General features: G+C 73.7%; 55 protein-coding genes and 4 pseudogenes (1 of these 59 cut by a window edge). 17 read left to right on the top strand and 42 right to left on the bottom strand.

Annotated elements, in window-relative coordinates; translation table 11 throughout:
• From HCJ94_RS24325 to tnpA, 3 genes and pseudogenes are all read right to left on the bottom strand, one after another.
• Window positions 1–785 (bottom strand): polyprenol monophosphomannose synthase (locus HCJ94_RS24325; RefSeq protein WP_168003371.1); only part of this gene is annotated, 785 nt, incomplete at its 3' end.
• A 70-nt stretch (window positions 786–855) separates the two neighbouring features.
• Window positions 856–2,495: pseudogene (gene lnt, locus HCJ94_RS24330) on the bottom strand (apolipoprotein N-acyltransferase).
• 503 nt (window positions 2,496–2,998) lie between these two features.
• Window positions 2,999–3,486: pseudogene (gene tnpA / locus HCJ94_RS24335) on the bottom strand (IS200/IS605 family transposase).
• 371 nt (window positions 3,487–3,857) lie between these two features.
• On the opposite strand from tnpA, the gene HCJ94_RS24340 reads away from it, so the two are divergent.
• A complete protein-coding gene (locus tag HCJ94_RS24340; protein WP_205801841.1) occupies window positions 3,858–4,676 on the top strand; it encodes an RNA-guided endonuclease InsQ/TnpB family protein in 819 nt (272 codons plus the stop codon).
• Between the two features lie 92 nt (window positions 4,677–4,768).
• Here the strand turns inward: HCJ94_RS24340 and HCJ94_RS24345 are convergent, their stop codons facing one another.
• The 6 genes from HCJ94_RS24345 to kdd are packed head-to-tail and all read right to left on the bottom strand — an operon-like array spanning window position 4,769 to window position 11,494.
• Window positions 4,769–6,109 (bottom strand): glutamate mutase L, encoded by a 1,341-nt coding sequence (locus tag HCJ94_RS24345; RefSeq protein ID WP_168003372.1) that lies wholly within the window; start codon window positions 6,107–6,109, stop codon window positions 4,769–4,771.
• Window positions 6,106–6,498, bottom strand: a complete 393-nt coding sequence (gene kal / locus HCJ94_RS24350; RefSeq protein ID WP_168003373.1) for a 3-aminobutyryl-CoA ammonia lyase — start codon at window positions 6,496–6,498, stop codon at window positions 6,106–6,108. Before kal ends, HCJ94_RS24345 begins: the two co-directional genes overlap by 4 nt.
• Window positions 6,495–7,256, bottom strand: a complete 762-nt coding sequence (gene kamE / locus HCJ94_RS24355; protein WP_168003374.1) for a lysine 5,6-aminomutase subunit beta — start codon at window positions 7,254–7,256, stop codon at window positions 6,495–6,497. Before kamE ends, kal begins: the two co-directional genes overlap by 4 nt.
• The gene (gene kamD, locus HCJ94_RS24360) at window positions 7,253–8,812 is read right to left on the bottom strand and encodes a lysine 5,6-aminomutase subunit alpha (RefSeq protein ID WP_168003375.1); all 1,560 of its coding nucleotides are present in this window, start codon (window positions 8,810–8,812) and stop codon (window positions 7,253–7,255) included. Before kamD ends, kamE begins: the two co-directional genes overlap by 4 nt.
• 49 nt (window positions 8,813–8,861) lie before the next feature.
• On the bottom strand, window positions 8,862–10,427 hold the full coding sequence (locus HCJ94_RS24365; protein WP_168003376.1) for an amidohydrolase: 1,566 nt from the start codon (window positions 10,425–10,427) through the stop codon (window positions 8,862–8,864).
• 5 nt (window positions 10,428–10,432) lie between these two features.
• On the bottom strand, window positions 10,433–11,494 hold the full coding sequence (kdd, locus tag HCJ94_RS24370; RefSeq protein ID WP_168003377.1) for an L-erythro-3,5-diaminohexanoate dehydrogenase: 1,062 nt from the start codon (window positions 11,492–11,494) through the stop codon (window positions 10,433–10,435).
• A gap of 144 nt (window positions 11,495–11,638) precedes the next feature.
• Between kdd and HCJ94_RS24375 the strand changes: the two genes are divergently transcribed.
• Window positions 11,639–13,045 carry a KamA family radical SAM protein gene (locus HCJ94_RS24375; protein ID WP_168003378.1) on the top strand — a complete coding sequence of 469 codons (1,407 nt, stop codon included), beginning with the start codon at window positions 11,639–11,641 and terminating at the stop codon, window positions 13,043–13,045.
• Window positions 13,046–13,146: 101 nt separating this feature from the next.
• Window positions 13,147–14,307 carry a low temperature requirement protein A gene (locus HCJ94_RS24380; RefSeq protein WP_168003379.1) on the top strand — a complete coding sequence of 387 codons (1,161 nt, stop codon included), beginning with the start codon at window positions 13,147–13,149 and terminating at the stop codon, window positions 14,305–14,307.
• On the opposite strand, the gene HCJ94_RS24385 is transcribed toward HCJ94_RS24380, so the two are convergent.
• Both HCJ94_RS24385 and HCJ94_RS24390 read right to left on the bottom strand, forming a co-directional pair.
• Complete coding sequence (locus HCJ94_RS24385; protein WP_168003380.1) at window positions 14,285–14,617, bottom strand: YnfA family protein; 333 nt, start codon at window positions 14,615–14,617, stop codon at window positions 14,285–14,287. The genes HCJ94_RS24380 and HCJ94_RS24385 overlap by 23 nt on opposite strands.
• Window positions 14,618–14,717: 100 nt before the next feature.
• Window positions 14,718–14,912 (bottom strand): CsbD family protein, encoded by a 195-nt coding sequence (locus HCJ94_RS24390; protein WP_168003381.1) that lies wholly within the window; start codon window positions 14,910–14,912, stop codon window positions 14,718–14,720.
• A gap of 171 nt (window positions 14,913–15,083) precedes the next feature.
• On the opposite strand from HCJ94_RS24390, the gene HCJ94_RS24395 reads away from it, so the two are divergent.
• Window positions 15,084–15,695, top strand: coding sequence for a histidine phosphatase family protein (locus HCJ94_RS24395; protein ID WP_168003382.1), 612 nt, complete (start codon window positions 15,084–15,086; stop codon window positions 15,693–15,695).
• Here the strand turns inward: HCJ94_RS24395 and HCJ94_RS24400 are convergent.
• The 4 genes from HCJ94_RS24400 to HCJ94_RS24415 all read right to left on the bottom strand — a co-directional run bounded on the left by HCJ94_RS24400 (window position 15,625) and on the right by HCJ94_RS24415 (window position 19,031).
• Window positions 15,625–16,131, bottom strand: a complete 507-nt coding sequence (locus tag HCJ94_RS24400; RefSeq protein ID WP_168003383.1) for an Lrp/AsnC family transcriptional regulator — start codon at window positions 16,129–16,131, stop codon at window positions 15,625–15,627. The genes HCJ94_RS24395 and HCJ94_RS24400 overlap by 71 nt on opposite strands.
• An 86-nt stretch (window positions 16,132–16,217) precedes the next feature.
• Window positions 16,218–17,360 carry an acyl-CoA dehydrogenase family protein gene (locus HCJ94_RS24405; RefSeq protein ID WP_168003384.1) on the bottom strand — a complete coding sequence of 381 codons (1,143 nt, stop codon included), beginning with the start codon at window positions 17,358–17,360 and terminating at the stop codon, window positions 16,218–16,220.
• Window positions 17,357–18,472, bottom strand: a complete 1,116-nt coding sequence (locus HCJ94_RS24410; protein ID WP_168003385.1) for a M24 family metallopeptidase — start codon at window positions 18,470–18,472, stop codon at window positions 17,357–17,359. Before HCJ94_RS24410 ends, HCJ94_RS24405 begins: the two co-directional genes overlap by 4 nt.
• A 175-nt stretch (window positions 18,473–18,647) precedes the next feature.
• Window positions 18,648–19,031 (bottom strand): VOC family protein, encoded by a 384-nt coding sequence (locus HCJ94_RS24415; protein ID WP_309227412.1) that lies wholly within the window; start codon window positions 19,029–19,031, stop codon window positions 18,648–18,650.
• A 151-nt stretch (window positions 19,032–19,182) separates the two neighbouring features.
• Here HCJ94_RS24415 and HCJ94_RS24420 point away from each other — a divergent pair, with 151 nt between their 5' ends.
• Window positions 19,183–19,398, top strand: coding sequence for a hypothetical protein (locus HCJ94_RS24420; RefSeq protein ID WP_168003386.1), 216 nt, complete (start codon window positions 19,183–19,185; stop codon window positions 19,396–19,398).
• 58 nt (window positions 19,399–19,456) lie between these two features.
• Window positions 19,457–20,371 (top strand): 5'-3' exonuclease, encoded by a 915-nt coding sequence (locus tag HCJ94_RS24425; RefSeq protein WP_168003387.1) that lies wholly within the window; start codon window positions 19,457–19,459, stop codon window positions 20,369–20,371.
• Window positions 20,372–20,480: 109 nt separating this feature from the next.
• On the opposite strand, the gene HCJ94_RS24430 is transcribed toward HCJ94_RS24425, so the two are convergent.
• Window positions 20,481–21,371, bottom strand: a complete 891-nt coding sequence (locus tag HCJ94_RS24430) for an MHYT domain-containing protein (protein ID WP_168003388.1) — start codon at window positions 21,369–21,371, stop codon at window positions 20,481–20,483.
• 165 nt (window positions 21,372–21,536) lie between these two features.
• Complete coding sequence (locus HCJ94_RS24435; protein ID WP_168003389.1) at window positions 21,537–24,326, bottom strand: DEAD/DEAH box helicase; 2,790 nt, start codon at window positions 24,324–24,326, stop codon at window positions 21,537–21,539.
• 88 nt (window positions 24,327–24,414) lie between these two features.
• Here HCJ94_RS24435 and HCJ94_RS24440 point away from each other — a divergent pair, with 88 nt between their 5' ends.
• Window positions 24,415–25,185, top strand: a complete 771-nt coding sequence (locus HCJ94_RS24440) for an HAD family hydrolase (protein ID WP_168003390.1) — start codon at window positions 24,415–24,417, stop codon at window positions 25,183–25,185.
• 37 nt (window positions 25,186–25,222) lie between these two features.
• On the opposite strand, the gene HCJ94_RS24445 is transcribed toward HCJ94_RS24440, so the two are convergent.
• Complete coding sequence (locus tag HCJ94_RS24445; protein ID WP_168003391.1) at window positions 25,223–26,077, bottom strand: LysR family transcriptional regulator; 855 nt, start codon at window positions 26,075–26,077, stop codon at window positions 25,223–25,225.
• Between the two features lie 69 nt (window positions 26,078–26,146).
• On the opposite strand from HCJ94_RS24445, the gene HCJ94_RS24450 reads away from it, so the two are divergent.
• On the top strand, window positions 26,147–27,064 hold the full coding sequence (locus HCJ94_RS24450) for an EamA family transporter (protein ID WP_168003392.1): 918 nt from the start codon (window positions 26,147–26,149) through the stop codon (window positions 27,062–27,064).
• Here HCJ94_RS24450 and HCJ94_RS24455 read toward each other — a convergent pair.
• From HCJ94_RS24455 to HCJ94_RS24495, 9 genes are all read right to left on the bottom strand, one after another.
• On the bottom strand, window positions 27,027–27,959 hold the full coding sequence (locus tag HCJ94_RS24455; protein WP_168003393.1) for a diacylglycerol kinase: 933 nt from the start codon (window positions 27,957–27,959) through the stop codon (window positions 27,027–27,029). The genes HCJ94_RS24450 and HCJ94_RS24455 overlap by 38 nt on opposite strands.
• Before the next feature lie 60 nt (window positions 27,960–28,019).
• Window positions 28,020–28,670: a response regulator gene (locus tag HCJ94_RS24460; protein WP_168003394.1), complete on the bottom strand. Its 651-nt coding sequence runs from the start codon at window positions 28,668–28,670 to the stop codon at window positions 28,020–28,022.
• Window positions 28,671–28,697: 27 nt separating this feature from the next.
• Entirely contained in the window at window positions 28,698–29,252 is a 555-nt protein-coding gene (locus tag HCJ94_RS24465) for a hypothetical protein (RefSeq protein WP_240944476.1), read from the bottom strand.
• 158 nt (window positions 29,253–29,410) lie between these two features.
• Window positions 29,411–30,508, bottom strand: coding sequence for a sensor histidine kinase (locus HCJ94_RS30495; protein WP_168003395.1), 1,098 nt, complete (start codon window positions 30,506–30,508; stop codon window positions 29,411–29,413).
• A gap of 417 nt (window positions 30,509–30,925) precedes the next feature.
• Window positions 30,926–31,876 (bottom strand): twin-arginine translocase subunit TatC, encoded by a 951-nt coding sequence (gene tatC, locus HCJ94_RS24475; protein WP_168003396.1) that lies wholly within the window; start codon window positions 31,874–31,876, stop codon window positions 30,926–30,928.
• 18 nt (window positions 31,877–31,894) lie between these two features.
• A complete protein-coding gene (gene tatA, locus HCJ94_RS24480) occupies window positions 31,895–32,206 on the bottom strand; it encodes a Sec-independent protein translocase subunit TatA (RefSeq protein ID WP_168003397.1) in 312 nt (103 codons plus the stop codon).
• 206 nt (window positions 32,207–32,412) lie between these two features.
• Entirely contained in the window at window positions 32,413–32,661 is a 249-nt protein-coding gene (locus HCJ94_RS24485) for a hypothetical protein (RefSeq protein WP_168003398.1), read from the bottom strand.
• Window positions 32,662–32,671: 10 nt separating this feature from the next.
• A complete protein-coding gene (locus HCJ94_RS24490) occupies window positions 32,672–33,709 on the bottom strand; it encodes a helix-turn-helix transcriptional regulator (protein ID WP_168003399.1) in 1,038 nt (345 codons plus the stop codon).
• On the bottom strand, window positions 33,706–34,704 hold the full coding sequence (locus tag HCJ94_RS24495; RefSeq protein ID WP_168003400.1) for a helix-turn-helix transcriptional regulator: 999 nt from the start codon (window positions 34,702–34,704) through the stop codon (window positions 33,706–33,708). Before HCJ94_RS24495 ends, HCJ94_RS24490 begins: the two co-directional genes overlap by 4 nt.
• A gap of 102 nt (window positions 34,705–34,806) precedes the next feature.
• Here HCJ94_RS24495 and HCJ94_RS24500 point away from each other — a divergent pair, with 102 nt between their 5' ends.
• Window positions 34,807–35,760 (top strand): cation diffusion facilitator family transporter, encoded by a 954-nt coding sequence (locus tag HCJ94_RS24500; RefSeq protein WP_168003401.1) that lies wholly within the window; start codon window positions 34,807–34,809, stop codon window positions 35,758–35,760.
• A gap of 10 nt (window positions 35,761–35,770) precedes the next feature.
• Window positions 35,771–36,856 carry a DUF3866 family protein gene (locus HCJ94_RS24505; protein ID WP_168003402.1) on the top strand — a complete coding sequence of 362 codons (1,086 nt, stop codon included), beginning with the start codon at window positions 35,771–35,773 and terminating at the stop codon, window positions 36,854–36,856.
• Between the two features lie 28 nt (window positions 36,857–36,884).
• Here HCJ94_RS24505 and HCJ94_RS24510 read toward each other — a convergent pair whose 3' ends face one another.
• The 4 genes from HCJ94_RS24510 to pafA form a co-directional block, all read right to left on the bottom strand.
• Entirely contained in the window at window positions 36,885–37,433 is a 549-nt protein-coding gene (locus HCJ94_RS24510) for a carboxymuconolactone decarboxylase family protein (protein ID WP_168003403.1), read from the bottom strand.
• A 236-nt stretch (window positions 37,434–37,669) separates the two neighbouring features.
• The gene (locus tag HCJ94_RS24515; protein WP_168003404.1) at window positions 37,670–38,287 is read right to left on the bottom strand and encodes a TetR/AcrR family transcriptional regulator; all 618 of its coding nucleotides are present in this window, start codon (window positions 38,285–38,287) and stop codon (window positions 37,670–37,672) included.
• A gap of 73 nt (window positions 38,288–38,360) precedes the next feature.
• Window positions 38,361–38,546 carry a hypothetical protein gene (locus HCJ94_RS24520; protein ID WP_168003405.1) on the bottom strand — a complete coding sequence of 62 codons (186 nt, stop codon included), beginning with the start codon at window positions 38,544–38,546 and terminating at the stop codon, window positions 38,361–38,363.
• 68 nt (window positions 38,547–38,614) lie between these two features.
• A complete protein-coding gene (gene pafA / locus HCJ94_RS24525) occupies window positions 38,615–39,973 on the bottom strand; it encodes a Pup--protein ligase (protein ID WP_088993761.1) in 1,359 nt (452 codons plus the stop codon).
• A gap of 124 nt (window positions 39,974–40,097) precedes the next feature.
• Here pafA and rfbB point away from each other — a divergent pair, with 124 nt between their 5' ends.
• Entirely contained in the window at window positions 40,098–41,072 is a 975-nt protein-coding gene (gene rfbB / locus HCJ94_RS24530; RefSeq protein ID WP_168003406.1) for a dTDP-glucose 4,6-dehydratase, read from the top strand.
• Window positions 41,073–41,222: 150 nt separating this feature from the next.
• Here rfbB and prcA read toward each other — a convergent pair whose 3' ends face one another.
• The 7 genes from prcA to arc form a co-directional block, all read right to left on the bottom strand.
• Complete coding sequence (gene prcA, locus HCJ94_RS24535; protein WP_168003407.1) at window positions 41,223–42,047, bottom strand: proteasome subunit alpha; 825 nt, start codon at window positions 42,045–42,047, stop codon at window positions 41,223–41,225.
• A gap of 57 nt (window positions 42,048–42,104) precedes the next feature.
• Entirely contained in the window at window positions 42,105–42,944 is an 840-nt protein-coding gene (gene prcB, locus HCJ94_RS24540) for a proteasome subunit beta (RefSeq protein WP_309227414.1), read from the bottom strand.
• The gene (locus tag HCJ94_RS24545; protein ID WP_240944477.1) at window positions 42,863–43,381 is read right to left on the bottom strand and encodes an endonuclease VII domain-containing protein; all 519 of its coding nucleotides are present in this window, start codon (window positions 43,379–43,381) and stop codon (window positions 42,863–42,865) included. The genes prcB and HCJ94_RS24545 overlap by 82 nt, the downstream gene beginning before the upstream one ends.
• A gap of 189 nt (window positions 43,382–43,570) precedes the next feature.
• Window positions 43,571–43,786 carry a ubiquitin-like protein Pup gene (locus HCJ94_RS24550; RefSeq protein WP_168003410.1) on the bottom strand — a complete coding sequence of 72 codons (216 nt, stop codon included), beginning with the start codon at window positions 43,784–43,786 and terminating at the stop codon, window positions 43,571–43,573.
• Between the two features lie 117 nt (window positions 43,787–43,903).
• Entirely contained in the window at window positions 43,904–45,421 is a 1,518-nt protein-coding gene (dop, locus tag HCJ94_RS24555) for a depupylase/deamidase Dop (RefSeq protein WP_373684449.1), read from the bottom strand.
• Between the two features lie 140 nt (window positions 45,422–45,561).
• The gene (locus HCJ94_RS24560) at window positions 45,562–45,822 is read right to left on the bottom strand and encodes a hypothetical protein (protein WP_168003411.1); all 261 of its coding nucleotides are present in this window, start codon (window positions 45,820–45,822) and stop codon (window positions 45,562–45,564) included.
• A gap of 106 nt (window positions 45,823–45,928) precedes the next feature.
• Complete coding sequence (gene arc, locus HCJ94_RS24565; protein WP_168003412.1) at window positions 45,929–47,710, bottom strand: proteasome ATPase; 1,782 nt, start codon at window positions 47,708–47,710, stop codon at window positions 45,929–45,931.
• Between the two features lie 178 nt (window positions 47,711–47,888).
• On the opposite strand from arc, the gene HCJ94_RS24570 reads away from it, so the two are divergent.
• Window positions 47,889–48,182, top strand: a complete 294-nt coding sequence (locus tag HCJ94_RS24570) for a ferredoxin (RefSeq protein WP_168003422.1) — start codon at window positions 47,889–47,891, stop codon at window positions 48,180–48,182.
• A 74-nt stretch (window positions 48,183–48,256) separates the two neighbouring features.
• On the opposite strand, the gene HCJ94_RS24575 is transcribed toward HCJ94_RS24570, so the two are convergent.
• The 3 genes from HCJ94_RS24575 to HCJ94_RS24585 all read right to left on the bottom strand — a co-directional run bounded on the left by HCJ94_RS24575 (window position 48,257) and on the right by HCJ94_RS24585 (window position 51,000).
• Window positions 48,257–48,829 carry a hypothetical protein gene (locus HCJ94_RS24575; protein WP_168003413.1) on the bottom strand — a complete coding sequence of 191 codons (573 nt, stop codon included), beginning with the start codon at window positions 48,827–48,829 and terminating at the stop codon, window positions 48,257–48,259.
• 78 nt (window positions 48,830–48,907) lie between these two features.
• Window positions 48,908–49,912 (bottom strand): tRNA (adenine-N1)-methyltransferase, encoded by a 1,005-nt coding sequence (locus HCJ94_RS24580; RefSeq protein WP_168003414.1) that lies wholly within the window; start codon window positions 49,910–49,912, stop codon window positions 48,908–48,910.
• Window positions 49,909–51,000: a M50 family metallopeptidase gene (locus tag HCJ94_RS24585; RefSeq protein ID WP_373684452.1), complete on the bottom strand. Its 1,092-nt coding sequence runs from the start codon at window positions 50,998–51,000 to the stop codon at window positions 49,909–49,911. The genes HCJ94_RS24580 and HCJ94_RS24585 overlap by 4 nt, the downstream gene beginning before the upstream one ends.
• Window positions 51,001–51,145: 145 nt before the next feature.
• Here HCJ94_RS24585 and HCJ94_RS24590 point away from each other — a divergent pair, with 145 nt between their 5' ends.
• On the top strand, window positions 51,146–52,060 hold the full coding sequence (locus HCJ94_RS24590; RefSeq protein ID WP_168003415.1) for a RecB family exonuclease: 915 nt from the start codon (window positions 51,146–51,148) through the stop codon (window positions 52,058–52,060).
• Between the two features lie 41 nt (window positions 52,061–52,101).
• A complete protein-coding gene (locus tag HCJ94_RS24595; RefSeq protein WP_168003424.1) occupies window positions 52,102–52,779 on the top strand; it encodes a response regulator in 678 nt (225 codons plus the stop codon).
• A 28-nt stretch (window positions 52,780–52,807) separates the two neighbouring features.
• Here HCJ94_RS24595 and HCJ94_RS24600 read toward each other — a convergent pair.
• A pseudogene (locus HCJ94_RS24600) lies at window positions 52,808–53,071 on the bottom strand (glycogen debranching N-terminal domain-containing protein); the annotation flags it as partial.
• A gap of 43 nt (window positions 53,072–53,114) precedes the next feature.
• Between HCJ94_RS24600 and HCJ94_RS24605 the strand changes: the two are divergent.
• From HCJ94_RS24605 to HCJ94_RS24615, 3 genes and pseudogenes are all read left to right on the top strand, one after another.
• A pseudogene (locus HCJ94_RS24605) lies at window positions 53,115–53,681 on the top strand (amylo-alpha-1,6-glucosidase); the annotation flags it as partial.
• 382 nt (window positions 53,682–54,063) lie between these two features.
• Window positions 54,064–54,831 carry an ABC transporter ATP-binding protein gene (locus tag HCJ94_RS24610; protein WP_168003416.1) on the top strand — a complete coding sequence of 256 codons (768 nt, stop codon included), beginning with the start codon at window positions 54,064–54,066 and terminating at the stop codon, window positions 54,829–54,831.
• Window positions 54,831–57,016, top strand: partial view of an ABC transporter permease gene (locus HCJ94_RS24615; protein WP_168003417.1) — the 5' portion only. It continues 364 nt past the right edge of the window; 2,186 of the gene's 2,550 nt are visible here — the first part of the coding sequence; it begins with the start codon at window positions 54,831–54,833; its stop codon lies off the right edge, out of view. The genes HCJ94_RS24610 and HCJ94_RS24615 overlap by 1 nt, the downstream gene beginning before the upstream one ends.

Consider the following 57,016-nt stretch of genomic DNA (forward strand, 5'->3'; position numbering starts at 1 on the left):
GGCCACCGCACCTGGCCGGTGGGGGTGCCGTGCAGTCCCCGGCGTACGGCCTGCCGCCGGTCGGCCAGCGCCCACCCGGTGATCCGCCACAGCGCCTCCGCCACGATCCGCGGGCTCATCTTGCTGGTGCCGCGTTCCCGCTCGGCGAACGTGATCGGCACCTCCACGATGCGCACACCGGCCCGGTGGGCGAGGCGGGACAGCTCCACCTGGAACGAGTACCCCTGCGAGGACACCGACGTCAGGTCGATGGCGTCCAGGGCGCTGAGCCGGTACACGCGGTATCCGCCGGTGGCGTCGGACACCGGCACGCCGAGGGCCAGCCGCGCGTACAGGTTGCCGCCGCGCGACAGCAGCAGCCGCCGCAGCGGCCAGTTGAGCACCCGCGCCCCGCGGGTCCACCGGGACCCGATCACCACGTCGGCGTCGCGGGCCGCGGCCAGCAGCGCCGGCAGGTCCTCCGGGGCGTGGGAGCCGTCGGCGTCCATCTCCACCACGGCGTCGTAGCCGCGCTCGCGGGCCCACGCGAAACCCGCCAGGTACGCCGCGCCGAGGCCCCGCTTGCCCTGCCGGTGCAGGACGTGCACCCGCGGGTCGGTGCCGGCGAGGGCGTCGGCGACCGCCCCGGTGCCGTCGGGGCTGTCGTCGTCGGCGACGAGGACGTCCACCGCCGGGACCGCCCGACGTACCCGCCGCACGATCCGCGGCAGGTTGTCGGCCTCGTCGTAGGTCGGGATCACCACGAGCACCCGTCCCACCCCGGGGTGACCGGTCTCGTCGCCCACCGTCGCATCCCCCTCCACCGGCTACCGGCTGCCGCCCCGCCGCGGCCGGGGGCGCCGGTCGGCCGGGGCGTCAGTCGCCCGCGGTGCGCTCCCGCCGGCGCCGGACCCCGGCGGCCGCGAGGGCCGCCACCGCCAGGGCGGTCAGCGCCACCTCCGGCCACAGCCCGACCCGGGTGGCCGGCGTGCGCCCGTCCGCGAGGCGCAGCTCGCGCACCACGACCGCGCGGGTGTTGAACCCGGTGGCGTCGCTTACCCGCCCGTCCGGGGAGACGAACCCGGACACCCCGACCGTGGAGGCCATCAGCGCCGGCCGCCCGTGCTCGACGGCCCGCAGCCGCACCATGGCCAGCTGCTGGCGCGCCTCGGCCACGTCGAAGGTGGCGTTGTTGGTCTGCACCACCAGCAGCTGCGCGCCGCCGGTGACGGTGTCACGGACCACCTCGTCGTAGGCGACCTCGAAGCAGATCACGTCACCGAGCACGGCGGGGCCGGTACGCAGCACGCCGGGCGTGGTGCCGGGCACGAAGTCCGACCGCACCCGGTCGACCTGCTCGCTGACCATGCGGGCGAGGTCCCGCATGGGCACGTACTCGGCGAACGGCACCGGGTGCCGCTTCGTGTACAGCTGCTCCAGGTCCGGGCCGGTGCCCGGCCGCCACAGCAGCCCCGCGTTGCGCACCTGTCCCGGGCCGGGGCCGCGCAGCACCGCGCCGACGAGGATCGGCGCGTCGATCGCGTCGGCGGCGGCCTGGATCCGGGCGCCCGCGGCGGCGTCGCGCAGCGGGTCGATGTCGCTGGAGTTCTCCGGCCACACCACCAGGTCGGGGCGGGGCCGGGCGCCGGAGGTGACCTGGGCGGCGAGGTCGACGGTGGCGTCGACGTGGTTGTCGAGCACCGCCTGCCGCTGGGCGTTGAAGTCCAGCCCGAGCCGGGGCACGTTGCCCTGCACGATCGCCACGGTCACCGTGTCGCCGCCGCCGGCGGCGCCGACCGGCACGAGCAGCCCGCCGGCCGGTACGGCCAGCGCGGCGGCGGCCACCGTGGCGACCGGAGCCCACCGCCGCTCGCCGGCCGGGCGTCGCCGCGTCTCGTGCCACCACCAGGCGGCGGCGACGAGGCACCCACCGGTCAGCGCCACCGCGACGGTGACCAGCGGCGCGCCGCCCAGCGCGGCCAGCCGCAGCAGCGGTGACCCGTCCTGGCTGAAGGCCAGCCGGCCCCACGGGAACCCGCCGAACGGGGTGCGGTCGCGCAGCGCCTCCTGCGCCACCCACAGCAGCCCGGTCAGCGCCGGCCACGCCCACCGGGCGCGGTCGGCGAGGGGGGACACCCAGGCGGTGGCCGCGCCCAGCAGCGCCAGGTAGCCGGCCTGCAGCAGCGACAGCAGCACCCACGGCAGGTAACCGGTGTGCAGGTTGGTCCAGCTGAGCATCGGCGCGAACAGCGCCACCCCGGCCAGGAACCCCAGGCCGGCGCCGGCGCGCAACCGCCGCCGGTGCGCCGCCGCGGCCAGCAGGGCCACCCCGAGCGGCGCCAGCGGCCACAGCCCGTACGGGGGGAACGCGACCAGCATCGCCGCGCCCCCGGCGACCGCCGCCGCCACGGCCACCGGCAGCGGCAGCGGGCGGGGCGGCGCCACGGCGGGACGCGCCCGCGCGGCCTGCTCCTGCGTCGTCTCCACGGTCGTCACCGGCACCTCACCACGATCACGCGCCGAAGGCTACCCGCCCGTGGTGATCCACTCGGAGTCCGTGGCGGCGGGTGTCGCGTACGTCCCGCGACCGCCCGGACCGACCGGTTGCCCGGAGAAACGAAATCGGGGCGCGGCTCGCGCCGCGCCCCGATGCTCCCAGGCCCTTCCCGGCCGGTGGGGCGAGGATGCGGCGCGCCGACCTTCGGACCGACCCGACGCTGGACTGGCTGCCCCCGCCTGGCCGTTGTCTACTGGCCGTGCCCCTCACCCTGCCCGTACACCGGTAACCGCGGCCGGTCCGCGCCGCCCCGCCGACCCCCGCCCGCTGGACCTGGCCGCCGCGACGAAGTGCACCGTGTCGCTCGGCCAGCGGACGAAGGGACGAAGCGAACAACAGCCGCTTCCCGTAGTAGGACTCAAAGACGGTACGTGCTCCCCCCGGGGCGCTGTCAACCCACCCCCGACGAGTCGCGGCGGCCACATCGGCGTGTCGCGTCGGCGAGTCATGGTGGGGTTGCGTTCAGCAGTGAATGAGGCGGGAACCCGGCCGCTTGCGGAAGGGAGGTACGCCGTCACGGACCTCGACGTTTCTGGTTTCGATGTACTCCTTGATCACGTTCAGTGGCGCGCCGCCGCATGGGCCGGCGAAGTACGACGGCGACCACAGGTGACCGCCCGTTACCGACTGAGGTGGGATGAGAGCTCCTGCCGCAGATACTGGGCTGAGACGCCCTTAAGGGAGTTGACCAACTTTGGCAGTGCCACGGTTGGCGGGTAGTGCACGAGCAGGTGGACGTGGTCGTGTTCGCCGTTGAACTCGCGCAGTGCGCGCCGATGCCTTTCGCGCACGTTGGACATGATCTGCTGGCAGCGGGTGAGGATCGGATCAGTGCGCGCGCCACGCCGGTACTTGTTGGTGAAGACCAAGCCGGCGTGGAGGTTGTGGACGACGCTGCGCCCCCTGCGCACGTCCGGGTCCGACGTCCAACAAGGCCACGTAGAACGAATGTACGATTGGGCGGTGAAGCTGGTTGTGCAGGTGAAGCTGCTGCCGACGCCGGAGCAGGCGTGCGCGCTGGCGGCGACGCTGCGGGCCTGCAACGAGGCGGCGTCCGATGTGGCCAAGTTGGCCCGCGACATCGGCTGTTACCGCAACTACGACCTGCGCCGGCACGCCTACCACGGCATCAAGACCGACTACCGGCTCGGGGCGCAGGCCGCGCAGCACGTCATCAAGAAGGTCGCCGACGCCTACACCACCATGCACGCCAACATCAAGTCCGGTAACCATGGCAAGCCAGGGTCGCAGCGCCGGCGGCGGGGTCGAGGCGACGCCGGTCCGATTCCGCTGGGACGCCGCGCAGCCGTACGACGCCAGGATGCTGTCCTGGCGGTCCGACGCGCGCACCGTGTCGATCTGGACGATCGACGGACGGTTGAAGGGTGTCGCCTACACCGGTTCGCCTGCCCAGCTCAAGGCCGTGGCCGAGTTGCCGGTCGGGGAATCCGACCTGGTGCACCGCGACGGCATGTGGTTTCTGTACGCCACCGTCGAGGTTGCCGAGGCTGATCCGGTCGACCCGCAGGGGTTCCTTGGCGTGGATCTCGGCGTGGTGAACATCGCCACCGACTCCGACGGACGGGTGTACGCCGGGGAGAAGCTGAACCGCTACCGGCGGCGCCAACTGCGACTGCGCGCCCGCCTGCAGGCCAAGGACACCAAGTCCGCGCGGCGGCTACTGGCCCGGCGCAAGCGCAAGGAAGCGCGGCATGCCACCGACACCAACCATGTGATCTCGAAAAGCATCGTGGCCGAGGCCGCACGCACCTCGCGCGGGGTCGCCGTCGAACGGTTGACGGGGATCCGGCAGAGGGTACGGCTGCGCAAGCCCCAACGGGCCGCAATGCACGGCTGGGCGTTCGCCCAGCTCGGCTCTTTCCTGACCTACAAGGCCCGCCGGGCCGGTGTCGCTGTTGTCCAGGTCGACCCGGCGTACACCTCGCAGACGTGTGCGCAGTGTGGCCACCGGGACAAGCGGAACCGGCCCGACCAGGCCAGCTTCGTCTGCCGGTCGTGCGGGGTCGTTGCCCACGCCGATCGGAATGCGGCCGTCAACATCGCCCAACGCGGTGTGGACGACTGGGGCGCAGTCAACCGCCCATACGCGGCACCTCGTTGCACCCAGCAGTGGGGCTGATCTGCAAACCCGCCCACTCATGCGCGGGTAGTTGACCTGAGGTTCACACCCGCCGGCCCTTGTTAACAGGGGCCCCTGTACGACGCCAGGCGTTAACAGGGGGCCCCTCCTCGCACCCGCAGCGCGAGAGCGCGGGCCGCGGCCGGGTGGTCGGCGGCGAGCAGCCCGGCGGCGGCGAGGACGTAGTCGACGTCGACGACCGGGCGGGCGGCGCGGGGCAGCGGCCACCCGCCGGCGTGGTCGGCGAGCACCGCGGCGAGGACGGCGTCGGCGGCGGCGGGGGCGTGCCGCAGCACCCCGCCGGACCCGACGAGGAGCTTCACCTCCCGCAGGTCCCGGCCGGCGCGTTCCCCGGTGGCCGCGCCGCGCGCGTGGCGGCGTACCGCCACCGTCGCGGCGAGGGCGGCGATCCGGGCGTCGACGGCCCGCTCGGCGGCGTCGCCGGGCAGGAAGCCGGGGTCGGCGGCCCGGGCGTGCGCGGCGCCGGCGAGGGTGTCCGCGTCGGCGGCGTCGAGGAGACGTTCCTCCACGGCCGCCCGCACCACCCCGGGGGCGCTCCACCGCATCCCCAGGTCACCCTCGACGGTGCGGGCCCGCCACAGGCTGCCGGCGACCTCCCGCGCCGGGCCGGTCTCCCGCTCGTCGGGGGTGAGCACCGAGTACACGTCGGTGGTGGCGCCGCCGACGTCGACGACGGCCAGGTCGCCGCCGAGGGTTCCGGCGAGCACCTCCACCCCGGTGAGCACCGCGTCGGGGGTGGCGGCCCGCACCAGCCGCGGGAAGCGGGGGCCGCGGGACAGCCGCTTGCCGCCGATCACGTGCCGCAGGAACACCTCCCGGATCGCGGCCCGCGCCGACGCGGGGGCGAGCACCCCGATGCGGGGCAGCACGTTGTCGGCGACCGTGACCGGCACCTTCGCGGCGGCGAGCAGCGCGTGCAGGTCGTCACGGACGTCGGCGTTGCCGGCGAGCACGACCGGCACCCGCCAGCGGGCCCTCGCCAGCCGGGTCGCGTTGTGGGTGAGCGTGTCCGCGTCGCCGCCGTCGGTGCCGCCGACGAGCAGCACCACGTCGGGCCGGGCGGCCCGCAGCGCCGCCAGGTCGGCGGCGCCGAGCCGCCCCGCCGCCACGTGCACCACGTTCGCCCCGGCGGACAGGCCGACCCGCCGGCCCGCCTGCGCGGTGACGAGGTGCTCGTACCCGATGACCGCCAGCCGCAGCCCGCCACCGGCCGACGAGCACACGTACCAGGGCGCGTCGCGGGACGGCAGGCCGGCGGTGGCCGCGGCGACGGCCGCGTCGAGGCCGTGCAGCACGTCGCTGGTCACGGTGGTGGGGGCGGCCGCCGCCGCGACCAGCCGGCCGCCGTCGAGGTCGATCACCGCCACCTTCGTGTACGTGGAGCCGACGTCGGCGCAGACGGCGACGTTCACGCCGCCGGCGGTACGACCACGGTGCCGGTCGCGGTGACCGCGACGATCGGCGGGTCGCACACCTCGGCGGCCGACTCCCCCTTGTCGGGGCGGCCCCGGCACACCACCCGGGCCGCGAAGTCGATGGTGCGGCTGCGCGTCCCCACCCGCGTCACCGTGGCGGTCACCTCCAGCACGTCCCCGGCCTTCATCGGCGCCCGGAACTGCACGTCCGAGTAGGACGCGAACAGCCCCTCGTCGCCGTCGGTGCGGATGCACACCTCCGTGGCGACGTCCCCGAACAGGCCCAGCGCGTACGCCCCGTCGACCAGGTTCCCCGCGTAGTGGGCGTGGGAGTACGGCACATACCGCCGGTGCGTCACCGTCACACCGAGCCGCGGGTCACTCATGCCTTCACCTTCTTGTTCTCGATCAACGCGTGCACCAGGTACGACGCCACCTCGCCGGGGGTGGTGCCCCGGCCGAAGATCCGGTCGACACCCAGCTCGCCGGCCATCGTCTCGTCGAAACGGGGCCCGCCGACGATCAGCAGCGGCCGCCGGCCCGCCGGCATGGCCTCCCGGAACGCCGCCGACATCTCCCGCGTGTTGTGCAGGTGCGCGTCGCGTTGCGTGACCACCTGCGACACGAGCACCGCGTCGGCCCGCTCGGCCCGGGCGGCCTCCACCAGCTCCGGCACGCTCACCTGGGCGCCCAGGTTGGTGACCTTCAGCTCCCGGTAGTACTCCAGGCCCTTCTCCCCCGCGATGCCCTTGACGTTGAGGATCGCGTCGATGCCGACGGTGTGCGCGTCGGTGCCGATGCACGCCCCCACCACGGACAGCTTGCGCCGCAGCTTCCCCTTGACGACGGCGTTGACCTCCTTGGCGGACAGCAGCGGGTAGTCCCGCTCCACCACCTGCACCGCGGACACGTCCACCAGGTGGTTCACCCGCCCGTACACGACGAAGAAGGTGAACCCGTCGCCCATCTGCTTCGCGTGCACCAGCATCGCCGGGTCGATGCCCATCTTCCCGGCGAGCTGGATCGCCGCGCCCTCGGCCCGCTTGTCGTGCGGCACCGGCAGCGTGAACGACACCTGCACCATGCCGTCGCCGGTGGTGTCCCCGTACGGCCGGACGATCTTCTTCTCCGCAGCCGCGCTCACGCCGCCGCCTCCAGGATCTCGGTGGCCGGGTTGTAGTAGTCGACCTCGTGCCGGGCGACCCCGTCGAGGCCCTTGCCCCGGTCGGCGGGCCGCTTCATGATCCCGAACGTGCCCTCGGCGATGGCGGTGAGCAGCGACTGCTCACCGATGCGTTCCAGCAGCTCCACGGCCTCTCCGAGCACCCGGTGGGCGCGCTGCTGGATGAACCCGCCCGGCGCCGGCACGAAGTCCTCGTGCAGCCCGCCCGCCGCGCCCAGCACGTAACGCACGTTCTGCAGGGCGATGTCCCGGTCGGACAGCCACGGCGTCACCACCGCCTCGGTCATCATGCCGACCAGCAGGATGCCCTGCCCGGTCATGGTGCCGACCAGGTTGAAGAACCCGTCGAGCAGGTTGCCGCGGAACACGTCGCCGGTCATGTGCTTCGTCGGCGGCATCCACTTCAGCGGCGCGTCCGGGAACAGCTCCCGCGCCAGCAGCGCGTGCGCCAACTCCAGCCGGAACGACTCCGGCAGGTCCGGGTTGATCTCGAACGCGTGCCCCAGCCCCAGCTGCCAGTCCGCCAGGCCCGCCTCGTGCGCGAAGTACTCGTTGAGCAGCTGCGACACCGTCACCGTGTGCGCCTCGTCCACCGCGTCCGCGGTGGTCAGGTAGTTGTCCTCACCGGTGTTGATGATGATCCCCGCCCGGGCGTGCACCTGCCGGGAGAACCGCTGGTCGACGAACGTGCGGATCGGGTTGATGTCGCGGAACAGGATCCCGTACATCGAGTCGTTGAGCATCATGTCGAGGCGTTCCAGGCCGGCCAGGGTCGCCATCTCCGGCATGCACAGCCCCGACGCGTAGTTCGTCAGCCGCACGTACCGGCCCAGCTCCCGCGACGACTCGTCCAGCGCCGCCCGCATCAACCGGAAGTTCTCCTGCGTGGCGTACGTGCCGGCGAACCCCTCCCGGGTCGCGCCCTCCGGCACGTAGTCCAGCAGCGACTGCCCGGTGGACCGGATCACCGCGATCACGTCCGCCCCGGCCCGCGCGGCGGCCTGCGCCTGCGGGATGTCCTCGTAGATGTCCCCGGTAGCCACGATCAGGTAGATCCACGGCCGCTGCGCCGGATCCCCGTACCGCTTCACCAGGCGGTCCCGCTCGGCCCGCCGCCGGTCGATCCGCCGGACCCCCGCCGCGACCGCCCGCCGGGCCGCACGGCGCGCGGCGGTGGCCGCCTTCCCGGTCGGCACCGTGAACCGCACCGACCCGGCGGCGGCCTTCTGCGCCAGCAGCGTCACGTCGGCGATCTGCTCCCGGGCCAGGGCGTCGAACACCGGCACCGCCACCCCGTGCCCCAGACCCACGTCGGCCACCACCGCGTCCACCAGGCGGTTCACCCACGGGATGCCGTCCGGGTCCGCGCCGGTCACCCCGGCCAGCCGCAGCACCGCCCGCTCCACCGACACCGTCGTGTGGCTGCGCGCCAACTCCACCACCGGCGCACCGGCGCGGGCGGCGAGCGCCCGCGCCCGCGCCACCAGCGCCGGATCCAGATCAAGCTTGGCCGTCACGCCGTCACCTCGCTCCGCTCGGCGCCGGCACGACGGGTGGTTCCCTCACTCACGACGACCCTTCCTCATAGATCACCTCACCGCGCAGCACCGTGCGCCGGCACACCGGCAGCGGCGTCGGGTCCTCCGGACCCCGCGCCTCCGGGTCGTCGGACTGCAACACCGGCAGCCCCCGCTCCACCCCGGCCGGGGTGTCCCACACCGCGAACGTCGCCGGCGCACCCAACGCGAGGACCCCCTCGGCGTCCAGGTGCACCGCCCGCCACCCGCCGCGGGTGTGCGCGGCGAACGCCGCCCGCACACTCATCCGCTGCGCCGGGTTGTGGTGCGCCGCCGCCGCCCGCACCGACCCCCACGGGTCCAGCGGCGTCACCGGCGAATCCGACCCGAACGCGAGCGCCACCCCCACCGAGTGCATCGCCCCCATCGGGTTCGACTCCAGCGACCGGGCAAGACCCAGCCGCGACTCGTACATGCGGCCCGCCCCGCCCCACAACCGGTCGAACGCCGGCTGCATCGACGCGACGATCCCGTACTCCACGAACCCGGCGATCAGCCGCTTACTCATGATCTCCGCGTGCTCCACCCGGTGCCGCGCCGCCCGCACCCGGTCCGTGCCGAGCTTCTCCGCCGCCGCCGCGAACCCGTCCAGCACCGTCGAGATCGCCGCGTCCCCGATCGCGTGGAACCCGCCCTGCAGACCGTGCGCCGCGCAGTCCAGCAGGTGGTCACGCACCTGCCCGGCCGTCAGGTACCCGTGCCCGCACCCGTCCCCGTCCCGGTACGCCTCCGACACGTACGCCGTCCGCGCCCCCAACGCCCCGTCCGCGAACAGGTCCCCACCGGCGCCGACCGCGCCCAGCTCCCGGGCCCGCGCCGCGCCACCCAGCTCACCCCAGTACCCGTACACCTCCGGCACACCCGCACCGGAGATCGCCAGCAGGCCGGTGAAGTCCTCCTCGTCGGAGATCTCCGGGCCCCCGCACTCGTGCACCGCCGCGATGCCCAGCGACGCCGCGTGCGCCAGCGCCGCCCGCTGCGCCGCGACCCGCTGCGCCCGCGTCACCGACCCGAACGCCGCCGCCCGCACCACGTGGTGCGCGTCCCGCCGCAGCCACCCCGACGCGTCGTACCCCGCCGCGGCCACCACCTCCGGGCACGCCGCCAGCAGCGCCCGCGACACCAGCGCCGAGTGGATCGACGCCTGCGACAGGTACACCCGCCGCCCCCCGGCCGCCCGGCCCACCTCGTCGGCGTCCGGCGGCCGCGGCACCGCCCAGCTCGACTCGTCCCAGCCGTGCCCCAGCACCACCGCGTCCGCCGGCAGACCCTCCGCGAACCCGGCCACCGCGTCCAGCAGCTCCGCCGCCGACCGCACCCCGGACACGTCCAGCCCCGACAACGCCAACCCCGTGTCCGTGGCGTGCACGTGCGCGTCCACGAACGCCGGCGTCACCAACGCCCCGGCCAGGTCCACCACCCGGTCGGCGGACGGCGCGTCCGCGTCCGACCCCAGCCAGGAGATCCGGCCACCGGACACCAGCAGGGCCGTCGCGCTCGGGTCGGCGGGGCAGTGCAGCACACCGCCGCGGTACAGAGTCGAGGGGTTCGTCATGGCACTCAGTCTGCCGCCAACCGCGCCTCGAACAGCCGGCGCACCCCCGGCTCGGCACGCAGCAGATCCAGCGCGAACTCGGCGTGACCCGGCACGTACCCGTTGCCCACCAGCATCGTCACGTCCGCCGCCAGACCCTCCGCGCCCAGCGCCGCCGCCGCGAAGCTCGTCGCCATCGAGAAGAACACCACCGTGCCGCCGTCGGCCGTCGCCAGGACCGCCCCGTGCTCGCAACCCGGCACGTCCACACACACCACGGTCACGTCCGCCGGCGCCTCCAGCGCCGACGTCACCGCCGTCGACAGCGCCACCGGATCCCGGGCGTCGGCCAACGCCACCGCGTCCGCCAGCCCGGCCGCCGCAAGCGCGTCCCGCTCCGCGTCCACCGGAACCACCCCGACCGTACGCCCGGCGCCCGCCCGCCGCGCCGCCGCGAGCGACAGCGACCCGCTCTTACCGGCCCCGCCGATCACCGCCACGCTGACCGGCCGGGCATCCCCCTCGCGCGCCCGGCCGGCCACGTAGCCCTCCACGACGCGCGCGGTCAGCGCCGGCGCCCCGCACACGTCCAGCACGGCCAGGGACAGCTCCGGGTGCAGGTCGGACGGCAGCACCGCCGCGATCGACCGGGCGAACAGGATCGCGTACCCGTCGCACGGCACCTGCTCGCTGCGCCCGTCCCACCGGGCCAGCCCGTCCAGGATCCGCAGCGGCGTCAGGGTGAGCGACACCAGCGTCGCCACCCGGTCCCCCACCGTGAGGCCCAGCGGCGACCGCCGGCCCACCTCCTCCACCGTGCCGATGAGCATGCCGCCCGAACCGGTCACCGGGTTCTGCATCTTCCCCCGGGTCGACACGATCTCCAGCACCTCGGCACGGACCTTCTCCCCGTCCCCGCCGTGCTTCTCCGACAACTGCCGGAAGCTCGCCGCGTCCAGGTTCAGCCGCTCCACCCGGATCCGCACCTCGTTCGGCGCGATTTCCGGACTCGCGTCCAGCCGCCACGCCGCCTGCGGCAGCACCCCCGCCGGCTCCAGAACGCGGTGCAGACCCACCGGTGACGTCACGCCGACCTCCCTGTCCGGCCGCTCGAAGCCCCGGCCAGGGCTCGCGTAGCGGGAAAACTTCCGGCAGACTAGTTTGTTGACCGGATATTTTCCAGTAGCGTACGGGACCACTGATCGTCCGCACCACACCCACGAGGAGGGGCCGTGACCCAGACCCACCCGGTGGAGGCCATCCCCGCGCCCCAGCACGCGCCGGCACCCACCCCCACCGCCGGCCAGCCGTACGAATACCGCCGCGCCCCCCTCGTCGAACCCGACTGGACCCGCTTCCCCGGCTGGCGCCACGTCACCCGCGACCAGTGGGAAAGCGCCCAGTGGCAGCGCGTCAACTGCGTCAAGAACATCAAGCAGCTCCGCGCCGTCCTCGGCGACCTCGTCGACGAGACCTTCTACGCCGACCTCGAGGCCGACCAGAAGGCCCTGGCCACCATGTCCATGCTGGTGCCGCCGCAGATGCTCAACACCATGGTCCCGTTCGCGCCCATGACCACCGAGGCCCTCTACGCCGACCCCATCCGGCGCTACATGATCCCCGTCGCCTCCGACCGGCGCACCGACTGGCCCTCACACCCCTACGCCAGCCGCGACAGCCTCCACGAGCACGACATGTGGGTCGCCGAAGGCCTCACCCACCGCTACCCCACCAAGGTCCTCGCCGAACTGCTCTCCACCTGCCCGCAGTACTGCGGCCACTGCACCCGCATGGACCTCGTCGGCAACTCCACCCCCGCCGTCGACAAGCTCAAACTCACCCTCAAGCCCGTCGACCGCTACGACGCCCACATCGCCTACCTCAAGGCCCACCCCGGCGTCCGCGACGTCGTCGTCTCCGGCGGCGACGTCGCCAACGTGCCCTGGCGCAACCTCGAGTCCTACCTGATGCGGCTCCTCGACATCGAGACCGTCCGCGACATCCGCCTCGCCACCAAGGCCCTCATGGGCCTCCCCCAGCACTGGCTCCAGCCCGACGTCGTCGAAGGCCTGGAGCGGGTCGCCCGCACCGCCGCCCGACGCGGCGTCAACCTCGCCATCCACACCCACGTCAACCACGCCCAGTCGCTCACCCCGCTGGTCGCCAAGGCCGCCCAGACCGCCCTCGACGTCGGCGTCCGCGACGTCCGCAACCAGGGCGTGCTCATGCGCGGCGTCAACGCCACCGCCCCCGACCTGCTCGACCTCTGCTTCGCCCTCCAGGGTGAGGCCGGCATCCTGCCGTACTACTTCTACATGTGCGACATGATCCCCAACGCCGAACACTGGCGGGTCCCGGTGTGGCACGCCCAGCAACTCCAGCACGACATCATGGGCTACCTGCCCGGCTACGCCACCCCGCGCATCGTCTGCGACGTCCCCTTCGTCGGAAAGCGCTGGGTCCACATGCTCACCGAGTACGACCGCGACCGCGGCATCTCGTACTGGACCAAGAACTACCGCACCTCCATCGAGTCCGCCGACCTGGAGGCCCTCAACAAGCGGTACGCCTACTACGACCCGATCGACACCCTGCCCGAGGCCGGCCAGGCCTGGTGGAACGCCCACCGCGACGACTGACCCGCCCGCATCCCGTCACCCCCGGCGTCGCCCCCGCGCGACCCGGGGGTGATCGTCATGTCCGCCCTCGCCCCGCCGCCACCAACGGCTACCGTCACGCCATGCCCCGCGAGCCGCGCGACCAGAACGCCGACACCGACGTCGCCGAGCGGGCCAGCCCCATCGAGATCTTCTTCGACGTCGTCTTCGTCCTCACCGTCACCCAACTCGCCAACCTGCTCGAACACGACCTCAACTGGGCCGGCCTCGGCCAGACCGTCCTGATCCTCGGCCTGCTCTGGTACCTCTACAGCGGCTACGTCTGGCTCACCAACCACGTCCCACCCCGCCGCCCCGCCCGCAAACTCCTCCTCTTCGGCGGCATGGCCGGCTTCCTGCTCACCGCCATCGCCATCCCTGACGCCTTCACCGGCAGCGGCCTGCTCTTCGGCGTCGGCTACCTGATCGTGGTCAGCGTCCACGTCGGCCTGTTCAGCCGCAGCACCGCCCGGCCCGCCGTCCGCCGATTCGCCCCCTACAACCTCGGCGGCGCCGCGCTCATCCTCGCCGCCGGCCTGCTCACCGGGCCGATCGTGCCGATCCTGTGGGTCGCCGCCATCTTCACCCAGACCGTCCTGCCCTACCTGCTGCCCGGCCACTCCTGGCTCGGCAGTGCCGCGAGCTTCCACATCCGCCCCGCCCACTTCGTCGAACGACACGGGCTGCTCGTCATCGTGGCCCTCGGTGAGACCGTCGTCGCCATCGGCATGGGTGCCCCACTGGACCATCTCGACCCCGGCGTCGCCGGCGCCGTCGTGATGGCCCTCGCCCTCCCCGCCGCGCTCTGGTGGACCTACTTCACCGACACCGCAGCCAGCGAAGCGGCCCTCGACCGCGCCGACGACGCAGCCCGAAGCCGCATGTCCGCCCGCGCCTACATCCTCACCCACTTCGTGCTGCTGCTCGGCATCATCGCCACCGCCACCGGCCTGCACGCCGTGGTCGCCCACCCCGACACCCCCGCCGGCTGGCCCGCCGCGCTCGCTCTCACCGCCGGCGTGGCCCTGTTCCTCGCCGCCATCGCCGACGTCCGCCACACCCTCGGCGTCGGGCGGACCGGCAGCCGCCTCGCCACCGCCGTGCTGGTCCTGGCCACCACCCCGGTCGGCGCGGTCGTCAACTCCGCCCTGCACCTGGCCGTCGTCATCGCGCTGATGGTCGTGATGCTGCGGATCGACGGGTACCGCCCCACCACGCCGGTCAGCCGCGTGGCGCGTACATGATCACCGCGACACCCACGAGGCAGATCGCGGCGCCCGCCAGGTCCCACCGGTCCGGACGGAAGCCGTCCACCAGCACGCCCCACGCCAGCGAGCCGGCGACGAACACGCCCCCGTACGCGGCCAGGATCCGCCCGAAGTGCGGGTCCGGCTGGAACGTCGCCACGAAGCCGTACGCGCCCAGCGCCAGCACCCCCGCCGCCACCCACCACAGGCCGCGGTGCTCCCGCCAGCCCTGCCACACCAGCCACGCGCCACCGATCTCGGCCAACGCGGCCAGCACGAACAACACCAGGGAACGCGCCACGGTCACGGACAGCGACCCTACCGCCCGACGGTGAGCCGGCACCTGGCGTACCTCGGACACGACGACGGGCCCCGAGGCGACGCCCCGGGGCCCGTCGTGGCACGCGTCAGCGGGTGGCCGCGTTCTTGATGTCGCGGCCGGCCTGCTTGGCGTGCTCGCCCGCCTGCCGGGCCCGCGCGGCGTCCTGCTGCGTGGCGCCCTCGGACCGCATCCGCTCGTTGTGCGTCGCGTCGCCGATGCGTTCCTTCGCGGCGCCGGTCATCTGGTCGACCCTGTTCCTGGCCTTGTCGGCGAAGCCCATCTCCGCTCCCCTCGATCGAGTCCGGCCTTCCCTGACGGGTTCCCCTCGTCGCCGGTGACATGCGGTGTCGCCGTGGTTGGCCGCACGTCGCGTAAGGCGTCCTAGGAAGATAGTCTGATGACGGTCGGCGTCGCGGTGCGGACCGGCCGGAACGGGTGGTTGACTGGGCGAATGAGCGAGATCCTCCTCATCCGGCACGGCGAGACCACCTGGAGCGCCAGCCATCGGCACACCTCGTACACCGATCTGGAGCTGACCGCCGACGGCGAGCGGCAGGCCCGCGCGCTCGGCGAACTCCTCGCCGGCCGGCGGTTCGCCGCGGTGTTCACCAGCCCCCGCACCCGGGCCCTGCGCACCGCCCAGCTCGCCGGTCTCACCGATGCCCGGGTCGACGAGGACCTCACCGAATGGCACTACGGGGAGTACGAGGGCCGCACGACCGTCGAGATCCGCGAGGACCGTCCGGACTGGTCGATCTGGACCGACGGCGCCCCCGGCGGCGAGTCACCCGATCAGGTGGCCGCCCGGCTGGACCGGGTGCTCGCGCGGGCCACCCCCCTGCTCGAACACGGCCCGGTCGCGCTGGTGGGCCACGCGCACAGCCTGCGCGTCACCGGCGCCCGGTGGATCGGCCTGCCGCCCGTCGCCGGCGGCCGGCTGCGGCTCGACACCGCCACCGTCAGCGTCCTCGGCCACGAGCACGGCCGGCAGGTCATCCTGCGGTGGAATCAGCCGCCTCCCCCGGCACCCGCGCCCGCGGCCGAGACGGCGGCTCGCCACTGATCTTCGGCGGCCGGTTCTCGTACGGCGTGGACAACACCACCGTCGTACGGGTCGTCACGTTCGCCGACGTGCGGATCTCCTGGAGCACCCGCTCCAGGTCCGTCGGGCCGGCCACCCGCACCAGCAGCAGGTAGAAGTCCTCCCCCGCCACCGAGTAGCAGGAGTCGATCTCCGGCAGGTGGGCCAGCCGCTCCGGCGCGTCGTCCGGCTGCGACGGGTCGAACGGGCGGATCGCCACGAACGCCGTCAACGGCAGGTCCAGGGCCTCGAAGGAGACGCGCGCCGCGTACCCCTTGATCACACCGCGCTGCTCCAACCGGCGGACCCGCTGGTGCACGGCGGACACCGACAGGCCCACCTTGTCCGCCAGATCGGTGTACGACAGCCGGCCGTCGGCGGTCAGCGCGGCGACGATGGCACGGTCGATCTCCTCCACGGCAAGCAACCTACCGGGAAAAACCCGCCGGTGCGACGACGGGCCCGCCGGCCGTCACGCCAGGCGGGCCGCCCCGTCGCGTACCGTCAGCCCTTCGCCAGCGCCCGGGAGATCACCAGGCGCTGGATCTGGTTGGTACCCTCCACGATCTGGAGCACCTTCGCCTCGCGCATGTACCGCTCGACCGGGTGGTCGCTGACGTAGCCGGCACCCCCGAGCACCTGCACCGCGTCGGTGGTCACCCGCATCGCCACGTCCGTGGCGAACAGCTTCGCCTTGGCCGCCTCGATCGAGTACGGCCGGCCGGCGTCGCGCAGCCGCGCCGCGGCCAGCATCAGCGCCCGCGCGGCCGAGATCTGGGTGGCGTGGTCGGCGAGCGTGAAGCCCAGCCCCTGGAAGTCGATGATGGCCCGGCCGAACTGCTGCCGCTCCTTCGCGTACCCGACCGCGTAGTCCAGCGCCGCCTGGGCGAGACCGACCGCGCACGCCGCGATGCCGAGCCGGCCCGAGTCCAGCGCGGACATGGCGATGGTGAAGCCCGCACCCTCCCCGCCGAGCAGCCGGTCGGCCGGCACCCGCGCGCCGTCGAAGGCGATCTGCGCCACCGGCGAGGCGTGCAGGCCCATCGTCCGCTCCGCGGCCTGCGGATGGATGCCCGGCGTGGCCCGGTCGGCGAGCAGGCAGGAGATGCCCTTCGGCCCGGGCCCGCCGGTGCGGCAGAAGATGTTGTAGAAGTCGGCCACCCGGGCGTGCGTGATCCACGCCTTGGTGCCGGTGACGACGTAGGCGTCGCCGTCGCGTACGGCCTTCGTGGTCAGGGCGGCGGCGTCCGACCCGCCCTGCGGCTCCGACAGGCAGTACGCGCCCAGCAGCTCCCCGCCGATCATGTCGGGCAGCAGCTTGCGCTGCTCGTCGCTGCCGTACTGCGCGAGGGGGTAGCAGGACAGCGTGTGCACGCTGACCGCCTCGGCGACCGCGAGCCACCGGCTGGCCAGGATCTCGAGCACCTGGAGGTACACCTCGTACGGCTGGGCAGCCCCGCCGTACTCCTCCGGGTAGGGCAGGCCGAGCAGGCCGGCCCGGCCCAGCGTGCGCAGCACCTCCCGGGGGAACTCGGCGCGCTCCTCGAAGCCGGCGGCCCTGGGGGCGAGTTCCCGGTCGGCGAGTTCGGTGGCGAGGTCCAGCAGGTCGTGGGCCTCGTCGGTGGGGAGGATCCGGTCGACAGTCATAGCGCGGTGAGCTCCGTGGGGGTGGTGTTGAGCCGTCGTACGCCGTCCGTCGTGCAGACGACGATGTCCTCGATGCGGGCGCCGTGCCGCCCGGCGAGGTAGATCCCGGGTTCGATCGAGAACGCCATGCCCGGCTCCAGCGCCCGCCCGTTGCCGGTCACCACGTACGGCTCCTCGTGGCCGTCCAGCCCGATGCCGTGACCGGTGCGGTGCAGGAACGCGTCGCCGTGGCCGGCGTCGGCGATCAGGTCGCGGGCGGCGGCGTCGACCGCCTCCGCGCTGACGCCGGGGCGCACCGCGGCGACGGCGGCGCGCTGGGCGGCGTGCAGCACCGCGTAGTACTCGGTGAACTCCGCCGGGGCGGGCCGGCCGGCGACGTAGGTGCGGGTGCAGTCGGAGCGGTACCCCGACGGCATCGTGCCGCCGATGTCCACCACCACCGGCTCGCCGGCGCCGATCGGCCGGTCCGAGGTGCCGTGGTGCGGGCTCGCGCCGTTCGGGCCGGCGGCGACGATGACGAAGTCGACGGCGACGTGCCCGGCGGCCCGGATCGCCGCGGCGATGTCGGCGGCGACCTCGCTCTCGGTACGGCCCGGCCGCAGCCACTCCCCCATCCGCTCGTGCACCGCGTCGATCGCGGCGCCGGCCTCGGCGAGGGCCGCCACCTCGGCCGGGGACTTGCGGATGCGCAGTTCGCGGAGCACCTCGGAGGCGAGCCGCTGGCTCGCGCCCGGCAGCGCGGCGCGCAGCGCCAGGACCTGCTCCGCCCACATCCGGTCGGCCAGGCCGACCGCCGCGACCGGCCCGCCGAGGGCGGCGGTGACGAGGGGGTACGGGTCGGTGCCGTCGGCGTGGTCGACGATGCGGACGCCGGTGGCCTGCGCCGGGGACGCCTCGGCGGCGGGCCGTTCCAGGGTGGGCACGACGAGCGTCGGCTCGCCCTCGGCGGGCAGCACCAGCAGGGTCAGCCGCTCACCGGCGTGCGCGTCGTAGCCGGTCAGGTACCGCAGGTCCGACCCGGGGCTGAGCAGCAGCGCGTCCAGGCCGGCAGCGGCGGTGGCGCGCTGCGCGGCGGCCAGCCGGGCCGGCGGGTACAGCTCGTCGGTTCCCACCCGCTCAGCTTAACGCTCGTTCGGCTCACCCTCCGGCGCGCCCGGGCGCGTCGCCGCACGCGGCCCGGCCGCCGTGGCGGAGCGGCACGGTCCCGCGCGTCGCAGGCTCAGGCGGCAGGGCGTCGGCCAGGTTCCGGGCGCGCGGTCACGTGGCCCGACGCCCCGGAGCGGGGAGTCACGACATCAGCCACAGGCAGAACGGGTGGCCGTCCGGGTCCAGGCAGACCCGGACGTCGTCCTGCGGCTGAAACGGCGCGACGGTCGCGCCGCAGGCGACCGCGTGGGCCTGCGCCGCCGCCAGGTCGTCGACCCCGATCTCCAGGTGGGCCATCATCTGCTGCCGGCCCGCCTCGGCCGGCCAGGTCGGCCGCACGTACCGGCGCTCCCGCTGGAAGGAGAGGCCCACCCCACCGTCGGGGGCACGGAGGATCACGTCGTCCGCCTCCTCGACGGCGATCTCCCAACCGAGCAGCCCGGCGTAGAACCGGGCGAGCGCCGCCGGGTCGGGAGTGTCCAGGTTGACCGTGGTCAGTCGCAGGAGGGGACGCGGCGTGCTCACCCGGCCGATTCTGCCCGTCCGGAACGCCTGCCGCAGTCCCGCCGGCGGCGGTGGCCGGCCGGGCGCGGCGGCCTTGGCGCGTTCCGGCACGCCGGCACCGGCGCGCCGATAGCCTCGGGACAGGCCCTGACCGGACGAAGGGACGACGACCGTGGCAGCCAGCGACCGCGCCGAGACGCGCCGTCGGTGGCTGCTCTGGTCCGGTGTCCTCGCCCTCGCCGGTCTGGTGCTGCTCGTCATCGGGCTCACCATCGCCGACGGCGTCGCCGCCTGGGTCGAGGTGGTGGTGGCCCTCCTGCTGCTGCTGGCCAGCTACGGGGTGCAGTACGTGGCCCGGCGGGGAACCCTCTACCGGGACCGGAGCTGACCCGCCACCGACGCGGGCGTCCGCCCGGACGTCGGTGCGGTGTGCCACGCTGTCGGGCGTGACAGCCCCGATCATGCTCGTCGACGCGCCCAGCCTCTACTTCCGGGCGTACTTCGGCATTCCCGAGTCCGCCACCACCGCCGACGGCCAGCCGGTCAACGCCGTCCGCGGCTTCCTGGACATGCTGGCGTCCCTCATCCGCACCCGGCGGCCGGGGCGGATGGTCTGCGCGATGGACCACGACTGGCGGCCCGACTGGCGGGTGGCGCTGCTGCCGTCGTACAAGGCGCACCGGGTCGCGCCGGAGGGCGGCGAGGTGGTGCCCGACACGCTCACCCCACAGGTGCCGGTCATCCTCGACGTGCTCGACGCCCTGGGCATCACCACCGTCGGCGCCGCCGGGTACGAGGCCGACGACGTGCTCGGCACGCTGTCCGTCACCCAGCCCGGGCCGGTCGAGGTGGTCTCCGGTGACCGGGACCTGTTCCAGCTCGTCGACGACGCCCGGGGCGTGCGCCTGCTCTACGTCGGGCGGGGCGTGGCCAAACTGGAGGACTGCGACGACACGGCCGTGCGCTCCCGCTACGGGGTGCCCGCGGCCCGGTACGCCGACTTCGCCGCCCTGCGCGGCGACCCCAGCGACGGGCTGCCCGGCGTGCCGGGCGTCGGTGAGAAGACCGCCGCCCGCCTCGTCGACCGGTACGGCGACATCGACGGCATCCTCGCCGCCCTGGACGATTCCGGCTCCGGCTTCGCGCCCGGGCTGCGGGCCAATCTCGCCGCCGCCCGGGACTACCTGGCCGTCGCCCCGAAGGTGGTCCGGGTGGCGCTCGACGTGCCGCTGCCCGACCTGCCCACCGACCTGCCGACCGCGCCGGCCGATCCGGAGCGGCTGCTGGACCTCGCCGCGCGGTGGAACCTGGCCGGTTCCGCCCGCCGGCTGGTCGACGCCCTGGCCACCCGCACCGGCTGACCGGCCCGGCCCCCCGGGGAGCCGGTGCGCCCTCCGCCGCCCGCCCCCGCCGGTGCGCCTCCCGCCGGTCCACCGGTGCGCCAGCCGGCCAGCGACGCCGGCCGTGCGGTCAGCGCGGTGCGCGGTCCCGGCGGGACGGGAACGGGGTGCCCGGCCGGGCCAGGGTGGAGCGTGCCCGCAGACCGACCGGGTCGGGCGTCGCCGCCGGCCCCGCCGGCACCGGTGCCGCCCCGGTCCCGCGCCGGGCGTCCAGGTACGCGGTCGCCGCCCGGTCCTCGTCGGTCGGGGCGGCGAGCAGCGCGTACACCAGGCCGACCACCCCGAAGACCACGGCCAGGACGATCGGCACCAGCAACGTGCCCACCTCGGCCCCGGCGACCTCCCGCTCGGTGTCGTGCAGGTGCACCGAGAGGGCGCTCATCCCGGTGAAGTGCATGCCGTTCACCGCGACGCCCATGACCAGGGCGGAGGCGGTGATCGCCAGCGCGCGACGTACCGTCACGGCGAGCCACAGTGCGACGGTCGCCGCGACGACCGCGATGACGGCCGAGGCCACCACGCGGGGCTGGTCGTAGCCGAGCCGGCCGTTGAGCCGCATCGCCGCCATGCCGGCGTAGTGCATCACCGCGACACCGGCGCCGGTGAACAGGCCACCGGCGAGGATCCGCGGCGCGGACACCCGGCCGGTGCCGGCGATGGCCAGGCCGATACCGACCGCCACCACGGCGATGCCGGCGCTCGCCGCGGTGATCGGCACGTCGTACCGGATCCGGGTGCCGTCGACCGCGAAGCCGAGCATCGCCATGAAGTGCATGGTCCAGATCGCCGTGCCGCCGATGGCGAAGGCGGCCAGGATGCCCCACCAGGCCCGCTGGCCCCCGGTGGCCGCCGTCCGGATCCGCCCGGCACAGATGAGGCCGAGGAACGAGCCCAGCACGGACAGCGCGTAACTCAACGCGGGTGTGATCCACCCGTACTCGAAGTGATTGATCTCCGCCACGCGGCAGTCCCCCCAGACAGGATACCGGCGCGTAACATCGCGCCTCCGCCATGATCTGGGACCGCTCCACCAGCCGCAACATCGACAAAGTGATACTTCATGGGGTGCCGCCGCGGTGACCGAGTGATGCGTCGATTGCAGACTGGCAACTACTGCCGGTGAGCGTCAGGCGGCGGCGTGGTAGGCCAGCACGCCCCGGTTGACGGCGGCGATGGCCTGCCGGGCGGTGGACCGCAGATCGGCCGAGGCGCCCCCGGAGTCGGCGAGCTGGCCGAGCAGGTCCACCACCTGCCGGGCCCAGCGGACGAAGTCGCCGGCCGGCATCTCCCCGTCGATCTCGTGCCCGCTGGCCAGCACCTTCGCCAGGGCCTCGCCCCGCGCCCACCGGTAGATCGGCCAGGCAAAGCCGAGGTCGGGTTCCCGCGTGACGGCCAGGCCCCGGGCCGCCTCGTCGGCCTCGATCTCGCTCCACAGCTTGAGCGTCACGTCGACCGCCTCGGCCACGGCGCCCCGGGGCAGCGACGCCCGCTCGTCGACGTCGCGGCGGGCCTCGAAGACCACCACCGACACCGCCGCCGCCAGCTCGGCCGGGCTGAGCCCGTCCCAGACACCCCGGCGCAGGCACTCCGCGACCAGCAGGTCGGCCTCCGTCCAGATCCGGCCCAGCATCCGGCCCGCGTCGGTGACCGTCCCGTCCGGCGCGAGGTACCCGCGCGCGGTGAGCAGCGCGACGATCCGGTCGAAGGTCCGGGCGAGGGAGCCGGTGCGGCCGGCCACCCGCTGCCGCAGCTCCTCGGTGTCCTTCTCGAGCCGCCGGCGGCGCTCCGCCCAGCGGGCGTGCTCCTCCCGGTCCGGGCAGGCGTGGCAGGGGTGCCGGCGCAGCTCGGTGCGGAGCTGGCTGAGGCTGTCATCCTCCCCCGTGGCCTGCCGGGACCGGCCGCCCCGGCGGCCGGCGTGCCGGTCCAGCCCGGTGCCGCTGACCTCGGCCGCCAGGTCCCGCCGGGCGGCCGGTGAGCGGTGGTTGAAGTGCTTCGGGACGCGGATCCGGGCGAGCACCTCGGCGGGGGTGGTGAAGTCGCCGGGGCTGACCCGTCCGGCCCACCGGTCCTGCGTGAGCACCAGCGGGCGCGGCTCGCCGAAGCCGCCGGTCGCCGGGTCCAGCACCACCGCGAGGCCGGCCCGCCGGCCGGACGGCACCCGGATCACGTCGCCGACCCGCAGCCGCTCCAGCGACGCGACCGCCGCCGCCTTGCGCTGGCTCTGCCCCTGCCGTGCGAGGGCGCGCTCCCGGTCGGCGATCGCCACGCGCAGCGCGAAGTACTCGTCGAAGTCGCCGTGGTGGCAGGCCGCCTCCGCGCCGTACGCCTCGATGGTCTCGGTGTTGCGCTGCACCTGCCGCGCCAGGCCGACCACCGACCGGTCCGCCTGGAACTGCGCGAAGCTCGACTCGAGCAGCGCCCGCGCCGGCTCCGCGCCGACCGTCCCGACCAGGTTGACCGCCATGTTGTACGACGGTCGGAAGCTGGACCGCAGCGGGTACGTGCGGGTCGACGCCAGGCCGGCCACGTGCCGGGGGTCGGTCTCCGGGGACCACACCACGACGGCGTGCCCCTCCACGTCGATGCCGCGCCGGCCGGCCCGGCCGGTGAGCTGCGTGTACTCCCCCGGCGTCAGGTCGACGTGCGCCTCGCCGTTGTACTTCACCAGGCGCTCCAGGACCACGCACCGGGCCGGCATGTTGATGCCCAGCGCGAGCGTCTCGGTGGCGAACACCGCCTTCACCAGGCCACGGACGAACAGCTCCTCGACGACCTCCTTGAACGCGGGCAGCATGCCGGCGTGGTGCGCCGCGAGGCCCCGCTCCAGACCGTCGAGCCACTCCCAGTACCCGAGCACCGACAGGTCCTCGCCGGGGATCGCGGTGACCCGGCTCTCGACCACCCGCCGGATCTCCGCCCGCTCCTCCGGGTTGGTGAGCCGCAGCCCGGCGGCGAGGCACTGCTGCACGGCCGCGTCGCAGCCGGCCCGGCTGAAGATGAACAGGATCGCCGGCAGCAGCCCCTCCCGGTCGAGCCGGTCGACGATGTCCGGGCGCATCGGCCCGCGCCAGCGTGGCCCGCGCCGACCGCCGCCGGGCCCGGCGCTGCGACCCTCGCCCAGTTCGAGCCGGCGCATCGTGTCCCGGGTGTAGCGCAGCAGCTCCGGGTGCACGTCGTGCTTGCGGGCGGCGTCGGCGTCGTGGAACAGGTCGAACATCCGCTTGCCGACCAGCATGTGCTGCCACAGCGGCACCGGCCGGTGCTCGCTGACCACGACCGCCGTCTCACCGCGTACGGTCACCAGCCAGTCGGCGAACTCCTCGGCGTTGGAGACCGTCGCCGACAGCGAGACCAGGGTGACCGAGGCGGGCAGGTGGATGATCACCTCTTCCCACACGCCGCCACGGAACCGGTCGGCGAGGTAGTGCACCTCGTCCATCACCACGTACGCCAGGCCCTCGAGGGTGGCCGAACCGGCGTAGAGCATGTTGCGCAGGACCTCGGTGGTCATCACCACCACGGGGGCGTCGCCGTTGATGGCGTTGTCGCCGGTGAGCAGCCCGACCTGGTCGGCGCCGTAGCGGTCGACCAGGTCGTGGTACTTCTGGTTCGACAGCGCCTTGATCGGCGTGGTGTAGAAGCACTTGCGGCGTTCGCCGGGCGCGCCCTCCGCGCCGGCCGGCACCCCGCCCCGCAGCGCCAGGTGGACGGCGAACTCGCCCACCACGGTCTTGCCGGCGCCGGTGGGCGCGCACACCAGCACGCCGCTGCCGCGCTCCAGCGCCTGGCACGCCTCCCGTTGGAAGTCGTCGAGGTCGAATCCCAGGTCGAGGGCGAACTCGTCCAGCGCGGGGAACTGGGAGGCCTGCGCGGCCCGGCGGCGCGCCGCGGCGTACCGCTCGGCGGGGCTCGACATGTGACCAAGATTAGTGCGTGCCGTCCCCGGACACCCGACAAGGCCGTCCGCTCCGGGGCCGTTCCGGGCGATCGGTAGGGTGCACGGCGTGCCGGACCGTACCGAACCCGCCCAGACACCCGCCCCGGGCAGCGGCGACGACGCCGCCGGCCGCGGCGCGTCCCGCCGGCCCGTGGACGGCGTGCTCTTCGACTTCCACGGCACCCTCGCCCAGGTGGAGGAGGCCCGCGACTGGGTGACCGCGGCGGCGTCGGCGTGCGGGGTGACGCTGGACCGGGTCCGGGCGACCGCGCTGGCCGACCGGCTGCTCACCGCCGGGCGGGCCGGCGGCCCCCTGCCGGCCCGGGTGCCGCCCGCGCTGGCCGAGCTGTGGGCCGACCGGGACCTGTACCCGCACGCCCACCGTGGCGCGTACACCGGTCTCGCGGAGACGGTCGACGCGGGGATCGACGGGCTCGCCGAGGCGCTCTACGAGCGGCTGCTGGTGCCGGAGGGCTGGGTGCCGTATCCGGACACCGCTCCCACCCTGACCGCGCTGCGCGCCGCCGGAGTGCGGGTGGGCGTGGTCAGCAACATCGGGTTCGACATCCGGCCGCTGTTCGACGCCTGGGGGCTCACCGACCTCGTGGACGCGTTCGCCCTGTCGTACGAGGTGGGCCGGTGCAAGCCCGACCCGGGGATCTTCCTGCGCGCGTGCGGCATGCTGGGCGTCGACCCGGAGCGCGCCCTGATGGTCGGTGACACGCCGGCCGACGCGGGGGCGGTGGCCGCCGGCTGCGCCGTGCTGGTGCTCCCGGCCGCCGACGCCGGCCGCCGCAACGGCCTCGGCGCGGTGCTGGACCTGGCCGGACCCGGCTGACGCCTGCGCCGACGTCGCGGCGCGGCCCGGGCGGCGGTCACCCGCCCACGGTCTCCCGGGCCAGCGCCACCAGGTCGGCGACGGCCGGGTGACCGGGCGGCTCGCGCCAGGCCAGCAGGACGGTCACCTCCGGGGCGTCCGTCAACGGCAGGTAGGCCACCGCCGGGCTGGGGTACGTGGCGGCGGTCGCCGAGGTGGTCACCCCCACGGCGCGGCCGGCGCTGATCGCGGCCAGCCAGTCGTCGGTGTTGGCGACCTGGACCACCGTGCTGGGAGCGTGACCGGCGGGCCACAGGTCCAGCGTCGTGGTGCCGGTCTCGACGTTCACGGCGATCGGCTGGTCCACCAGGTCGGCCAGGGTCAGGCTGGCCCGCCCGGCCAACGGGCTGTCCGCGGGCACGGTGGCGAGGCGCGGTTCGGAGAGCAGCCGGTGCGCCCGCACCCCGGCCAGGTCGACCGGCTGCCGCAGGACGGCCACGTCGACCCGGCCCTGGGCCAGCCCGGCGCTGCGCTCGTCGATGCGCAGCAGCTCCAGCGGTGTCTCCGGGTGCTCCTGCCGCCACCGCCGCAGCAGCGCGACGGTGTGCTCGCCCAGCGCCGACCAGGCGTGCCCGAGCCGGATCGGCCGGCCGCCGACGTGGAGCGGGTCGAGCACGTCGTCGACCGCCGCCACCGCGGCGGCGGCGCGGTCGCGGTACGCCCGGCCCACGGCCGTGAGCTCCAGGTGGTGGGTGGAGCGGTCGACCAGGCGTACGCCGAGATGGGTTTCGAGCTGGCGCAGCGTACGGGACAGCGCGGGCTGGGTGAGCCGGAGCCGGACCGCCGCGCGGGTGATGCTGCCCTCCTCGGCGATGGCGAGGAGGGCCCGCAGGTGGCGCAGCTCCACGGTCATAACCTGGAAGCATAAGCAGGCCCGGACGGGCATTTCCCCCGGCCGCCGACGGCCCCTAGCGTCGACGGTGTGACCGACACGCTGCTCCCCGACCGGCCGACGCCCGGCCCCGTGCCGACCCGGCGACCGCGCGGCGGCCTCGGCCCGGTGGGGCTCGTGCTCGGCGGGGCGCTGTCGGTGCAGTTCGGGTCGGCCGTCGCCGCCCTGCTCTTCCCGCGCTCCGGGGTCGCCGGGGCGGTGACGCTGCGGCTGACCGTGGGCGCCGTGCTGCTGCTGGTGGCGTGCCGGCCCCGACTCCGGGGACACGGCCGAGCCGACTGGGCGGCGGCCGCCGCGTTCGGTGTGGCGCTGGCCGGCATGAACTCGCTGTTCTACCAGGCCATCGAACGCGTCCCGCTGGGCCCGGCGGTGACCCTGGAGGTGCTCGGTCCGCTGGCGCTGTCGGTCGTCACCGCCCGCCGTGCGGCGAGCTGGGCCTGCGCGGTGCTCGCCCTCGCCGGGGTGGCGCTGCTCGGCCAGGGAGGCTTCGAGCGGCTCGACCCCGTCGGCGCCGCTCTCGCGCTCGGCGCGGGCGCCATGTGGGCCGCGTACATCGTGCTCAGCGCCCGGGTCGGTCGCCGCTTCCCGGGGGCCGACGGGCTGGCCCTGGCGCTGACCGTCGCCGCCCTGCTCACCCTGCCGATCGGGGTGGCCGACGCCGGTTCCGCACTGCTGGACCCGGTGGTGCTGGCGCTGGGCGGGGCGGTCGCGGTGCTCTCCTCGGTGGTGCCGTACACCATGGAACTGTTCGCCCTGCGCCGGCTGCCCACCGCCACCTTCGCCGTGCTGATGAGCCTCGGTCCGGCCATCGCCGCCCTGGCCGGCTGGCTGGTGCTGCGGCAGGCGTTGACGGTGGCCGAGGTGCTGGCGATCGGCCTGGTGATCGCCGCCAGCGTCGGCGCGGTCCGGGTCAGCGCAGCAGCCGCACCGCACCCGGAACCACGGTGATCGTCACCGGTAGGTCGACCGCCCGCTCGCCGTCGGCGTACGTGGTGATGCCCTCCGCGGCCACCTCGACGGTCCGCGCCCGGTAGCTGCGCACCAGCGGGTGCTCGACGTGTGTGCCCTGGTAGATGCGCGGCTTCACCCGCATGAGCGTGCGCCGGTCGAACCGCCCGCCCACCACGACGTCGAGCAGCCCGTCGGTGGGATCGGCGGCGGGACAGATCCGCATGCCGCCGCCGTACGTGGGGCAGTTGCCGACCGCCACGAGGACGGCGTCGACCTCGTGGGTCTCCCCGTCCAGGCGCAGCGTGTAGCGGCGGGGGCGCAGGCGGGCCAGTTCCACCAGGATGGCCAGGTCGTAGCGGCGCGGGCCGCGGGGCCAGCGCATCCGGTTGGCCCGCTCGTTGACGATCGCGTCGAAACCGGCGGCCAGCACCGCCCCGTACCAGCGGCGGGTGCCGTCGGCGGCGGTGACCCGGGCGAGGTCGACCGGGTGGGACCGACCGTCCCGCACAGCCGCCGCGATCACGTTCGCCGCCGCGAGCGGGTCGGCCGGAAAACCCGTGTCGACGGCGAAGTCGTTGCCGGTGCCCGCCGGCACCGCTCCGAACGGCACGGACGTGCCCGCCACCGCCTGCAGGGCCAGGTGCACGGTGCCGTCACCGCCGACCGCGACCAGGCCGGACGCCCCCTCCGCCACCGCCTCGTGGCACGCCGCCTGGGCCTCCACCGCGCTCCGCGCCTCCAGCATCCGCACCGGCCGCCCGGCGGCCGCGAGCCGCTCCAGCACCTGGGGCAGCAGCCCCAGGTGGCGTCCCCGGCCGGCGGTGGGATTGGCGAGGACGGCGACGGGCCCGCCGGCGGCGGAAGGGTGATCGGCTGCGGTCACGGCGAGCACCGTACCCGCCGCTGCGGCCCTGCGCGCCGGCCGGCCGACCAGACATCGCCGTACGGGGGTCTAGGCCAGGCCCGACTGGTAGGCGAAGACGACGAGCTGGGCCCGGTCCCGGGCGCCGAGCTTGACCATCGCCCGGCTGACGTGGGTACGGGCGGTGGCCGGGCTGACCACCAACCGCTCGGCGATCTCGTGGTTGGTGAGGCCCTGCGCGACCAGGGCGACGACCTCACGCTCGCGGTCGGTCAGCTGGCCGAGCCGCGGGTGTGGCGTGACGGCGCGCGGGGCCCGGCTGACGAACTCCCCGATCAGGGTACGGGTGACCGAGGGCGACAGCAGGGCACCACCGTCGGTGACGGTGCGGATCGCCTCGATCAGCCGGGCGGGCGGGGTGTCCTTGAGCAGGAAACCGCTGGCACCGTGCCGCAGGGCGTCGAAGACGTACCGGTCGTGCTCGAAGGTCGTCAGGACGATCACCCGCGTGTCGGACAGGTCGGGCCGGGCGGCGATGCGCCGGGTGGCCTCCAGTCCGTCCACGCCGGGCATCCGGATGTCCATCAGGACAACGTCCGGGAGGGTACGCACCGCCGCCTCCACGGCGCCGAGCCCGTCGGCCGCCTCGCCCGCGACCGTGAACCCGTCCTCGTTGTCCAGGAGAGTGCGCAGCCCGAGCCGCACCAGGTCCTGATCGTCGACCAGCAGCACCGAGATCATGTCCGCCTCCGCTCCCGGTCGATGGTCTCACCGTGCTGCGCGTCGCACCCGTCCCCACGGCTTGAACACCGACAGCGTCATCGCGACGAGCACCGCCGTGGTCGAGACGATCGGCGGGAAGGCCATGTCGGTGAACTCCGGCAGTGGACGCCCGTCGGTGAGCGACGCCCGGGTGCCCTCGGTCAACTCCCGCACGCCGGGACTCAGCAGGGCGACGACCAGGGTGACCAGGACGACGTTGAGCACGAGTTTGACGGCCACCCACCAGTACCGCACCAGCCCGTACTTCGTGCCCAGACCGAGCAGGACGCCGGTGGCCAGGCACACCAGACCGGTGGCGGCGAGCGGCCAGGTCGCGAAGTGCCCGATCCCGGTGAGGGCCGCCGCGGCACCGAGATCGTCGCCGGAGCCGAACGCCGCGAGGACGAGCAGGCCGAGCACGATGTCGATGCCCAGCCACGCGCCGGCGGACGCGATGTGCAGCAGGAGCAGGAACCGACGGAGTCGCGGACCGGTGCGCCAGCGGGCCGCGGTGGTTCCCGGTCGTCCCGCGCGGGCCGGTCCGGTCATGGTGTCGCTCATGCCGCAATCCTCGGCCGGTCCGGCCCGGCGGGCATCGGCCCCGGAACGCATCCCCGCGTACGTCGAGGGACGTAGGCCCACCCGCAGCGGAGCCTCAGTCGCCGGTCGGGAAGGTGGCGTGTACGCGGAACCGTCCGGCGTCGTGCCCCACGGTCAGGTCACCGCCCACGTGCTCCACCCGCCGGCGCATGCCGTTGATGCCGAACCCCGCCACCACGGGCTCGCCCAGGACGTCCTGGTTGACCACCGTCACGTCCACCGCCCGGGGCAGGTAGGAGATGTCGATGCTCACGTGCGGGGTGGGCGGAGTGCTTCACGACGTTGGTCAGCGACTCCTGCAACACGCGGTAGGCGGCGACGTCGACGGCGGGCGGCAGCCGTCGGCGCCGGCCGTGCACCGCCAGGGCCACGGACACGCCGGCGGCCCGTACCCGCTCGCAGAGGTCGTCCAGGCGGTCCAGACCCGGAGTCGGCGCCCGGTCACCACTCCGCTGTCCCGCCCCGACCGGTGAGATGGCGGCGAGGGTCGCGCGCAACTCCGCCAGGGCGTCGGCGCTCGCCCGGCTGATCGCCTCCAGCGCGACCAGCGCCTGCGCGGGCTTGGTCCGCCGCAGGTGCAGCGCGATGTCCGCCTGCATCTGGATCGCCGCCAGGCCGTGGCCGACGATGTCGTGCACCTCCTGCGCCAGTCGCAGCCGCTCGGCGTCCAGCAGCCGGCGTTCGGTCTCCCGGCGTTCCCGCGCGCCGGCCTCCACCACGAGCCGGCGGGCCAGGCCCAGGCTGAACGGGACGGCCACCCAGGCCGACGCGGGAAACACGCCGAGCAGGCCCGGCAGCGCCGCGTCGTTGGTGAACAGGTGCACCAGCAGGACGGCCAACGCGCCGAGGCACCATGCCGCCGCCGGCACGGGCGGGCGCCGGCGTGCCACCGCGTACACGGCGACGGCGACGCTGAACATGATCGGTCCGTAGGGGTATCCGGCCGTCAGGTAGCCGGCGGTGGCGAGGGCGACCACGACGAGCACGGGCACCGGGCAGCGGCGGCGCGCGGCGGTCGCGAGCCCCGCGACGACGATCAGGCCGACTCCGAGCGGATCCAGGGTCTCGTCGGCCGCGGACACGCGGTCCACGTACGGCGCCGTCAGCAGGCCCACCACGGCGAGCCCGACCGCCGGCCCGACCTCGGCCAGCAGGGACCGCCGGGCCGACCAGCGTCGACCCGGCGGCCCGACCGTCCTGGGCTGACCCGGACTCACCGTGGGATCCCTCCGTCACCTCGATGGATACACCATCGCCGGGCCGCGGCGGGGACGCGACGGCCGGCGGACGTATCCCGCGGTACGTCCGGCGGCGTACGCGGACCCGGCGCTGCGCGTGGACCACCGGCGACAGGCAACGGGCGGTCCCGTTGACGGGACCGCCCGGGCAGCCGCGCGGACGGAACGGGTCCCGTCCCGCGACACGTCCGACGGTCACGGGACCAGAACGACCACCACCGGGCGGAGCGGCCGGAGGGCCGGACGACCGCACGGGCGGGTCCGCCGGGACTCAGCCGGGCCGCGCGTCCGTTCCCGAGAGCCGGTCACCGGGCGCCACCGACGGGCGTACGGGGACGGAAAACGACACGAGCCCCCGGGCGGGGGCTCGTGTCGTCACCGGTGCCGCCGGCGCGGTCAGGTCATCTCGTCGTAGCGGCGGTCGATCGGTGCCGGCTTCGCGATCGGCTCCGGTGCGGCGATCGGGGCGCTCGCCTCGACCCGTTGCCCCGCCTCGACCGGCTCGGCGTCGAACTCCAGCGGCGACACCTCGTCGTCGGCGATGCCGGCGTAGATCTCCTTGCCGCGTCCCTTGCGCCTGTCGTTGAGGAACGCGACGCCGACCGCGGCGAAGTACAGCGCGCAGAGGCAGATGGCGAGCGCCGTCATGCCGAACGGATCCGGGGTGGGGGTCACCACCGCCGAGAAGGCGAAGAAGACGAACACCGCCACTCGCCACCAGCTCAGCAGCCGCTTGGCGCTGGCGATGCCGACGAAGTTGAGCATCAGCACGATGAGCGGGAACTCGAACGCCACCCCGAACAGCAGGATCAGGTTGGTGACGAACGAGACGTACCGGGTGATGTCCAGGGTGGTGTTGATGTCGCTGCCGGAGATGTCCAGCAGGAACTCCAGGCCCTTGGCGGTGACGAAGTACGCCAGCACCGCGCCGGCGGCGAACAGTGGCGCCGCCAGCCCGGTGAAGACGTACGCGTAGCGCCGCTCGTGCCGGTGCAGGCCGGGCGCGATGAACGCCCACAGCTGGTAGAGCCAGACCGGCGCGGCGATGATCAGACCGACCCAGAGGCCGATCTTCAGGTTGAGCAGGAACAGGTCCGCGGGACCGAGCTGGACGAAGTCGCACGCCCCGTTGGTGGTCTGCGCCTGCGGCAGGTCGCAGTACGGCTTCTTGAGCACGTTGAGCACCGGGCCGGCGAGCCAGATGCCGAAGCCGAAGCCGACGAGGATCGCCAGCGACGCCTTGAACAGCCGGTTGCGCAGCTCGCGGACGTGCTCGATCAGCGTCATCGAGCCGTCCGCGGCCCGCTCGAACTTGCTCGGACCGCGCTTACGCAGGGCGAAGGCCACGGTGGTCGGGCCCTTCGGTCAGTTGTCGCGGACGCGCTGCACCGGGTCGACGACCGGCTGCTGCGGCGGGGCCTGGTGGGGCGCCTGCTGACCGTACTGGGCCTGCTGCGGCGTCTGCTGTGCCTGCGGCGGCAGCGGCTGGTAACCGGCCTGCGCGTCGGCCTTCTCGGCCAGGTCGCGGTCGTCGTCGTGCAGGCTCTTGGTCTCGGCCTTGATGATCCGCAGCGAACGGCCCAGCGAACGGGCCGCGTCGGGGAGCCGCTTCGCGCCGAAGAGCAGGATCAGCACGACCACGAGTACGGCGATGTGCCACGGCTTGAGGGCACCCATGGGAAGCTCCAGTCGCTCTGTGTCGGGCAGGGGTGGTACCGCAGCCCATCGTACGTGCGTCGTGGGACGTTGCCACCCGCCGGGCGGTGAGGGATCCTCCCGGCCGGTGAAGTCTTGACCAACCCCCGATGTCCCGTCAACCGCCGGAGCGTGCCGTTCCGTGCGCGGAACGGCACGAAACCGCGCACGATCGCGACGAAGATCGATCAGTCGCCGCGCTTCGCCTTGATGACGGCGAGCCGGCGCTGCGTGGTGTCCAGGCGCTCCTGCAGCGCCTCGGCCCGGACCTGGAGGGCCTCGGCGGCCTCCTGGAGGGCCTCCGCCTCACCGGCGCGTCGTTGCAGCGCCAAGGCGGCGCGGCGCAGCCGGGGCAGCCGGGCCACGACCGGCCGGACGGCCAGGCCGAGCAGCACGAGCGGGACCAGCACCAGCGCGACCACGATCCACGTCACCACGGCGGCCAGCCTACTGGGTGGGGGCCGCCACCGCCGGGTCGGCCGTCGGCGGGTCGGCCGGGTCCCGTGGGGGCGGCGGCGTCGCGTACGCGTCGAGGGCCGCGACCGCCGCCGCGTGCACCTGCGTGGCCAGCTCGGCCGGGGCGACCACGGTGACGTCCGGGCCGAGGCCCAGCACGAAGCGACGCGCCCAGCCCAGGTCGGTGACGCGCAGCGACACCAGCCACTGGTCCCCGTCGCCCTCCTCGACCCGCTCGCACGGGTAGTACTCGGTGATCCACCGCTCGCCCCGGCCGATCCGCAGGGTGACCAGCGGCAGGTCCGGCGAGGGCCGGAAGACGCCCTCGGTGAGGTCGTGCGGGCGGGCCTGCGGCGGCACCCGGGCCGGCTCGTCCAGCAGCGTCACCGCGTCGATGCGGTCCGCCCGGAACAGGCGCATGCCCTCGGCCCGGCGGCACCACGCCTCCACGTATCCCCGGCCGCCGACCATGAGCATCCGCAGCGGGTCGACCACCCGGTCGGTCGTCTCGTCCCGGGCGGCCGTGTAGTAGGTGATCCGCAGGGCCCGGCCGCTCTCCACCGCCGCCCGCAGCTCCGCCACCTTGCGGGTGTCGGCCGGCAGCCGGACGGCGACCGGGGCGCCCACCAGGTCACCCGCCGCGTTCTCGATCTTGGCGAGGGCGCGCTCCACGGCCTCCCGGTTGGCCACGCCCGGCGTCTCGGCGAGCATCCGCAGCGCCACGACCAGGGCGAGGGCCTCGTCCGGGGTGAGCCGCAGCGGCCGGTCGATCCCCGCGTCGTAGGTGATCGTCACGCGGTCCCCGTCGAACGCCATGTCGATCAGGTCGCCCGGGCCGTACCCGGGCAGCCCGCAGACCCACAGCAGCTCCAGGTCCTCCCGCAGCTGCCGCTCGGTGACGCCCAGGTCGGCGGCCGCCTCGGCGATCTCGATCCCCGGGCGGGCCAGCAGGTACGGAACGAGGTTGAGCAGGCGGGCCAGCCGGTCGGCGGACGTGCGGGAGCCGCCGCGGGCGGCGGGCCGGGTCACCGGGCACCCCCGGCGACGGCGAGGTCGTCGTGGCGGGCGGCGATCTCCTTCAGCCGCTGGATGACCGCCTCGCGCACCTCCGGCGGGTCGAGCACCCGCACGTCCGGCCCGTACCCGACGAGCTGGCCGGCGAGGAAGTCCGGGTCGGCGTACGGCAGGACCAGCCGGTCGCCGTCCGGCCCGGAACTCGTCGCCACCGCCCAGCGGCGCAGCCCGGCGGCCCGGCCCGGGGTGGCGAGGACCGTGGCGCGGCCGGTGCGCTCGACCGGGCCGGACCAGCGGGCGACGTGACTGATCAGGTCGACCCCGGCCGGCGGCTCGTACGCGCCCGGGCGGCCCGTCACCCGCACCGCTCCCACCACCCGGGAGAGGCGGAAGCAGCGGGTGGCCGCCCGGTCCAGGTCGTGCCCGACGACGTACCACCGGCCCCGCCAGCAGACCACGCCCCACGGCTGCAACCGGCGGCGGGACGGCTCGTCGCGGTCCGGGACCCGGTAGTCGAAGCTCACCTCGCGGCGGTCCCGCGCGGCGGCGGTCAGCGGCGCGAAGGCCGGGTCGACCGTCACCATCGGCTCCAGGCCGAGGGTGGCCTGCGGGTCCACGTCGACGCCGGCGGCGCGCAGCTTCGCCAGCCCCGAGGAGGCGGCGGCGGCCAGGCCGGCGTGCTGCCAGAGCCGGGCGGCGATGCCCACCGCCGCGGCCTCGTCCGGTTCGAGGGGGATGTCGGGCAGCGCGTACTCCCGCCGGGCGATCCGGTAGCCGGGCTCGACGTCGAACGCGCTGGCCGTCCCCGTCTCCAGCGGGACGCCCAGCTCGCGCAGCTCGGCCTTGTCCCGTTCGAACTTGCGCTGGAACGCCTCGTGGTCGCGCGCGTCGTGCGGATCGTGCTCGTAGCCGGGCACGGTCGCGGCGATCTGCGCGGCGGTCAGGAACCGCCGCGTGGACAGTAGGCAGATCACCAGGTTGACCAGGCGTTCGGTGCGGGTCCGCGACACGGTACGACGCTAGCAGCCGGCACGCCGAACACGTGTACCCCGCGCGCCGCGCGTCACCGCCGTCACCCGACGTGTGATCGTCGCCGGCCGTAGGGTGACCGCGTGGCGGCGCCGGGGGGCAGGACCGAGAGCGTGGGGACGGTCGTGGTCGCGGGCGCCGCCAACCTCGCCGTCGCGGTCGCCAAGCTGGTCGCCGGGCTGATCTCCGGCTCGGCGGCCATGCTGTCCGAGGCCGCCCACTCGGTCGCCGACACCACCACCGAGGTGCTGCTCTACCTGGCGCTGCGCCGCGGCTCGCGGCCCCCCGACACCCGGCACCCGTTCGGGTACGGCATGGAGAGCTACGTCTGGGCGTTGCTCGCGGCCCTGTTCACCTTCGTCGCCGGGGCTGGCTTCGCGGTCACCCACGGCGTCACCACGATCCTCGTCCACGAGCACAGCGGCGACTACCTCGCCTCGTACGTGGTGCTGGCCGTCTCGTTCGCGATCGAGTCGGTCTCGCTGGCCCGCGCGGTCCGCCAGGTGCGCCGCGAGTCGCGCCGCTGGCGCACCACACCGCGTCGGTTCCTGCGGCTGACCGCCGACACCACCGTCAAGGCGGTCTTCCTGGAGGACAGCGCGGCGCTGATCGGGCTGCTGCTGGCCGCCGCCGGGGTGGCCCTGTCGGAGCTGACCGGCGACGAACTCTACGACGGCATCGCCTCGATCCTCATCGGCGTCCTGCTGCTGGTGGTGGCGAGCATCCCCGCGTACAGCAACGTCTCGCTGCTGGTCGGCCGGGCGGTGCCGGCGCGGCTGCGCGGGGAGATCGCCGACGAGGTGGCCGGCCTGCCCGCGGTCCGCCGCGTCGAGACGCTGCTCACCATGCAGCTCGGCCCCGCCGACATCCTCGTCGCCGCCAAGGTCGACTTCGCCGACGACGCCAGCGGCGCGACCATCGAGGCCACCGCCGACGAGGCCGAACGCCGGCTCACCGCCCGCTACCCGGAGATCCGCTACGTCTTCCTCGACCCGACCGCCACCCCGGGCACCGGTCACGCCGACCGTGACCGCTAGCGTCCACCGCATGGTGCGATGGCGGGCGGGAACCGTGGCGGCGCTGCGGCGCGAGTGGACCGGCGCGGTCGAGCTGGACGTCGCGCTCGGCGACGGTACGGCGATGCGCGCCCTCGCGTACCCCGACCTGGTCGGCCGGCCGCAGGTCGGCGACCGCGTGCTGCTCAACGCCGGGGCCCTGCTGATGGGTCTCGGGACCGGCGGGTACGCCCTCGTCGTGGCCCTGCCGGACCGGCTGCCGCCGGACCCGCCCGCACCGGCCGACAACCGCGACGCCGGCCACCTGGTCAAGGCCCGCTACACGCCGTTGCAGCCGATCCTGCTCGGCGTGGACGAGGAGGCGTCCCCACACCGGGCGGTCCTGGCCGACGCCGACGACCTGGCCGGGCTGCCGGTGGTCACCGCCGACCTGCACTCCGCCCTCCCGGCGGTCCTCGCCGGGATCCGCGCCGACGCTCCCGACGCCCGGGTGGCGTACCTGCTCACCGACGGTGGCGCGCTGCCCGCCTGGTTCTCCCGCACCCTCGCCGGGCTGCGCGGTCACCTGGCCGGCACGGTCAGCGTCGGGCAGGCCTTCGGCGGGGACCTGGAGGCCAGCACCCTGCACAGCGGGCTGCTCGCCGCCCGGCACGTGCTGCACGCCGACGTGGCGGTCGTCGCCCAGGGGCCCGGCAACCTCGGCACCGGCACCCGCTGGGGATTCTCCGGTGTCGCCGTCGGGGAGGCGGTCAACGCGGTCGCCGCGCTGGGCGGGCGGCCGATCGGGTCGCTGCGCATCTCCGACGCCGATCCCCGCCCCCGCCACCGCGGCGTGTCCCACCACAGCATCACCGCGTACGGCCGGGTGGCCCTGGCCCGCGCGGTGCTGGTGGTGCCCGACGGCCTGGACCCGGCGCTGGCCGGGGAGGTCGACGCGGCGCTCGTGCCCCTCGCGGACCGGCACGACCTGGTCCGGGTTCCCGTCGACGGCCTCGACGCCGCCCTGCGCGCCAGCCCGGTGCCGCTGTCCACCATGGGTCGGGGTCTGGACGCGGACCACGCCTACTTCCTCGCCGCCGCCGCGGCCGGCCGGCACGCCGCCCGACAGCTGACCTGAGCGGCCCGAGCGGGCGGCTGTGCGGAGGTCAGGCCGGCCGGTAGCCGTGCCGGACGATCCGGCGGGCCGATATCTCGTATCCGGCGGGGTCGTCGGGAGCGAGCGTGCCGAGCCCGTCGACGTACCGGTTGAACATGCAGAAGGCCGCGGCGATGAGCACCGTGTCGTGGATCTCCAGATCCGTCGCGCCCGCCCGCCGGGCCCCGTCGACCAGCTCGGCCGTCACGTCCCGGCCGCTGCGCTGCACCGCGGCCGCGATGCGCAGCAGTGCCCGCAGCTTGCCGGTGATCGCCGCGGTCTCCGGATCGGCGCGGACCTGGTCCACCAGGCCCATGCCGGCCGGCAGCTGCGCGGCGGCGGTCGCCGAGTGGGAGGCGCAGCAGAAACGGCACTCGTTGAGGCCGGACACGTACGCCGCGATCAGCTCCCGCTCGCCCGGGGTCAGCGTCGGGTGCGGCGCCCGCAGGAGGGTCTCCGCCAGCTCGTTGAGCGGCCGGGCCGTCTCCGGGCGGTACCGCATCGGCCCGACGATGCCGGGATGGGCCCGCTCGTCGAGCCCGAGGTCGATGTGCGCCACGCGTACCTCCCCGCCGCCGTCGGGCGGTGACGCCCGACGCTCCGACGGTGCCAGCCGGGCACGGCCCGGCGCAACTTCCCCGGTGCGGTGCGCCGCCGTGGCCGGGACGCGCACGGCACGCCCGTCCCGACCGGGCGGGTCAGTGCGCCGACCCGGCGGCGGCCGCCGCCTCCTCGCGGGCGCGGCGCTCGTCGAACTCCTCGTCGGATGCGGGCGGGCGGCCGCGGCGGCAACCGTCAGGTGGTGGGTGGGTCCGGGAGGCCGGCGGCGACGGCGTCGAAGGCCTCGGCCACGAGCTCCCGCAGCGGTCGGGAGCCGGGATCGCCGGTCCAGCGCAGCAGGGCCGTCCGGAACGCGGCGCCGGCGACGGCGGTGACGAGTGCCGGATGGCCGTGACCGGGGTCCACCCTTAGGCGGCCGGTCACGGCGGCGACGAGCGCCCGCTCCGACTCGGCGTTGCCGGCGACGAGCCGGGGCAGCAGCGACGGGTTGGCGGCGATGACCGCCAGCCGCAACCGCCACACCTCGCGGTCGGCCTCGATCCGCGCGACGACCTCGTCGAGGGCCAGCCGCACCGCCTCGAACGCGGACACCTCCGGCGCCGCCGCGGTCACCCGGGCGACCAGCAGGTCCCGGTCCGCCGTCGGGTCGCCGAGGAGCGCGTCGTCCTTGCTGGCGAAGTAGTTGAAGAACGTCCGCGCCGACACGTCGGCCGCCTCGCTGATCTCCTCGACCGTCACCTGGTCGAGGCCCCGCTCGGCGACCAGCCGCAGGGCGGCCTCGGTCAGCGCCGCGCGCGTCTGCCGCTTCTTGCGGTCGCGGCGGCCGTACTGGCCCTGATCGGCGGTGGTCACACCGGAACGCCACGAGCGATCTTGCACGGTGCGCAAACTTTTGTCGACTGAAGTGACGCGCCCGCAGGACGAATCAGGCGAAGACCACGATCGCCACCCAGGCGCCCACGACCAGCGCGAGCGCGAGCGCCAGCGCCCAGGTGGGCACGGTGTACTCGCCGCGACGGTTGCGTTCGATCTCGTCGCGGATCTTCTGGCGGCGGCGCTCGGCCCAGCTCTGCTTCTCGGAGCCCGGGCCGGCCGGTTCGGTAGGCATCATGGCGCCCGACAGCCTACCGGGCGGGCCGCCCGGGACGACGGACACCGTCCCGGGCGACCCGACACCGGTCACATGCTGGCGATCAGCCGCTCCACCCGCTCGTCGTACGCCCGGAACGGGTCCTTGCAGAGCACCGTGCGCTGCGCCTGGTCGTTCAGCTTCAGGTGCACCCAGTCGACGGTGAAGTCCCGCCGCTTCTCCTGGGCGTGCCGGATGAACTCGCCCCGCAGCCGCGCCCGCGTCGTCTGCGGCGGCGTCTCCTTCGCCTCGAAGATCTCCGGGTCGGTGGCCACCCGGTCCACCTCACCCCGCCGCTCCAGCAGCCCGTACAGGCCCCGGCCCCGCCGCAGGTCGTGGTACGCCAGGTCCATCTGCGCCACCCGGGGATGCGACAGCGGCAGGTCGTGCTTGCGCTGGTAACGCTCGATCAGCCGCAGCTTCGTCACCCAGTCGATCTCCCGGGCCACCGGCTCCAGGTCACCGGTCTCCACCGCCCGCAGCACCCGGCCCCACAGCTCCACCACCCGCTTCGCGGTCTGGTCGCCGCCGCGCCGCTCCACGAACTCGGTCGCCTTCGCCAGGTACTCCTGCTGGATCTCCAGGGCGCTGACCTCCTTGCCGGAGGCCAACCGCACCTTCCGCCGGCCGGTGATGTCGTGCGACACCTCGCGGATCGCCCGGATCGGGTTCTCCAGCGTCAGGTCCCGCATCACCACGCCCGCCTCGATCATCCGCAGCACGATGTCCGCCGTGCCGACCTTCAGCAGCGTGGTGACCTCGTTCATGTTCGAGTCGCCGACGATCACGTGCAGCCGGCGGTAGCGCTCCGCGTCCGCGTGCGGCTCGTCCCGGGTGTTGATGATCGGACGGCTGCGGGTCGTCGCCGACGACACGCCCTCCCAGATGTGCTCCGCCCGCTGCGACAGGCAGTACACCGCCCCGCGCGGCGTCTGCAGCACCTTCCCCGCCCCGCAGATCAACTGCCGGGTGACCAGGAACGGGATCAGCACGTCGGCCAGCCGGCCGAACTCACCGTGCCGCGAGACCAGGTAGTTCTCGTGGCAGCCGTACGAGTTGCCGGCCGAGTCGGTGTTGTTCTTGAACAGGTAGATCTCGCCCGCGATGCCCTCGTCGTGCAGCCGCTTCTCCGCGTCGACGAGCAGCCCCTCCAGGATCCGCTCACCGGCCCGGTCGTGCGCCACCAGGTCCACCACCGAGTCGCACTCCGGCGTCGCGTACTCGGGGTGCGACCCGACGTCCAGGTACAACCGGGCCCCGTTGCGCAGGAACACGTTGCTCGACCGGCCCCACGACACCACCCGCCGGAACAGGTACCGCGCGACCTCGTCGGGGGACAGTCGGCGCTGCCCGCGATAGGTGCAGGTGACGCCGTACTCGGTCTCGAGGCCGAAGATTCGCCGCTCCATGATGAGACATTAGCCGCCCGACGCCCCACATGGGCAGCGCTCGCCCCGCCCGTCCCACGCGGCGTCCCACCCGCGTCCGCCGGCTCGGTCCGGGCCACCCCCACCCGGAGGTACGGTGCGAGCCGTGAGGATCCTCGTCACCGGCGGCGCCGGGTTCATCGGCTCGGCGTACGTGCGGCGTCTGCTCGACGGCGCCGAGCCCACCCTGCGACCGGACCGGGTCACCGTGCTCGACTCGTTCACGTACGCCGGCACCGACGGCAGCCTCGACCCCGTCCGCGACGACCCCCGGCTGCACGTCGTCCACGGCGACGTCCGCGACGCCGACCTCGTCGACGACATCGTCACCGGGCACGACGTGATCGTCCACCTCGCCGCCGAGTCGCACGTGGACCGCTCCATCACCGGCGCGGCGCCCTTCGTCACCACCAACGTCGTCGGCACCCAGACCCTGCTCGACGCCGCGCTGCGGCACGGCACCCGCCGGTTCGTGCACGTCTCCACCGACGAGGTGTACGGCTCCATCGACCACGGCTCCTGGCCGCCGTCCGCGCCGCTGGACCCCAGCTCCCCGTACTCGGCCTCCAAGGCCGCCGCCGACCTGCTCACCCTCGCCTACCACCGCACCCACGGCCTCGACGTGGTCATCACCCGCGGCGCCAACACCTACGGCCCCTACCAGCACCCGGAGAAGGTGATCCCCCTCTTCGTCACCAACCTCCTCGACGGCCGCCCACTGCCGCTGTACGGCGACGGCGGCAACGTCCGCGACTGGCTGCACGTCGACGACCACTGCCACGGCATCGTCCTCGCGCACCAGGTCGGCCGGCCCGGCGGCGTCTACCACCTCGGCGGCGGCACCGAACTCGCCAACCGTGACCTCACCGCGCGACTGCTGGACGCGTTCGGCGCCGGCTGGGACCGGGTGACGCCGGTGGCCGACCGCAAGGGCCACGACCGGCGCTACTCACTCGACACCACCACCAGCCACCGCGAGCTCGGCTGGGCGCCCACCGTCGACTTCGACGCGGGGCTCGCCGCCACCATCGACTGGTACCGGGACAACCGGGCCTGGTGGGAGCCGCTCGCCAAGGCGTGAGCGCTCCCCCGCCGGCACGACCGGCACCGGGCGGCCGGCCGACGCCGAACGGCGCGCCGACGGCGGTGACTCCGCGGGCCGCCGGCGCCGCTCCCCCGGCCGCTGTACCCTTTCCCGGCCGCCGCGCCGCTCCCCGGCCGGCGTCGATGCTCAGGACTCCGGGCGCTCCGGCTCCTGGCCCTCCAGGTCGGCCGAACCCGCCGACGTGGTCGGCTTGTGCGCCGCCTCGGTCGGCACGGTCGGGGTCTCCGGCCGCGCCGGCGGCTCCTCGGCCTTGCCGCCGTCCAGCAGGGCGGTCAGGGCGGCGCCGGTGATCCGCCGGAACGTCCGCCCCACCCGGCTGCGGTCCAGGACCGCCACCTCCAGCTGGTTGGCCGCGATCGTGCGCGACGCCCCACCCTCACCGCCGACGCTGCTCAGCGCCTGCACCGCCACCTTCACGGCTTCACCCAGCGACATGTCCGGCCGGTGGTTCGACTTCAGCACCCCGGTGATCGCCTCGGCCTGCCCGCCCATCGCCATCCGGCCCGGCTCGTCGTTGACCGACCCGTCGTACGTCAGCCGGTACAGCTCGTCGTCCTCCGGCGTCGCGCCGACCTCGGCGACGCAGATCTCCACCTCGAACGGCTTCGACTGCTCCGTGAAGATCGCACCCAGGGTCTGGGCGAACGCGTTCGCCAGCCCGCGACCCGTCACGTCCCGCCGGTCGTAGCTCAGGCCGTTCAGGTCGGCCATCCGCACACCGGCCCGCCGCAGGTTCTCGAACTCGTTGTACCGGCCCACGGCGGCGAAGCCGATCCGGTCGTAGATCTCGCTGACCTTGTGCAGGGCGCTGGACAGGTTCTCCGCGACGAAGAGCACCCCGCCGGCGTAACTCAGGACCACCGCGCTGCGCCCCCGGGCGATGCCCTTGCGGGCCAGCTCGGAGCGGTCGCGCATGATCTGCTCGGGCGAGGCGTAGAACTGCATGGCCACGGCGGCGGTTCTCCTTACGGCGCTGTGCTGGGGGACTGCTGTCGGGGTGGGACGGCCTCAGCCGCCCGGGTTCTCCATGCGGCCGGAGACCACGCTCTCGGCGATCGCCGCCGTCTCGGCGTCGGTGAGCCGGTGCGTGCCCTCCGCCGTCGCGGTCATCACCACCGGGTAGATCCGCCGCGTCAGGTCCGGCCCGCCGGTCGCGGTGTCGTCGTCGGCCGCGTCGTACAGCGCCTCCACCGCCAGGCGGACCGCGTCGTCGATCGACAGCCCGGCCCGGAACCGCTTCTTCAGGGCCGACTTCGCGAACAGCGAGCCCGAGCCGATCGCGTCGTAGCCGGTCTCCGCGTACGGGCCGCCGGTCACGTCGAAGCTGAAGATCCGGCCCGCCTTCGCCGGGTCGGTCGCGGCCAGGTCGAAGCCCGCGAACAGCGGGATCACGGCCAGGCCCTGCATCGCCGCGCCCAGGTTGCCGCGGATCATCGACGCCAGCCGGTTGGCCTTGCCGTCGAGCGAGAGCATCGCGCCCTCGATCTTCTCGTAGTGCTCCAGCTCCACCTGGAACAGTCGCATCAGCTCGATGCCGATGCCGGCGGTGCCCGCGATGCCCACCAGCGAGTACGCGTCCGCCGGGTGCACCTTCTCGATGTCCCGCTGGGCGATCAGGTTGCCCATCGTGGCGCGCCGGTCGCCGGCCATCACCACACCGCCGACCGCCGAGATCGCCACGATGGTGGTGGCGTGCGGCGCCAGGTCGGCGGCCATGCCCGGCGGCAGCGGCCGACGACCGGGCAGCATCTCGGGGGCCACCTTGCTCAGGAACGCTGTGAAGGAGGACGTCCCCGCGTTGGTGAACACATCTGGAAGACGCCCGGATGGATCAAAACCCGCTGCCACGTGGTTCCTCTCAGGTACGTGATCGCCCTGGCCAGCCTCTCCGGACTGTCCCGGAACTGACCAAGACCACCATTACAGTTGAAGCAGAGTATCCCGCGCACCCATCCGGTGCGATGATCGTGGTCCAGGTGTTGCGGATCTTCCCCTCCGCAGATCGCGCAGACCCCGCCCTGCTCCGCGAGCAGCTCCTGAAATTCCTTCTCGCCGATCCCGTAGCGCCTGCGGAGGTGGTACTCGCGAAAGCCGCCGTGGAGACGGAGTTTGCTCTCCTTGCCCTTCTCGTTGTGGCAAGGCTTGCAGTATCTGCCGTAGCCACCCCGCCCGGAGCGGTTACGTGGGAACTCGTCCAACGGCTTGGTCTCACCGCAGTCCGGGCAACGCCGATGTCCATCGGGCACTGCCGGGGTCCGTTTCACGTCGCGACCGTACTTCTCCATCAGCCGCTTCTCGTAGCTCGCTCGTGAGCGAACGTTGAAGCATGGCTTGCAGTAGCTGCCGCGACCTGAAGGACGCTTACTGCTTGCGCAGAAATCATCGAGCGGCTTCCATTCGCCACAGTCGCGGCAGCGACGCGACCCGTCTCGATCGTCGAGCGGGCGAGGCATGTCCGGTTTACCCTATAGGCCCTATTCACCCCCTTTCTGCACATAGCCCCTGACGAACTCTTCTGCGTTCTCCTCGAGGACGGAGTCGATCTCGTCGAGCAGGTCGTCGACGTCCTCGGTGATCTCGGCGTGCCGCTCGGCAACCTCCGGGTTCGCCTCGGTCGTGACGTCCTCGATCTCCTCGCCCTGCCGGGACTTCCCGGCCTGCGACTGTCCGCCGCTGTCACGAGTGGCCATGGCTGCCTCCTCCACGATCGTCTGCGAGAAACTTACCTCGCGCAGGCGACGAAAAGCCCGTCGCGCGCCGGCTCGCGGCACACGACGGGCTTTCGGGCATGACACGACGGTGACGGCTCAGCCGCCGGTCAGGGTCTCCAGCAGATCCTTCGCGCTCTCACAGCGGTCGAACAGCGCGCCGACGTGCTTGCGGGTGCCGCGCTCCGGCTCCATCATCGGCACCCGTACCAGCGACTCGCGGCCCACGTCGAAGATGACGGAGTCCCAGCTCGCGGCGACCACCTCGGAGGCGTACTGGGCGAGGCAGCGCCCCCGGAAGTAGGCGCGGGTGTCCTCCGGCGGCTCGGTCATCGCCGTCCGCGTCTCCTCCTCGGGCAGGAGGGTCTTCATGGCGCCGCGGGAGACCAGCCGGTGGTAGAGGCCCTTCTCCGGCCGGACGTCGGAGTACTGGAGGTCGACCAGTTGCAGCTTGTGCGAGCCCCAGCCGAGCTTCTCCCGCTCCCGGTAACCCTCCAGCAGCCGCAGCTTCGCCACCCAGTCGAGTTCGTCGGCGCAGAGCATGACGTCGCGGCCGAGCCGGTCCAGGACGCTCTCCCAGCGGGCCAGCACGTCGGCGGTCTGCTCGTCCACGTCGGTGCCGTACCGGTCGTCCACGAAGGAACGCACCCGCTCGTAGTAGGCCCACTGCACGTCGAGGGCGGTGAGCCGCCGGCCGTCGCGCAGTCGCATGAGGTGGGTGAGCGACGGGTCGTGGCTGACCGCGCGCAGCTCGCTGACCGGGTCGGCGATGCCGAGGTCGGGGCCGAGCGCCTTCTCCTCGATCATGGTGAGGATCAGGGCCGTCGTGCCGAGCTTCAGGTACGTCGAGATCTCCGACAGGTTGGCGTCGCCGATGATGACGTGCAGCCGCCGGTACTTGTCGGCGTCGGCGTGCGGCTCGTCGCGCGTGTTGATGATGGGCCGCTTGAGCGTGGTCTCCAGGCCCACCTCGACCTCGAAGAAGTCGGCGCGCTGCGAGATCTGGAACCCGCTCTGCCCGCCGTCCTGACCGATGCCGACGCGACCGGCGCCGGCGACGATCTGCCGGGTGACGAAGAACGGCGTCAGGTACGCGACGATGTCGGCGAACGGGGTCTGCCGCCGCATCAGGTAGTTCTCGTGGGCGCCGTAGCTGGCGCCCTTGTTGTCGGTGTTGTTCTTGTACAGGTGGATGGGGTAGGTGCCGGGGATGGTGGCGGCGCGGCGCGCGGCCTCGGCCATCACCCGCTCGCCGGCCTTGTCCCAGCGCACCAGGTCTCGAGGGTTGGTGACCTCGGGGGTGGAGTACTCGGGGTGGGCGTGGTCGACGTAGAGCCGCGCCCCGTTGGTGAGTATCACGTTGGCCAGCCCGAGGTCCTCGTCGGCGAGGGCCTCGGCGGGGTCGTACGCGGCGCCGGAGTAGGTGAAGCCTCGCGCGTCGCGCAGCGGGGACTCCTCCTCGTAGTCCCAGCGGGCGCGGCCGCCCCGGTTGAGTTCCGGGCGTGCCCCGTAGGCGTTGACCACCTGCGACGAGGTGACCATGGGGTTGGCGCCGGCCTGGCCGGGCACGGAGATGCCGTACTCGACCTCGGTGCCCATGATCCTTCTGACCGTCACGCCGCCACCTCGTTCCGCTGCCCCATGGCACTAGAGCGTAGTCCGCCCGGGCTGCACGGTACCGTCGGCGCTCGCCACGACAGTGTGACGAGTTCCGCACGCACGGCATTCGGCGGCCCGGGCGGCAGCGCGCGGCGGGGTCAGAACAACTCGTACACCTGGTCCGGCGCGTTCATGGTCCGGGAGGCGGGCGGCGCCTTGACGGTGACCGGCTCGCCGAAGCTGTGGAGTTTCATCTCGGTCGTGATCCGGCCGGCCGGTGTGTCGAACGTGTAGCTGAAGAAGGTCAGCCGCCCCTGGGCGTCCACGGTCGCCGCGACGCCGGTGTACCTGCCGTCGCCGGCCGGCTCGGCGGAGACGAGCCCGCCGAGGATGCCGGGGGCGGGGATGAGTCGTCGCACGGCGAGGATGCTGGCTGCGGTGGTGCGGCCATGGTGCACCGGGGAAGGGCGACGGGGCGGCGCCGCCTGGCGCCGCCCCGTCGATGTGCCGTCCGCCCGACGTGGGTTACAGGTACTGGCCGGTGTTGCTGGCGGTCTCGATGGACCGGCCCGCCTCGGCTCCCTTGCCGCCGGAGACGAGCGTGCGGATGTAGACGATCCGCTCGCCCTTCTTGCCGGAGATGCGCGCCCAGTCGTCGGGGTTGGTGGTGTTGGGGAGGTCCTCGTTCTCGCGGAACTCGTCGACGCAGGCGTCGAGGAGGTGCTGCAGGCGCAGGCCCTTGCGACCGGAGGTGAGGAACTCCTTGATGGCCATCTTCTTGCCCCGGTCGACGATGTTCTGGATCATCGCGCCGGAGTTGAAGTCCTTGAAGTAGAGGACTTCCTTGTCGCCGTTGGCGTACGTGACCTCGAGGAAGCGGTTCTCCTCGGTCTCCGAGTACATCCGCAGGACGACCGCGTCGATCATCGCCGCCACGGTGGCCTGAGGGTCGCCGCCGTGCTCGGCCAGGTCGTCCGGGTGCAGGGGCAGCCCGGGGAGGATGTACTTGGAGAAGATGTCCTTGGCCGCCTCGGCGTCCGGCCGCTCGATCTTGATCTTCACGTCGAGCCGGCCGGGGCGCAGGATCGCCGGGTCGATCATGTCCTCCCGGTTGGAGGCGCCGATGACGATGACGTTCTCCAGGCCCTCGACGCCGTCGATCTCGCTGAGCAGCTGCGGGACGATCGTGTTCTCCACGTCCGAGGAGACGCCGGAGCCGCGGGTGCGGAACACCGAGTCCATCTCGTCGAAGAACACGATGACCGGCGTACCCTCGCCGGCCTTCTCCCGGGCCCGCTGGAAGATCAGCCGGATGTGCCGCTCGGTCTCACCGACGTACTTGTTGAGCAGCTCCGGGCCCTTGATGTTGAGGAAGAAGCTGGTGTGCTTCTCCTCGCCGCGCCGCTCGGCGATCTTCTTGGCCAGGGAGTTGGCCACCGCCTTGGCGATGAGTGTCTTGCCGCAGCCGGGCGGGCCGTAGAGCAGGATGCCCTTCGGTGGCCGGAGCTGGTGCTCGCGGAACAGGTCGGCGTGCAGGAACGGCAGTTCCACCGCGTCGCGGATCTGCTCGATCTGCGCATGGAGGCCGCCGATGTCGGTGTAGTCGACGTCGGGCACCTCCTCCAGGACCAGTTCCTCGACCTCGCTCTTCGGGATCCGCTCGTACGCGTACGCCGAACGGGGCTCGATCATGAGCGAGTCGCCGGCCCTTATCGGGCTGCCGATCAGGGTCTCCGCGAGGTGCACGATGCGCTCCTCGTCGGAGTGGGAGACCACGAGGGCGCGGTCGCCCGGGGCGCCGCCGGGACCGGCGAGCACCTCCTTGAGCATCACGACCTCGCCGACCCGCTCGTAGCCGAACGCGTCGACGATGTTGAGGGCGTCGTTGAGCAGGACCTCCTGCCCGCGGCGCAGCTCGTCCACGTCGAGTGAGGGTGAGACGGCCACCCGGAGCTTGCGGCCACCGGTGAACACGTCCACCGTGCCGTCGTCGTGCCGCGCCAGGAAGACCCCGTAGCCACTCGGCGGCTGGGCGAGGCGGTCGATCTCCTCCTTGAGCGTCACGATCTGCGCGCGAGCCTCTTTGAGGGTGCTCACGAGCCGGTCGTTGTTCTCGGTCAGCCGCGCCAACTGAGCCTGGGTGGCCGCCAGCCGCTCTTCGAGCTGCCGGACGTGTCGGGGGCTTTCGGTCAACTTGCGCCGCACCAGAGCGAGTTCCTCTTGAAGGAACGCGACCTGCGTGGAGAGATCGTGGGCCTCCTTCTCCCACCGTGCGGCGCGCGAGTCCGCGTCGTCGCTGCGTGCCACGTCCCACCTCCCCGGGGGGCTTGAACGTTCTGCCCTAACACTAGCCGCTATGAGGCCGATTCGGTCCCACGCAACGCCCTCGTCACCGAACCTTGATCGCCAAGGGTGGGCGCGGGGGCCGGTCCGGGCGTTCGGGTACCGTCGGGGCGTGGGACGGGAGAACATGGGGGGTGCGCCGGTGGCCGAGGTCGCGACGGACCAGCTGCAGGTCTGGGTGGATCAGGACCTATGCACGGGCGACGGGCTGTGCGTCCAGTACGCCCCGGAGGTGTTCGAGTTCGACATCGACGGCCTTGCGTACGTCAAGGGTCCCGACGGCGAGCTGGTGCAGACGCCGGGCGGCCGGGTGGACGTGCCGGAGCACCTTCGTCTCGAGGTGATCGACTCCGCGAAGGAGTGCCCGGGCGAGTGCATCCACGTCGTGCGCGGCAGCGACGGCGTCGCGGTGGCCGGCCCGGACGCCGAGGACTGACCGGGGGCCCGCGCCGCGTGCGGTGACCGGGTCCGCTCCGGTCCGCGTCACCGCCGCTCGGGCGTGGGTACGCCTCAGAGCATCGGCCGGCCGACGACGGAGGCGACCAGCCGGGCGAACTCCTCCAGCCGGGCGATCTGCCCGGCGCCGCCGTCGTCGAGGGTCTTGCCGAAGCGCAGCGCGTCGTGCCGGGGCGCGCCGGCCGCCTCCTCGCTGGGCGGCGACTCGTCCAGCGAGGTCAGCAGCAGGTAGACGTCGATGCTGTCGACGCGGACCGTGCCGTCCTCGTCGCGGGTGAGTCGGCGCCGGCAGCCGACCTCGGTGACCGAGGAGACCGGCACCACGCGCAGCGACGACGTCATCGAGCCGGGCGGGCCCTCGCCGGGCGGGACGTCCTCGCCGTGCCAGAGGATCAGCCGGCTGCCGTCGCAGACGACGACCTCCTGCCAGACGCCGTTGACCTCGTTGACGAAGCGTTCCAGGGTGAAGCCGAGCACGGAGGCGCCGCGCAGCACGCCGCCGAGCGCTTCGAGGGCCACGTCCGGGTCGCGCAGGTAAGCCCGTGCCGCGGACTCGAGGTCCTGGTACGGCGACCAGTCCGGGAACACCGCCGGCAGGTCGCCGCCGCCGAAGCCCGGCCGGTTCATGCCGCCTCCCCGCACTCCCGCCACCGGCCCGCGCCGGCCGGCGTCCGTCCCGTCATTCCCGGCCGCCCCGTTCCGCCGTCACGGCTGCTCCGTGCCCGCCGTCGGGTGGGGCTCCGCACCGGCGGCCTGGGCGGCGGCCGCGGCGCGGGCGGCCTCCGCCTCGCGCAGCGCCGTACGCCGCTGGACGTACGCCTCGGTGCCCTTGCTGGGCTTGCGGCGCCGCGGCGGGGCGGTGACCCCGGGGGCGAGCTTACGCGCGGACACCAGGAACGCGGTGTGGGCGATCATGCGGTGGTCGGGCCGGACCGCGAGGCCCTCGGCGTGCCAGTCCCGCACCAGCGACTCCCACGCCCGCGGCTCGGTCCACCCGCCGCGCTCGCGCAGCGCCTCCACCAGCTCGGACAGCTGCGGGGTGGTGGCGACGTACCCGATGAAGACACCGCCGGGCAGCAGGGCCCGCTCGACCATGTCGAGGGTCTCCCACGGGGTCAGCATGTCGAGGATGATCCGGTCGAAGCCGGTCTCCGGGTTGGTCGCGACGTCGCCGACGTGCAGCCGCCAGGCCGGGTGCGGGCCGTTGAAGAACGCCTCGACGTTGCGCCGGGCGATCTGGGCGAAGTCGTCGCGCAGCTCCCACGAGTGCAGCTCGCCGGTGGGCCCGACGGCGCGCAGCAGGGAGCAGCTGAGCGCGCCGGAGCCGGCGCCCGCCTCCAGCACCTTGGCGCCGGGGAAGATGTCGCCCATGGCGACGATCTGCGCGGAGTCCTTCGGGTAGATCACCTGGGCGCCGCGGGGCATGGACAGCACGTAGTCGGCGAGCAGCGGCCGCAGGGCGAGGAACGCGGTGCCGCCGCCGGCGGTGGTGGTGACGACGCTGCCGTCCGGCTGCCCGATCAGGGCGTCGTGCTGGAGGATGCCGCGGTGGGTGTGGAACTCCTTGCCCGGTTCCAGCGTGACCGTGTGCATCCGCCCCTTCGGGTCGGTCAGCTGCACCCGGTCGCCGGGCCGGAACGGCCCGCGGTGGACCGGGGGCGGCGCCGGGGTGTGCTGGTCGGCGGGAGCGGCGGAGGGAGTTGCGGTCACGTGTTCATCTTCCGGTGAGGTTCGAGCAGCTGAGCCAGATCCGCGATGTGCAGGATGCCGACGACATCTTCGCCTGAGGTCACCACGTACTGCGCGCCCGGGTGGTGCTGGACGGTCTCCATCACCTGGTCCCCGTCGAGACCGACCGGCATGACCGGCAGGTCGGCCAGCGACCGGGACACCGCGTCGACGGCCAGCCAGGGGCGGCGTTCGACCGGGACGGCCCCCGCGGCGGCCGGGTCGACCAGGGCGAGCGGGCGGCCGGCGGAGTCGGTGACGAGCAGCGCGGCGCCCGGGTCGGTGCCGGCGTCGCGGCGGCGCTGCGCCTCGGCGAGGGGCGTGCCGGTGGGGACGCTGAGGACGGGCCGGGCCAGCCGGGACAGGTCGATGAGCGGGAACCGGCGGCTGACCCGGGCCACCCGGATGGACTGCCCGGCGCCCCGCCACAGGGTGAGCGCGACCAGCAGCATCAACGGCAGGGCCAGCGGCGCCAGGTGGCGGGTGAGGGTGAGCAGGGTGACCAGCGCGGCGGTGCCGACGGCGACGGCCCGCCCCACCCAGCCGGCCACCTCGGTGCCCCGGTGCCGGTCCCGGGTGACCGCCCAGACGGCGGCCCGCAGCGCCCGGCCGCCGTCGAGCGGCAGCCCCGGCAGGAGGTTGAACACCGCGACGATGACGTTGCTGACGGCGAGCTGGAAGGCGAGCTGGTTGACCAGGGTGCGGTCGGGCAGGGCCAGGGTGGCGGCGACGGCCGCCGCGCCGAGCACGGCGGAGACGGCCGGCCCCGCCAGGGACACCAGCACGTCGACCCGGGGCGACGGGGCGTCGCGTTCCATCTCGGTGTAGCCGCCGAGCAGTTCCAGGGTGATCCCGCGTACGCCGATGCCGTACCGGCGGGCGGTGAGGGCGTGGCCGAGCTCGTGCAGCAGCACCGAGCCGAGCAGGGAGACGACGAAGCCGAGCCCGATGAGGTAGCCGCCGACCTGCGACAGGCCCAGTTGGTGGCGGGCGAACTCGGCGTACAGCACGGTGACGATCAACGCGAGCAGCACCATCGACGCGTTGAGGTGCAGCGGCACCCCGAACACGCGGCCGACGGTCAGGCCGGGACGCCCGTGCGGCCGGCGGGGCGGACGCGTCTTCTGCTCCACCGGCCCGATGCTACGCGGCGCGGATCATGCGCCGGTGCGGCGACGGCCGGGGTGTCGGACCGGTGCCCTACCCTTTCCGGACATGACGGCGGATCCGGTGACGACGCAGCAGCCCCCGCTCCCGGCGGAGGTGCCGGCCACCGTGCGGGCCTCGCTGTCCCCGTCCCGCGCGGCGGATTTCAAGACCTGCCCGCTGCTCTACCGGTTCCGCAGCATCGACCGGCTGCCCGAGCGGCCCAGCGTGGAGCAGGCGCGGGGCACGCTGGTCCACGCGGTGCTGGAGCGGCTGTTCGACCTGCCGGCGGCCGGGCGCACCCCGGCCGCCGCCGGTGACCTCGTGGCCCCGCAGTGGGAGCGGCTGGTCGCCGAGCAGCCGGAGCTGGCCGGTCTGTTCGCCGACGGCGACGAGGCCGCCCGGTCGGGGTTCCTCCGCTCGGCGGCGGCGCTGCTGGAGGGCTACTTCGCCGTGGAGGATCCGCGCCGGCTGGAGCCGGCCGAGCGGGAGAGCCTGATCTCGGCAGTGGTCGACGAGGAGCTGCTCATCCGGGGCTACCTGGACCGCCTCGACGTGGCGCCGGACGGCGCGCTGCGGGTGGTCGACTACAAGACCGGCGGCGCGCCGCGCGAGGCGTTCGAGGCACGGGCGCTGTTCCAGTTGAAGTTCTACGCCCTGGTGCTGTGGCGCACCCGTGGGGTGGTGCCGCGGGTGCTGCGCCTGCTCTACCTGCGCGACGGCGAGGTCTGCGACTACGCGCCGGACGCCGACGAGCTGGTGCGCTTCGAGCGCACGGTGGTGGCGCTGTGGCGGGCGATCGAGGCGGCCACCGCCGCGCAGGACTTCCGCCCCCGGCCGAGCCGGCTCTGCGACTGGTGCAGCCACCAGGCGCTGTGCCCGAGCTTCGGGGGCACGCCGCCGCCGTTCCCGGTCGCCCCGGCCGCCGCCGACCCGCTGCGCGACGCCCGGTCCCGTCCGGCGCCGCCCGGCGCCGACGAGTGACCGCCTCCGGTGCCGGCGGCACCGATCCGCGGCAGGCCGGGCTGGCCCCGGTCCGGCGGCCGGTGCGCATCCTGATCGTCGACGACCAGCCGCTGCTGCGCACCGGCTTCCGGATGGTGCTCGGCGCCGAGAAGGACTTCGACGTCGTGGCCGAGGCCGGCGACGGCGTGGAGGCGGTCGAGCTGGCCCGCCGGCTGCTGCCCGACGTGGTGCTCATGGACGTGCGGATGCCGCGGCTGGACGGGGTGTCCGCGACCCGGGCCATCGTCGAATCCCGGCTGCCGGTGCGGGTGCTGATCCTCACCACGTTCGACCTGGACGAGTACGTGGTGGGCGCGCTGCGCGCGGGGGCGCGCGGCTTCCTGGCCAAGGACGTGCCGGCGGAGGACCTGGTGGCGGCGATCCGCACGGTCGCCGCCGGCGACGCGGTGGTGGCGCCGCGGATCCTCAACCGGCTGCTGGACCGCTTCGCGGAGCTGCTGCCCGACCCGGCGGCGGCCCCGCCGCGGGTGCTCAGCGCGCTCACCGAGCGGGAGCGGGAGGTGCTGGTGCAGGTCGCCCGGGGGTTGTCCAACGCCGAGATCGCCCGGGCGCTGTCGGTGAGTGAGACCACGATCAAGACGCACGTCGGTCACGTGCTGACCAAGCTCGGTCTGCGCGACCGGGTGCAGGCCGTCGTGCTCGCGTACGAGTCGCGTCTGGTGCGGCCGGGACGGTGAACCCCGCGTGCGGAGTCACCCGTGACGATCAGCGCGGTGACGTCCCCGCGCTCGTCTGCCGACCTGCTCCCACCTCCTGGGGCGCCACGCTCCCGATGGCGTCGATCCGGCCCCACCGCCCCGGAATGTCGAGCAGTTCGATCCGGCCGAACCGTTCGGGCAGTGCCGGCGCCACGACGAGATCCTCTCCGTACGGCTCGAGGCCCAGCAGCGTGCGCAGCAGCAGCAGGGGCGTTCCGGTGGCCAGCGCCTGCGGGCTGTCACGGTTCGGGTTCTCGAACGGACTGCGGGAGCGGCACTCCACTGGATCGACGAGTACGGCGACATCATGCGGCGACGGCCGACAGGTCGACGCCCTCTCCTCCAACATCGGCCACCTGCTGTGGAGCGGGATCGTCGACGAATCCCGAGCCGGGAAGATCGCCGAACACCTGCTCGGCCCCCGCCTCTTCTCCGGCTGGGGCGTCCGCACCCTCGCCGAGGGAGAAGGACGATACAACCCGATCGGCTACCACGTCGGCACCGTCTGGCCGTTCGACAACGCCTTCATCGCCTGGGGACTGCGGCGCTACGGCTTCACCGAGGAGGCCGGCCGGATCGCCGAGGGAATCGTCGACGCCGCCGAGTATTTCGGCGGGAGGCTGCCGGAGGCGTTCGGCGGCTACGACCGCGAGTTGACCAGATATCCGGTGCTGTACCCCACGGCCTGCAGTCCGCAGGCCTGGTCGACGGGTACTCCCCTGTTGTTGCTGCGGATCATGCTCGGTATGGAGCCACGGGGCGAGCACCTGGTGGCCCGGCCGGCCGTGCCCCCGAGCATGGGGCGGATCGAACTGCTCGGCATTCCCGGACGGTGGGGCAGGGCGGGCGCCCTCGGACGCGCTCGCCTCGACCGCCGTTGACCACCTGCCAGCCGCCGGCAGGGCCGGCGCGTTCCGAGTGGTGGTGAGCCGCGACACGGCCAGCACGCCGTGCGTACCCGAGGAGCCGCCGTCGGGGCGACGGCGGCGTTGCGGTCGGCACCTACCGTGACCACCGACGGCGTGGCGAGGTTGACCCTCACGCGGCGTCACTGTTCAGGATCGGTCTGGTGGCCGGGAAAACGGCTCGACCGGTCGCCGGCTCAGGGGCAACCCTGAGTGGCGGTCGGGGGCACCCGCAGCCCGAAATCCGCCACGGCTCCACCCGGAGTCGGACGGACCTGTGGCCGACAGCGCCGAAGATTGGTTCTACGCGCCGGACCAGCGGGGGGCGGTGCGATTCGGACGACGAGAGGAAGATGACGTGACCGCGACGGTAGGCCGTCAGGCGCAGGCCGCGGCCCGCGCGAGCGACGTGTGGAAGGTGTACGGCAGCGGCGAGGCGCAGGTGATCGCGCTCCGGGGGGTCAGCTGCGAGTTCGAGCGGGGCCGGTTCACCGCGATCATGGGCCCGTCCGGCTCCGGCAAGTCGACGCTGATGCACTGCCTGGCGGGGCTGGACTCGGTGACCCGGGGCACGGTGTCGATCGGCGACACCACGGTCACCGGGCTGGGCGACGCGGGGCTGACCAGGCTGCGCCGCGACAAGGTCGGATTCATCTTCCAGCAGTTCAACCTGCTGCCGACGCTGACCGCGAAGGAGAACATCCTGCTGCCGCTGTCGATCGCCGGCCGCAAGCCGGACCCGGCCTGGTACGACACCGTGATCGACACGGTGGGCCTGCGGGACCGGCTGGGGCACCGGCCGGCACAGCTGTCCGGCGGGCAGCAGCAGCGGGTGGCGTGCGCGCGGGCGCTGGTCGCCCGACCCGAGGTGATCTTCGCGGACGAGCCGACCGGCAACCTCGACTCCCGCGCCGGCGCGGAGGTGCTGGGCTTCCTGCGCCGCTCGGTCCGCGAGTACGGGCAGACCATCGTCATGGTCACCCACGACCCGACCGCCGCCGCGTACGCCGACCGGGTGGTCTTCCTCGCCGACGGGCAGATCGTGTCCGAGCTGGTCGAGCCCACCGCGGAGACGGTGCTGGACACGATGAAGAAGCTGGACACCCCGGCCGAGGTGGTCAACTGATGTTCCGGGCGACCCTCAAGAGCCTGCTGGCGCGCAAGCTCCGGCTGATCCTGTCCGGGTTGGCGGTGGTGCTCGGCGTCATGTTCGTCTCGGGCGCGTTCGTGCTCACCGACACCCTCGGCCGGTCCTTCGACGCGGTCTTCGCCGACGCGTACGAGGGGGTGGACGTCAACGTCGCCGCAAAGCCGAAGGTGGAGCTGAGCGAGTTCGAGGGCGAGCAGGTGGCGGCGCCGGTGCCGGCCTCGGCGGTGGAGCGCGTCCGGGGGGTGCCCGGCGTGGACGAGGCCACCGGGATCGTGGCCTCCGACGGCGCGCGGCTGATCGGCAGCAACGGCAAGGTCGTCGCCTCGTTCGGGCCGCCCCAGCTCGGCGAGAACTGGGTGGGCGAGAGCGACCTGGTCCAGCTGCGCGAAGGCCGGGAGCCGCGTGCGGACAACGAGATCGTCGTCAACGCCGCCCTGGCCAAGGCCGCCCGGGTGTCCGTCGGCGACCGGGTCGGTGTGCTGACGCTCCAGCCGAAGCAGGAGTTCACCCTGGTCGGGATCTTCGGCTACAGCGGAGGCCGCGACTCCATCGGCGGCGTCAACGAGGTCATGTTCACGACGCCGGTGTCGCAGCAGCTGATGCTCGGCGCGCCGGACGTGTTCACCAACATCACGATCACCGCCGCCGACGGCGTGTCGGCCGAGAAGCTGCGCGACGACGTCGCGGCCGCTCTCGGCACCGGCTACGAGGTGAAGACCGGTGAGCAGCTCTCCGCCGACGCGTCGGCGGGCCTGAAGGAGGGCCTGTCCTTCTTCAACCGAATCCTGCTCGGCTTCGCCGCGGTGGCGCTGCTGGTCGGCACGTTCCTGATCCTCAACACCTTCTCGATCATCGTGGCGCAGCGCACCCGCGAGCTGGCGCTGATGCGCGCCATCGGCGCCGGCCGCCGGCAGATCATCGGCTCGGTGGTCCTGGAGGCGGTGGCGGTCGGCCTGATCGCCTCGGTGCTCGGCCTGGCCGCCGGCATCGGCGTCGGCGCGCTGCTGGCGTACCTGTTCGGCAACCTCGCTGGCGGACTCACCCTCGCCGGGATCGGCGTACCGGCCGCCGCCGTGATCGGCGCGTTCGGGGTCGGCCTGGTCATCACGGTGGTGGCGGCGCTGCTGCCCGCCCTGCGGGCGTCGCGGATCCCGCCGATCGCCGCGATGCAGGACGTGGCGACACCGGACCGGCCGCTCACCAAGGTCACCGTGGCCGGCTCGGCCGTCACCGCGATCGGCGCCGCCCTGCTGTTCCTCGGTCTCGGTGGGCACGCCGGCGACAACACGCTCGCCACCATCCTCGGCGGTGTGCTGTTCGCCTTCATCGGGGTGACGCTGCTGACCCCGCTGATCAGCCGGCCGGTGGTGAGCCTGCTCGGCGCGCTGTTCTCCTGGTCGGTACCCGGCAAGCTCGGCCGGCTGAACTCGGGGCGCAACCCGCGCCGGACCGCGATCACGGCCGCCGCGCTGATGGTCGGCATCGCCCTGGTCACCGGGGTCACGGTGATCCTGGACTCGGCGAAGGGCAGCATCGGCAAGCTGGCCCAGGACACCATCAACGCCGAGCTGGTGATCGCCGGGGCGCAGAGCGGCCCCCGGCCACCGAGCTTCGATCCCTCCGTCCTGGAGAAGATCAAGGCGATCCCCGGGGTGACACTCGTCGACGGCACGTACGGCGACATGGCCCAGGTCGGCAGCGAGCGCACCTGGGTGGGCGCGAGCAGCGACGTGGCGGCGCTGGGCCCGATCTTCGAGGCCAAGGCCACCGCCGGCGACATCAGCCGGCTCGGGCCGGACCAGATGCTGGTCAGCTCGGACGTCGCGAAGTCCCGCAACCTCACCGTCGGGTCCACCGTGCCGGTCCAGCTGGCCCGGGGCGAACCGAAGACGTACACGGTCAGCGGCATCTACGAGAGCGCCGAGTTCCTCGACCCGGTGACGCTGCCGGTCGAGGCGACACGGGAGTTCACCGTCCCGCAGCCGATCATGGGCTTCATCCAGCTCTCCCCCGGCACCGCGAGCACCGACGTGCTCCCGCAGGTGGAGGCGCTACTGGCGGACAGCCCGGAGGTGTCGGTGGCCGACCGGGACGCGTTCATCGAGCAGCAGACCGGCCAGCTCGACGGGCTGCTCACGATGATCCAGATCCTGCTGGCGCT

Origin of the sequence: Micromonospora thermarum, from assembly GCF_012034245.1 — a bacterium.
GTDB classification, from domain to species: Bacteria; Actinomycetota; Actinomycetes; order Mycobacteriales; family Micromonosporaceae; genus Micromonospora; species Micromonospora thermarum.

What these genes read in the sequence shown, in the direction of transcription:
- HCJ94_RS24550 (WP_168003410.1), bottom strand. Translation starts at nt 43,786, where the DNA reads ATGGCCACTCGTGACAGCGGCGGACAGTCGCAGGCCGGGAAGTCCCGG.
- HCJ94_RS24445 (WP_168003391.1), bottom strand. Translation starts at nt 26,077, where the DNA reads ATGACCGTGGAGCTGCGCCACCTGCGGGCCCTCCTCGCCATCGCCGAG.
- HCJ94_RS24460 (WP_168003394.1), bottom strand. Translation starts at nt 28,670, where the DNA reads ATGATCTCGGTGCTGCTGGTCGACGATCAGGACCTGGTGCGGCTCGGG.
- HCJ94_RS24380 (WP_168003379.1), top strand. Translation starts at nt 13,147, where the DNA reads ATGCCCCGCGAGCCGCGCGACCAGAACGCCGACACCGACGTCGCCGAG.
- HCJ94_RS24340 (WP_205801841.1), top strand. Translation starts at nt 3,858, where the DNA reads ATGCTGTCCTGGCGGTCCGACGCGCGCACCGTGTCGATCTGGACGATC.
- pafA (WP_088993761.1), bottom strand. Translation starts at nt 39,973, where the DNA reads ATGGAGCGGCGAATCTTCGGCCTCGAGACCGAGTACGGCGTCACCTGC.
- HCJ94_RS24575 (WP_168003413.1), bottom strand. Translation starts at nt 48,829, where the DNA reads ATGAACCGGCCGGGCTTCGGCGGCGGCGACCTGCCGGCGGTGTTCCCG.
- kal (WP_168003373.1), bottom strand. Translation starts at nt 6,498, where the DNA reads ATGAGTGACCCGCGGCTCGGTGTGACGGTGACGCACCGGCGGTATGTG.
- HCJ94_RS24390 (WP_168003381.1), bottom strand. Translation starts at nt 14,912, where the DNA reads ATGGGCTTCGCCGACAAGGCCAGGAACAGGGTCGACCAGATGACCGGC.
- HCJ94_RS24365 (WP_168003376.1), bottom strand. Translation starts at nt 10,427, where the DNA reads ATGACGAACCCCTCGACTCTGTACCGCGGCGGTGTGCTGCACTGCCCC.
- HCJ94_RS24465 (WP_240944476.1), bottom strand. Translation starts at nt 29,252, where the DNA reads ATGAGCGACACCATGACCGGACCGGCCCGCGCGGGACGACCGGGAACC.
- tatA (WP_168003397.1), bottom strand. Translation starts at nt 32,206, where the DNA reads ATGGGTGCCCTCAAGCCGTGGCACATCGCCGTACTCGTGGTCGTGCTG.
- HCJ94_RS24405 (WP_168003384.1), bottom strand. Translation starts at nt 17,360, where the DNA reads ATGACTGTCGACCGGATCCTCCCCACCGACGAGGCCCACGACCTGCTG.
- HCJ94_RS24435 (WP_168003389.1), bottom strand. Translation starts at nt 24,326, where the DNA reads ATGTCGAGCCCCGCCGAGCGGTACGCCGCGGCGCGCCGCCGGGCCGCG.
- HCJ94_RS24505 (WP_168003402.1), top strand. Translation starts at nt 35,771, where the DNA reads ATGGTGCGATGGCGGGCGGGAACCGTGGCGGCGCTGCGGCGCGAGTGG.
- HCJ94_RS24590 (WP_168003415.1), top strand. Translation starts at nt 51,146, where the DNA reads ATGACGGCGGATCCGGTGACGACGCAGCAGCCCCCGCTCCCGGCGGAG.
- HCJ94_RS24395 (WP_168003382.1), top strand. Translation starts at nt 15,084, where the DNA reads ATGAGCGAGATCCTCCTCATCCGGCACGGCGAGACCACCTGGAGCGCC.
- HCJ94_RS24520 (WP_168003405.1), bottom strand. Translation starts at nt 38,546, where the DNA reads ATGATGCCTACCGAACCGGCCGGCCCGGGCTCCGAGAAGCAGAGCTGG.
- HCJ94_RS24545 (WP_240944477.1), bottom strand. Translation starts at nt 43,381, where the DNA reads ATGGAGAAGTACGGTCGCGACGTGAAACGGACCCCGGCAGTGCCCGAT.